The following is a 41,095-nucleotide window of genomic DNA, read 5'->3' as shown; positions in this document are numbered from 1 at the left end:
CGGGAGTAGCTCAGTTGGTAGAGCATTACCTTGCCAAGGTAAATGTCGCGCGTTCGAATCGCGTCTCCCGCTCCAGCACAAATCAAAGTTGTCGCTTGGCCCCCTCCCAGAGAGGGGGGCTTTTCGTTTCGGGTCGGGGGGTTGTGATAAGACCGAGCGTCCAGACTTGAGACGATTCATACAATCAACCGGTTGTAACCTTCGCTATATCGATGACGTTATAATAAGGGTGAGTCATGCGGGATCAGCGCTTTGTAACCGTTCGCCGGGGCGGGTCATTGAGCCTGGATCATCACCGGTTGCTGATGATCTGGGCCTGCACCTGCGCCGAGCATGTGTCGCCACTCCTTAGAGCAGATGTCATAAAAAGACCTTTTTTATGACCGAGCGGAGCGAGTAGTTTTAACTGAGCAGGACGCAGAATGGAGGCGCGGGGAGGCTGTTTTCCCCGTGGCGTAATTTGGAGTACTGCTCTAGTGAAGCTGACTCCGACGCCCGACTGATCGACGTATTTGCAACAGCCAATAGCCCGCGCCTGGACGTCTGGGCAGGCAACCATGACCGAAGCCCGCAAAGCTGCCGTCGCCGCCCATACCGTTGCCAGAGGAGCCGCTGCCAGAGAAACCGCGAATCCCGTCGCGGTGGCCGTTGCCCGTGCGGTGGGGCACGCCGTTGCCACCGCGCACCTGGCCGATCACTCGCTCAGCAGCGTCCGGTACGCGCTGTAAGCGGTCAAGGCGGCGGGTGGGTCGGTGGACGCTGAACGCGAGTGGCAGCTTCAGCAGTTGCCGGAAGAGATCAGAGCGCTGGTGCAGTCGGCGCTGGCCGGTAAAGTGCTGACGCCGTGAGAGAATGACCCAATGTTCGAGTTCGAGATTCAGAGCCGGGATGGCCGCGCCCGCACCGCCCGTTTTCAGACGCCGCACGGCAGCGTGCAGACGCCGATGTTCATGCCGGTGGGCACCCAGGGCAGCGTCAAGGGCCTCAGCGCCGAGGAGCTGACTGGCATCGGCTCGCAGATGATTCTGGGCAACACCTATCACCTGATGCTGCGCCCCGGCGCCGAGATGGTCGCCGCGCACGGCGGCTTGCCCGGCTTCACCGCCTACCCCGGCCCTTTTCTGACCGACTCCGGCGGCTTCCAGGTGATGAGCCTGGGCCATATGCGCAGCATCTCGGAGGAGGGCGTGGTCTTCAAGAGCCACCTCGACGGGTCGCTGGTCAGCCTGACGCCGGAGCGCAGCATCGAGGTGCAAGGGTTGCTCGGCGCCGACGTCATCATGGCCTTCGACGAGTGCCCGCCGTTTCCCGCCGAGCCGCCGTACATCCGCTCAAGTCTGGAGCGCACCGTGCGCTGGCTGGAACGCAGTCTGAAGGCCCAGTCTCAGGGTGAACGGGGCCGTGACGATCAGGCGCTGTTCGCCATCGTGCAGGGCGGTATTCACCCGGAGCTGCGCCAGCAGAGCCTGGGCGCCACGCTGCCCTTCGGCACGCCCGGCTTTGCCATCGGCGGCCTGGCGGTGGGCGAGAGCAAGGACCAGATGTTCCCGGCGGTGGCCTACACGGCGGCCCGGCTGCCGGAATCCAAGCCGCGTTACCTGATGGGCGTGGGCCACCCCGAAGACCTGGTGGCGGGCATCGCGCTGGGCGTGGACATGTTCGACTGCGTGTACCCGACCCGCACGGGCCGCTTCGGCTACGCCCTGACCGACGACGGGCGGCTGAACCTGAATAGCGCCCCGCCCCGGCAGCAACTGATCCCCATCGACCCCGACTGTGACTGCTACGCCTGCGTCCACCACACCCGCGCCTACCTGGCCCACCTGACCAAAGCCGAGGAGATGCTCTCGCCAAGGCTGCTCTCGCTGCACAACCTGCGCTACCTGCACCGCCTGGTCGAGCGCTCACGGGCGGCCATCGAGGGCGGCACCTTCACCGAGTGGGCCAGTGTCTGGGGCGAGCGCTACTTCAAGGGCCGGTTGCCCGACTGGTTCGCCCGTGCGCTGAGCGGCGACGAAACCCCAGCGCTGGTTCATTCAGCACCGATCAAGGCTGAGGCGAACTGACATCCAGTTCCGGCGCCTCGGCCAGTTGATGTGCGGGGGGCTGGACGTGGCCCTTCTGGCTCAGCACCGTCGCCGCGACCACCAGCGCTCCGCCGATCAGGCCGCGCAGCCCGACCTGCTCGCCGATGAGTAGAAAGCTGAACAGCGTGGCGCTCACCGGTTCCAGCGCGTAGATGATGCTGGCCTGCGCGGCACTCACCCAGCGCTGGCCCAGGGTCTGCATCAGGGTGGTCAGGGCGGTGGCGGCCAGGCCCAGGTAGATCAGGCCGCTCCAGGTGGACGCGGGCGGCCTGAGGCTCGCGCCCGACAGCAGCGCCCACAGCCAGGCCAGCGCCGCCACGCTGAGCAGTTGCAGCAGCGTGAACGGCAGGGCGGCGTGCCAGCGGGTCGTGCGGTCCAGCGCCAGGATGAAGCCCGCGTAGCTCACGGCGCAGCCCAGCGCCCAGGCGTCCCCGATCACCAGTGGGCCGCCTTCCCAGGACAGCAGCGCCAGACCCGCCACCGCCAGCGCCACGGCTGCCCACAGAAAGCCGCCCAGGGCGCGGCGGGCCACCAGGGTCTGCCACAGCGGCACCAGCACCACGCTCAGCGCCGTGATGAAGGCGGCCCGGTTGGCGCTGGTCGTCTGGAGGGCGATGGTCTGGGTGCCGTAGCCGACGATCAGCCACCCTCCCATCGTCAGGCTGTCGCGTAGCAGGGAGCGCGGGGGCCTGGAGGAAGCGCTCCGGGTCGGGCGGCGCCAGGCCAGCAGCGGCAGCAGAGCCACGGTCCCGATCAGGAAGCGCCAGGCGATCAGCGACTGTGGCGCCAGGCTTTCGCCCAGGGTCTTGACCACCGCGAAGGTGCTGCCCCAGATGCAGGTCACCAGAATCAGCAGGGCAAGTCCGAGGGTGCGGCGCGGCATCACGGTGCAGTGTAGCGGGAGTTGGGGGAGCGGAGCCGGAGCAGCGACATCGGGCTGGCCGTTTCTTAAGGCCCCGTCCGCTTCTCATCATCTGCGTCATCTGGAACTTTTTAAACTGGTGTGAGTTCCTTTGGAGGTTTTCATGAATCATAAATGGACCCAGATTGCGCTGCTGGCGACCCTGAGCCTCGCGGGTGCCCAGGCTCAGAAAGCTAACACGCCCCCCGCCCCGCCCCAGTCGGCTACCGAGGCGGCGGCCCAGGCGCAGAAGCTGGCCGACCAGGCCCGCAAGACCCTGCCGCGCGGTGACTGGAACATCGACCGGACGCCCTGGAAAGGCGCCGCCGCCGCCGCTGACCGGGCGGTGGCCGCCGAGCCGAACAACCCAGACTACCAACTGATACGCGCCACCATCTACACCGACGTGGGTTTCTGGAAGCAGGCCGAGTTCTCCTGGGACGCCTACCTGAAAGTCCGGCCCGACGACAACGCCGCCCGCAGCCTGGCCGCCACGGTGCAGTACAACATGGGCTACGCCGCCTACACCAGAGCCGATCTGGTCAGCGCCCCAGTCTTTTTTCAGAAATGCAGCCTGCTCCAGCCGGACAACAGCGCCTGCGTGATCTGGAACGCCCGCGTGGCCCTGGAGGGCGGCTCATACGCCGACGCGGCCCGCTTGTACCAGCAGGCCGCCCAGCTCGCGCCCAACGACAAAACGGTGGGCTATTTCCTGCAAGTTTCGCAGAACGCGGGTAAGTACGGCCCCGCCGCCACCACCGCCTACAGCCGAGCCTACGAGGCCATCGACAAGAACGACAAGGCCGGGGCGCTGGGGCTGTATCAGCAGGCCACGGCGGCGGCGCCGAACTTTACCGAAGCCTGGCGTGAGCAGGGCCGCCTGTCGCTGGAACTCGGCAACCTGCCGTCGGCCACGGCTGCCTACACTGCCGTGGCCGCGCTGCCCGGTGCCAACGCCGCCGACAAGTACAACCTCGGCGTGGTGCAGGAAGCCCAGAGCGTGGGGCTGCTGGCCACCCAGGCGTTCCGGAACGCCTACGTCAGCTACTCCAAGGGCGACAAGGCGGGCGCCGACAGCGGGTTCCAGAAAGCCGTGCAGCTCAGCCCCAACTACGCCAAAGCCTGGTCGTGGGTGGGCCGCCTCGCCTACGAGCGCAAGGACTACCCCGCCGCCGCCGAAGCCTACGGCAAAGCGGTGAGCCTCAATCCCGAAGACAAAGCCAGCGCCCACTTTCTGAAGCTGGCACAGGCGGGCAAGTAGGGCGTAGACCGCTGGATGCACCCTGACGTGGACGTCGCCGGGTGCTCGGCTTGAAGCTCAGGCGGGGCGGCGATTTGAAGTGAAGCCGTCCCTGTCTGCGGGAATGAAGCTGAGCCATGTCATCAATCTGATGCAGCAATGTGATAAAAATCACGGTCTGACTGCTTCCATCCGATTCACCTGAATCTCGCCCTGCGCCTGGGCCAGTGCCTTCGCCTGGTCGCGGGCGTTCAGCACGTGGCCGTTGCGGCGCACCTCGCGGGTCACGTCCAGATCGAGGGTCGTGTGCAGCCAGCCGGGCACGTTCACCTCTCCCTGGGCCACCACGCCGGTTTCCGGCAGGCCGTTGCCGCCGCCTTCTCTACCGGGGTCGGCAGGCGCGTAGACGCCAGCGGCGCCCACCGCCGTCTCTATGGCGTAGCTCCAGGGCGCATCGGCCAGGCAGGGCGACTGGGCCACGTAGATCTGGTTTTCCAGCGCGCGGGCCATCGCACCGACCCGGACCCGGTGGTAGCCGTGGAGGTTGCCGGTGAAGCTGGGAACGAGCAGCAGCTCCATTCCGGCCCTGGCCTGGGCACGCGCCAGGTCGGCGAATTCGGCGTCGTAGCAGATATTGACGCCCAGTTTGCCATACGCCGTCTCGAACACACTCAGGCCCTCGCCGGGGCTGATCGACCACTCCTCGTTCTCGAAGCGGGTCATGATCAGCTTGTCCTGAAGGCCCAGCTCACCGTCCGGGCCGTGCAGGTGGGCGCGGTTGAGATAGCGCCCGGCGGAGACCTCCACGATGAAACTGCCGCCCAGCAGATAGACACCGTGCTGACGGGCCAGCCGGGCGTGAACGTCCAGAAAGCCCGGCAGCAGCATCTGAAGGGCGTGGCGCTGGCCCAGCACGTCGTGGTGCAGCGCTTCGGGCAGCAGGCTGAGCAGTTCCAGGCTGGCGTATTCGGGCAGCAGCAGCACCTGGGCGCCGCCTGAAACACCCTCCGCCACGAAGGCGCTGAGAAACGCCTCGAACTCGTCCCAGTGGGCATAGCGCTGACAGGGGTAGGCGGCGGCAGCCAGGTGCAGAACGGTCATGCGCCCAGTCTAGAGCAGTACTCCGAATTACGCCACGGGGAAAACAGCCTCCCCGCGCCTCCATTCTGCGTCCTGCTCAGTCAAAACTACTCGCTCTGCTCGGTCATAAAAAGACCCTTTTTATGACATCTACTCTAATGCACCCGGTCTAAATGTACCCGGTCTGGCTGCCGCCCTGGCCTCAGTCGTGCGAGGGGCTCGCCGCCGCGCCGCGCTTGCCGCTGACTTCCTCGCGGACCTCGGCGACCAGCAGGGTGCAGGCTTCGGCGCAGGGAATGGCGCCCGGTACGCCGCCGAAAAAGGTCTGGTGCAGCGGCTCGTCCGCCCACAGCCGGGTCTTCATGCAGCCGCCGCAGACGTCTTTGGCGACGTGCTCGACCTGCTGGGGCGTGGCCTTCTGGACCTTGGCGTAGATGCCGGTCTGGCGGCGGGCGGTGGCGTTCCAGGGCGTGCAGCGCAGGGCGTGGTGGTGGTGGGCGTAACTTTCCTCGATGACCGCCGGGTACAGCAGATGCACGGCGCGGCGCAACTCGGCGGTGCTGAGCACCGCCCGCCAGCCGCGTGGCAGGTTCCTTAAGGTATGCACCGGGCGAAATTCCCCGGCCTCGTCGAGCCGGACCTGGTCGCGCAGGCCCTCCGGCGTGACCAGCGTGACCAGACTTTCGTTGGCGCGGCCCTCGTCGAGCGCGTGGCGAATCTCGAACATGCCCTCGGTGGGGCGCACGATGACCTCGCCGATCCGCACGGTCTGCTCGGCCAGGCGCACGAAGGCGTCCCAGGCGTCCTGGTGGCTGCGGTCTATGTCGCCGCCCTGGGCCGCTGCGCCACGGGCGTCCTCGGCCAGTTGCAAGATGACTTCCGTCACCGCGCTGTGGGTGCCGACGGGTTTGCTGTAATAGACCGTCTGGGTGCCGTTCGCGCCGCCCTCGAACACCGTCACCTCACCGGTCAGGCCGATGTCTTCGGGGATGGTTTCCAGGGTGTGCCAGCCTTCCGAGGCAAAGAACGGCACCAGCACCACGTTGGGCGCCCCCACGTGCTCCTGCCAGCCGGTCACCTTGGGCACTTCATCCAGAAACAGGGCGTGAACTTCGGCGAAGTGGCCGCCCTCACGCATCCGCTCGGCGTTCTGGTAGACGATCTTGTTGCTGTTCTCGTTGCGGGTGGTGCCGTGGCCCAGCACGATCAGGGCGGTGTCGGCGGGGTTGAGATCCGGGTAGGCCTCGCGGGCACGCTCCAGAATGACCTCGGCCATGCGCGGATGCACGCCGTAGGGCAGGGTGTAGCGCACGGTGCGCCCGCCGATGCTGCGGGCCACGCCCTGCGGCGGCACCGGCCCCTGATGGCCCAAACCCATCTCACGCGGAATCACCGTCTCGGTAAAGTACCCCTCGCTGATGAACATGGGAATAACGGTCACGTCGGTGTAGTGGGCGGTTCTCAGCACCTGGCGCAGCGAGGGCTCCTCTTTCCAGTAGCCCTCCACCACCTCGTCGAACAGGCCCTTGCTGCGCAGCAGATCGGCGTAGGCGTAGACCGAGGAGGCCGACTGTGGGTTGAGGTGGGAGCCGTGACCGATGAGCACCAGAGAACGCATAATCGTTACTGTACTGTCCCCGCGCCCGCGTCCCTGTGGGATTGACTGAGGTTTGGGACAGTTGACTTGCGGGGGGCTGGCGCCCGGCTTGTGGCGTGTGGGAAAAGATGGGAAGTGGGTTATGGGTTGTGGGAACAGATGAAGGGCTGGGGGCGCCGGGTCAGGTCTGGGTGTAGCGTCTGGACCGGCCCTGAGGGCAGCTTGGACGAATTCAAGCCGTCTCTATCCAGCGTGTCGAGTGGCGCAGACTTTGAAATGATGCGCCTGGCTCAGCCCGGCCTCGCCAGACCACCGATTCGTTCCAGCTCGTCGGCCAGCGCATGGAGATAGGCGCCCAGCGCTTCTGGCCCCGGCACCTGGTCGTGGGCGTAGGGCCTGAGCAGCGGCAGGTCGCCCACCTGCACCGCCCGGCCTGCCACCATGAACATGGCCTCGTCGTTGTCGCTGTCGCCGAAGACCGTGACCTGAGCAAGCGGAATACCGAACTGCTCGGCGATGATGCTCAGCGCCGCGCCCTTGTCGGCGCCGCCCGGTGTGACCGTCAGAAAGTCGGGGTAGGGCGCCTGGGCGCCGGTATAGACCAGGTGGCCGTAGTCGCCGGAGCGCAGTTCGTCGCGCCAGCTCGCCACGCCGGGGTGGTAAAAGCCGATTTTGGTCACCGCCTGCCGGGGGGCCTGGGCCAGCGGGAAGTGCTCGCGCCGCGAGAGCCAGTCGGGGACGACCATGCCCGGCGCCGTGTCGATGTAGACCGCCTCTGCCGTGAACGCCATCACGCGGGCACCGCCGAGCTGGTGGGCCAGCACCGCCTCCAGTTCGCTGGAGCTGAAATGAAGCTGGCTGTGCAGCTCACCGCCGATCTCGACGCGCCCGCCGTTGTGGGTGGCCACCGCGTCGGGACGGGTAGCCTCCAGTACGCCGGGTGGCGGCTGATCGCGCCCGGTGACGATGGCGACCTTGACGCCCTGGGCGCGCAGCCGTGTCAGCGCGGCGCGGCTGTCGTCTGGCACGAACAGCCCCTGCTCGATAATGAGGGTGCCGTCGAGGTCGAAGGCCAGCAGGCGGGGCGGCGAGAAGGGTACAGGCAGCGGGGGTGCAGACATGGATTCAGGGTAGCTCAGGCGTAGGCAGCGGCGTGCTTACCTGAATGCAATAAAACGGCACAACAAAAAAAGCAGGAGAACCGAAATTCTCCCGCTCAGTTGCTGGTGTCATTCAGCAGGGCCGCTGTTACCAGCGGTTGCTACCGCCGCCGCCGCCGCCACGGGCGAAGCTGCCGCCGCTTCCGCCACGGTCACTCTCAGGTGCCGCTTTGGTCACAGCGATGTTGGCGGCCTGGGGGCCACGACCATTCTTGCCGGGTTCGATGTCGAACTCGACCTCATCGCCTTCATTGAGCTTGCGAAAGCCCGTCGCCTTGATGGCGCTGTAGTGCGCGAACACGTCAGGCTGACCCTCGCACTCGATGAAACCGAAACCTTTTTCCGCGTTAAACCATTTTACTCGTCCTGCAGCCATACTTCTCCTTGAGTCATTCCAAGTAAAACCACACACCCGTTCGTTGACCAGGTGCGTGACCTCGACCTATTGCGAACTCGGAACACTCACAGTGTCCCTGCTGCGGGCCTCAGAGATTGTATGGGCCATCACAAGGCCAGAGTTCAAGCCGTACTGCACACCTTCAGGCTCTGGGAGGAGGCCACCTGGGCCACGTGCGGGCAGCCGGAAGTTTCAGATTTGGCACCAGGGTAGACATGAGCGGGCCGACACAAAAAACCGCCCGATTGGGCGCCCAACTCTGAATTATTATCCTTAACATAGAGCGGTATTCATGGAAAGTCAAGTACCGCACACCGAGTTTTATGCGTCCAGTGCGGCTGTGGCAATCTGGGAGCCGGGCGGCCCAGATCGCTGGGCACCGAGATCGTTTAAACTTAAAGCATGTCTCTTGTCGTGATGGTCACGGTGCCCACTTCGGGCGCAGTCGAGCTGGCGCGTGGGTTGGTCGAGCACCGTCTGGCGGGCTGCGTAAATATGATCGCCAGTGTGCAGTCGGTCTACCGCTACGGCGGCGAGGTCGCCGAGGAAACCGAAACCCTGCTGCTGATCAAAACCAGCGGCGAGCGCTATCCGGAGCTGGAGCGGTTCATCAAGGAGCGCCACCCTTACGAGATTCCCGAAATTCTGGCCCTTCAGGTAGACCGCGCCTCGCCGGAGTTCTCGCAGTGGCTGGCCAGCAACCTGAGTTCGCCGTAACTGGATTTGTAGGAGCTGGATTTGTGGTGGCTGGGCTTGTGCTGGGTTCGTCGCAGTCGGACAGCTTCAGCTCAGACGGACGCCGGACTCAGATCACGACCTGGGTTGACGCCGTTTCGTCCAGCTCGGCAAGTTTGACCGGACCATGTTCGTCTGGACCGGACGTATCTGGACTGGGTTCAGTATGGTTGATAAAGTCGCTCAGCACGCGGTTGAGCCCCCACCAGCCCGCCTCGGTGGCGCGCAGCACGTCGCCGTCCTGGGTCAGCAGTCCGGCTGCCAGGTTGCGGCTCAGCGGCGCGGCGTAGCGCTGGGCCACGTCCAGCCCGCTGGAGCGCGAGAGCCCGGCCAGGTCCACCCCGGCGCGGGTCCGCAGGCCCATGAACAGGGCGTCGGTGACGTGTTCCTCGGCGTCGATGAGTTCAGCTTCCCCGGCAAAACCGGTGCTGAGGTCGTGGGCCAGCCAGTCGTGCAGGTGCGGGTTGGTGCGGCGCACGGCCAGCATTCCAGGCTCGCTGCTCGGCTGGGGATAGTGCCCCGCCGCGCCCGGTCCCAGCCCCAGGTAAAATTTATTGGCCCAGTAGGCGCTGTTGTGCCGCGACTCCTCACCGGGCCGGGCGTAGTTGCTGATCTCGTAGCGCGTGAACCCTGCCGCCGAAAGCAGCTCGGCGGTGCGCGTAAAGCCCGCCCGTTCGTCGTTCTCGGCCACCCGCACGCCCCGGCGGGCAAAGGGGGTGCCCGGCTCGATGGTCAGGGTGTAGGCGCTGACGTGCCCCACGCCCAGCGCCACCAGACCGGCGATGTCGGCCTCCAGGGGTTGCCCGGCCACCGCCGTAATCAGGTCGCCGCTGACCCGCATACCGGTTTCCAGCAGCAACCGCACGGCTTCCCTGGCCTGCTCGGCGTCGTGCTGGCGGCCCAGGAACTTCAGCGTAGGGTCGTGCAGGCTCTGGACGCCCACCGAGGCCCGGTCAAAGCCCAGCGAGCGCCAGTGCGCCGCCCGCGCCGCCGAGACGGTGCCGGGATTGACCTCCAGCGTATTTTCCTGGCTGCCCCAGCCCAGATGGGTCCGGATACTCTGGCTCAGGCGCTCCAGCTCCTCGCCGCGCAGAAAACTGGGCGTGCCGCCGCCGAGGTAGACGGTCTCCAGATCAATGTCATACGCGCTTCCCAGCCGCGCCGCCTCGCGTTCCAGTTGCTCCAGATACGCCTCGACCTGAGCGCCCCGCCGTGTCAGCACATGAAAATCGCAGTACGGACAGATGCTGGGGCAAAACGGAACGTGGACATACAGGTGGCGAACGGGGGGCGGGGCACTCACGCGGGCAGTCTAGGCGCAGCGGGGGAGAGGGAGTGTGGGACAGATTGAGGGCATGAGTGTTACTCACGGGCGACCCCTCACCCCTACGGAGAGGGAGCTAAGACCCTGATCCAGGCGCTGTTTTCTGCTGAAGTAGACCACTCCCTTCCAGCAAGGTCAGTGATGGGCAGATGCGGAGCACGGGCGCCCTACGTCAGCGGCCACGATATGGAGAACACGGGGAAACAAAGTGCGTGTGAGCCGACGCGGAAGTACCCATGCTTAGCGCAGCGCTAACCCCCTCGCCCCATCGGGGTGGGGGAGCCGACGCATTTGCGAAGCGCCAAAACCTAAAAGCGCAACCCAACCGCCCATCCAGCCGAAGGTTTAGAGACTCAGCCCATGCACCACCGACCCCGCCCAGCGCAGCAGCACCTCGCCCAGCAGCTCCGCCGGACAGACGACCACCGGCACGTCCAGCGAGGCGCACAGGCTCGCCGCCGCATTCTCGCCTTCCTCCCCGTCAACCGTCAGCGCCGAAGCCCAGGCGGGCAGCGCCCCACCCTCGCGGTAGCTCAGGCCGCCAACTGTCGTTACCGTCTGCGCCGCCTCACGGGTCGCCGGGCCACCGCTCAGGGGCGGGCTGCTCACCAGGCCGGTCACCAGACCGATCACCAGTACGCCGCTGAAGCGGCCTTCCCGCAGGGTGCCCTCCAGCGGCGCCAGCCCGGCATGCACCAGCAGTTCGAGCTGGCCCTTGAGGCGCGTACTTTGCATGAACGCCTCGCAGCGCTCGGCGACGGTCAGGCCCTGCTCAGCTTCGCAGGCGACCAGCCAGGCCCGCCCACCCGGACGGCCCTGATACCGGACGTGCGCGGCGCCGTACAGGTCGCTCCAGACTTCGGGCAGGTCACTCCAGACTTCGGTGGCGGGCGTCATCTGTAGCAGGATGACACAGGCGCACCCCCCGCGAAACGTGGACGGGAAACGTGGCCGGGAAAACACTGTGGACAGCGGCTGATACCGGCGGAGCACGATACCGCTATTATGCCGGGGTGCGGCTGCTGCTGCTTTCTGATATCCACGCCAATTATCCCGCCCTCGAAGCCGTGCTAAGCGACGCCCAGGCGCGGAAGTACAGCCATGTCGTGCATTTAGGCGACGCGCTGGGCTACGGCCCGCATCCCCGTGAGGTGCTGGCCTCGCTGCGCGACCTGGAGGCCGTCTGCATCATGGGCAACCACGACCGCATGCTGCTCGACCGTGCCGACGGGCTGAACATGCGGGTCAGTATCGTGTCGCAGGCGCTGGCCTGGCAACTCGAACGGCTCTCGGAGCGTGACCTGGATTGGATTCGGACCTGGCGCGACGGCATCGACGACCCCGAAGTGGGTGCGCGCTACCGCCACGGCACGCCGGTCAGCCTGGACGACTACACCGACTCGGTGACGGCGGCCCGCGAGGCCTTTGCGGGCTGGCACGGGCGGCTGGGCTTCGTGGGCCACACCCACCACCCGGCGGTCTACGCCACGCTGAACGCCCCGGTGGGCGAGTGGGTCAAACACCAGGCGTTTTTTGACGGGGGCACGTACATGGTGCCGCCGGGCGCCCGCGTGATTCTCAATCCCGGCTCGGTGGGCCAGCCCCGCGACGGCAATCCCAAAGCCAGCTACGCCGTCTACGACACCGCCCGCGCCCAGTTTCAGGTGTTCCGGGTGGACTACGACATAGGGCGCGTCCAATTCGACGTGCAGCAGGCCGGGCTGCCGGAAGTGCTGGGCGCCCGGCTGCTGCTGGGCAAATAGGTGGTGTGGAGATGACCGCCATTCGGCCCGGTTTGCCCCGGCTGCCCGCCGTCCACGCCGCGCTGCTGGAGGTGCTGGCCGTGCGGTCTGGCAACGCCTGGCTGCTGACCGGCCCGGCGAGGGTGGGCAAACGTGCCCTGGCCGACGTGGTGGCCGCGCTGCACAACTGCGCCCGGCCCGGCAGTGGGCCGTGTGGGGTCTGTGCCTCGTGCCAGGCGGCGGCGCTGGGCGCTCATCCGGATGTGCTGGTCCTCTCGCCCAGGACCGTCACCAGCACCGGCAAGGCCGCCCGGCGCAAGATCATCCCCATCGGCGCGGTGCTGCGTGCCCGTGACCGAGACAAGGACTACGAGGTCCACGTCTACGAATTTCTGGAAGTCCGGCCCACCTACAGGCGCCGGGTGGTCATCATCGACGGCGCCGAGTACCTGAATGCCGAGACCGCCAACGCCCTGCTCAAGCTGATCGAGGAGCCCCCGCACGGCGCGTTGTTCTTGCTGCTGGCCGAGGACGTGCGCTCGGTGCTGCCCACCCTGGTCAGCCGTTCGGGCCGCCTGGGCGTGCCGCCCGCGCCGGAGAGCGAGCTGGAGAGGCTGCTGATCGCCTCCGGTCAGAGCGCCGACCCTGAGCTGCTGGCCTTCGCCGCTGGCCGCGCCGGGCTGATTGCTGACCCTGAAGCCGCCCGCGCTGCCCTGGAGGGTGCCCGCCACCTGAGCGCCGCCCTGCATGAAGGGCTGTGGCAGAGCCTGGAAGCCGCCGCCGCGCTCGAAAAGACCTTCTCTCCCGCGTTGCATTCGGAGGCCCTGCGTTTCGTGTGGCGCCGCGAGCCCCCGGCGGTGAGGGCCGCCGCCGACCTGGCCCTGGAAGCCTTGCAGGAGGCGCTGGAGAGCTACGCCAATCCGGGCCTGAGCTTCCAGGTGTTCGCCCTGAAATTGCGGGCGGCGTTTGGGGTTGGTGGGTGAGTGGCGTGATTGGTATTGGCGGTTGGCGGTGGGGTGGCGTTGGTGGGGCTTCAGCTCGTTGCGAATGCGTCGGCTCCCCCGCCCCGGTGGGGCGCCACTGGCCCCAGGTTCGGGAAGAGAGCAGGCGTGCCCAGCGCCCAAGCGTCGTCATCGGCGCTGCGCTGACCAAGACGGCGCGTGCGTTCTGCTCGATGAAGGCCCCAGGCATGGTACTTCCAGTTGTCCCACACGCACTCTCCTTCACCACGTTCTCCACATCGTGGAGCTGACGTAGGGCGCCCGTGCTCCGCAACTGCCCATAACTGGTCTCGCAGCGGAAGGACTCGCAAAGCTGCGAAGCAGAGGGGTGGTATCTGGCCGCTCAAACCAGGCGCGAAACAATCATCTTTCCCCGCGCCCCACAACCCTCCCCCGTGCTAGCCTCTTGCCCATGCCGTTTTCCCGCACCCGCGTCAAAATTTGCGGCACCACCTCCGTTCGCGACGCCGTGATGGCTGCCGAAGCCGGTGCGGACGCGATCGGGCTGATTTTTGCGGCGGTCAGCAAACGGCTGGTCAGGGTGGACGTGGCGCGTCTGGCGTCGCTGGCGGTGGGGCCGGGCGTGGGCCGGGTTGGGGTCTTTATGGACCAGTCGCAAGGTGAGGTGTTGCGCCTGGCCGACGCCGCCCGGCTTTCGGCGGTGCAGCTCCACGGCCCGCTGCCGGAGGGAATGCTGGCGCAACTCACGGCGTTTTATCCGGTGCTGCGCGTGCTGAGCCCCGCTGAGCTGCAAGCAGAATGCGCCGAGTGGCCCGCGCACGTCACGCCCATGCTCGACGCGCCGCAGCCGGGCAGCGGGCAGGTGCTCGACTGGGCCAGCCTGGCCGCGCAGTTTCCGCCAGGCGGCTGGCTGGCCGGGGGTCTGGGGCCACACAACGTGGCGCAGGCGATGGCCGCGCTGCGCCCGGCAGCCGTGGACGCCGTGAGTGCTCTGGAGACCTCGGCGGGCGTCAAGGACGCACAGAAAGTTCGCGCCTTCGTGGCCGCCGTGCGCCGGGCCGACGCCGAATACATTCTGGCCATTCCATGAACAAAATCCGCCCCTGAAACAAAAGTTATCCACAGTTTGCCGTTTCACTGTGGATAACTTTGGCCCTGTCCGGAATGCCCGAAAAAGCCCTGAATTGATCGTCTGTGTCGGTGAAAGTGGGGCACCGGCCAGAGGGGCTTCAAAAAGTTATCCACAGGTTATCCACAGGGTCTGTGGATAAGGTTGTGGATAACTTGGAGCTTCGCCGGGGTTGTTCCCAGCTTGGAGACAGGGCTGATTTCCGTGCTGATCGGCAAAAAATCATGGTCTTTGTCACAAAGGGCCGGACCAAGGGGCGACCCCGAATTTCACAACGCTGACCCGGCCAGCGGGGGATCAGGTCAGAGGGTTATTCTGGGGTGGGCGACGGGACTGAACGGTGGGGCACTCTGGTCCATCCGGTGAAAGTCAGTGCGGCAAAAGCTCATCGGCGGCGCAGCAAGGCCCAGGCGCCCGGCAGCAGCGCGGCGGCCAGCGCCAGTTTGAGGGCGTCGCCGATCAGAAAAGGCGTCAGGCCCGCCGTCAGCAGGGCCTGGCCGCTGAGTCCGAACAGCGCGGCCAGCACCGGCAGACCGGCGGCGTAGATGACGATATTGCCCGCCAGCATCGCCAGCGCCGTGCCCCAGGGCGTGCGGTCGGCCCCGAAGCGCTGGCACAGCCAGCCGACCAGACCGGCGGCCAGGATAAAACCGATCAGGTAGCCGAAGGTCGGGGTCAGGCCGCCGGTTTTGGCGCTGACCAGAAAGTGGCCCCCGCCCGCGAAGACCGGCAGACCCACAGCGCCCGCCGCCAGGTAGGTGGTCAGCGCGGCGGCGCCCTTGCGTGCGCCCAGTGCGGCGCCGACCAGCAGCACGGCCAGGCTTTGCAGGGTGATCGGCACCGGTTGCAGCGGAATACTGATCTGGGCACACAGCGCCACGAAGGCCGCCCCGCCGAGCACCAGCAGGACCCTGGCGGTGGTGCTGCTGCCCGCAGGCCGCAGGGTGGCGCTGGCCAGCGTGGGAAAGGGGTTGGCTGAACGGGTGGGAAGCTGGGTCATAAGTCTCCTCGTGGCTGCTGGGTGAGTGGCTGCTGGGTGAGCGGATGTTGGTGGATGTTGAATGAGGGGGCGCAGTCATCAGGGTGAGCGGGACTGAGGTGGACCGGGTGACTTCAGGCTGCCGATCAGTTCCACGTCGCCCGCGCCGATGCTCAGTATCTGGCCGGAGTCGCTGCGCACCAGCAGCTCGCCGCCTGGCCCCAGGTCGCGGGCCACGCCGACCACCGGGCCGCCCGGCGTCTGGACCCGCACGGCCCGGCCCAGCGTCAGGTTGCCGGAGCGCCAGGCGTCCAGTATTGCCCCTGGAGCCGCGCCTTGCCACTTGCCCAGCTCACGCAGGATGCGGGCGAGCAACTCGGCGCGGGAGACGCTCCAGCCGGGCGCCAGGTCGACCAGCGCAGCGGCCCCCGGCGGCGCGGCGCTGACGTTGAGCCCGATGCCCAGCACGGCCCGGCGCACCTCCTCACCGCGCAGGTCGGCCTCCAGCAGCACGCCTGCCAGTTTGAGACCCCCGGCGCTCAGCAGGTCGTTGGGCCACTTGAGCCCCGGCTGGGGTGAATCCGGCGGCAGCACAGCCCGGCAGGCGTCTCGCAGCGCCACGCCTGCGGCCAGCGGCAGTAGCGGCAAGCTGGATAAGCTGGTGGGCCGCAGCAGCACGCTGAAGGTGAGCCCCGTGCCGCTCAGGTGCTGGCCCGCGCCATTTGAATCCTGCCCATCAGCACTGGACCCATCCGCACTGGACCTATCAGCACTGAGCCAGGTGCGTCCACGCCGTCCGCGTCCGGCCCGCTGGGACTCGGCCAGCAGCGCGGCGCCGGACGGAGCCGGGTCTGTGGGGTGCTCGGCCCAGCCGCGCAGCTCGTCTTGGGTGCTGCCGACCTGGGCCTGGTAGCGGTAGGGGCCGCTAAAGCCTGCTCGCCGCAACGCTGCGGGCGTCGGCGTGCCGGGCGCCACCGCGTACCCGCGCCGGGAAATCAGCAGCGGCACCCCGGCGGCCAGCAGGTCGTGGGCCAGGCTATGCACCGTCACCCGCCCCACGCCGAGCTGCGCGGCCAGCACCGCTCCAGACTGGGGGGTTTCAGCGAGCAGGGGCAGCAGTCGGGCAGGCACGTTCAGCAGTGTGGGCGCCACAGCCGAACGAAGCAAGCCGGGCCGCGACGGCTTGAACCGGGTTCAGAGTGGCGTCTTCATGAACGAACGCTTCACGGCGCCGTGTCACAGGGGCTGAACTGTGGTGATTTGATGGGAAACCACCAGCCGTTCAAAGCCAGCCGTTCAGAGCCAGCCGTTCAGAGCCAGCCGTTCAAAACCAGCCGTTCAAAACCAGCCGCCGCACCACTTCAGGAGCGTTGTCATGACCCACAAGGCCAGCTTGCCCCCGCCCGTATTGCCGCAGAGGATTCAGCCTGGCGCGGCGCACTACCTCGATTTCCGAGTTGCCCGCCTGCCTGTCGGTGCGGGTCTCGGTGAGCATCCGGGTGGATGACCTGGCCACGCCGGAAGGAGTCCCCAGCGCGGAGCTGACACTTGTTCGTCAGTCCGCCGAACCGGACGGCTGACCAGGCTGCTCAGTGGCGCGGCCCAGGGAGCGGCAAATCGGGTAAGCTGCTCTCATGCAGGAAGGCGCCGGGTCATCAAAGTCAGCTCCCCTGGCGCCAGACCGGTTGAAGCTCGGCCTGTTCACGCTCGGCCTGTTCAAGTTAGACCATGTTGCCATCGCCACCCCGGATCTGGACAGCGGCAGCGCGCCGTACCTGGCCCTCGGACTGCTGCCGGAAGGGCCGGACGAGGACGTAGAGAGCCAGGGCGTGCGGGTGCGGGCCTTCGAGGTCGGCGGCAGCCTGATCGAGCTGCTCTCGCCCACCCGCCCGGATAGTCCGCTCAGCACCTTTCTGGCGCGGCGCGGCGCCGGGCTGCACCACCTGGCGTTGCGGGTCGCCGACCTGGGCGCCGAGATGAAGCGGCTGCGCGGCCTGGGCGCCCAGTTTCTCTCGGATGAGCCGCAGGCCGGGCGACGTGACACGCGGGTGGCTTTTTTGCATCCGCGCTGGGGCCAGGGCACGCTGATTGAACTGGTCGAGCACCCACTGGTCGGGCACGCACTGGTCGGGCATCCAGACGGGCGTGGGACTTGAGCCGAGCTGCCGGGTCCGCCAAGGTCAGGCCGCTCGACGACGCCCCGCTCGACACCGACGCCCCGCTCGACACTGACGCCCTGGATGCCGATGCCCTGGATGCCGACGCTCTGGGCGTGGCCCCACTGGACGCCGCCAGCTTCAGCGCCGCCGATCTGGGCCGCTCGCCCGACCGGTCCCAGCTTGGCCTGGCCCGGCCTGTTCTGGCCCGCCGCTGGTGGTGGCCCACCATGATCGTCATGGGTTCGTTGTGGCTGCTCGACGCGCAGGGTCTGGGCTCGACGCCGCTTCACCTGCTCGGTTATCTGCTGCTCGGTCTGTGTGCCGGGCGGGCTCGCGGCTCGTTCGCGGGCGGCTGGGTGCTGACCGCCTGGTTCGGGGCGCTGTGTCAGATTCACCTGGCCTTCGTGCCGGGGCAGGTCGCGGGCTTTGGCGCCTGGCTGCCGACGTTGCTCGCGGGCGGTCTGGGCAGTGACCTGAGTCAACGTCTGGGGCGGGGGCGGCGAGTGGGGAAGCGTCAAGCCGGGAAGGGTGGAGTCAGACAAAGCAAACGGGTGTAGCGGGGCGGTCGTGGGACGAAGCAGGAATGGTCAGAACACCGATTCATTCTAGATAAACAGATGAGCGATGATTTACTGGCGACTGTTGGCTAAACCTCATCGAAAAACCTGATAAGCGTCCAACTGGTTTGTCATCCTGAGCGAAGGGTCTCGCCGTTTAATGACGAGAAGAGCATCATCCTGGTAAACAATGCGCTGAATGACTTCAACGTGACTTCAACGTAGCCGGATGACTCTCCAGCCCCTATCCTGTTCACTTCGGCGTTGCCATAGGAGGCACCAGCCAGGTCACGGCTCTGGGATCAGTGAAGCTGCTCAGGTCCTTGCCGCGCCAGCCGCTGTCGGCCAGGCCAAAAGCGCTGTCGTACTGGCTCAGCACGTTGCCGCTGAGGGTGTACAGCGTGCCGTCAGGGGCAAAGACCAAGTCGCGCAGGTCGCTGAAGCTGGTCGGGCTGCTGGTTTTGGCACCGTTCCAGATGTTCAGCGCCGAGTAACTGCCGCCCGCCCAGGCGCCCAGCAGGCGGTCGTCGGCGTACAGGCGCGTCAGGGCGCCGCCCGGCGGCTTGCTGGTGTCGGGCACGGCGGTGAGCACTCCGGCCTCGCTGAGCGTGCGCAGGCCGCTGTCGGTGGCGGCGTAACCGGTGCCCCTGTAGAACGTCAGGTCGTTGATGGTCGGCGTGAGGGTGGGCGTGCTGACACCGGCGCTGCCGTCGCTGCTCCGGATCACCCGGATCAGTTCCGAGCCGCCGCCCACCGCCGGATGCACCGCCCAGAGCGTGTCGCCGAGGACCGCGATGTGGGTTTGCTCCGGCGAGGTGGGGGTCGGCCCCGGCAGGGTGGCGCTGAAGGCCAGCGAACCGTCCGAGCGCCAGACGGCCACCTGTTGCAGCGCCCCGCCGCCGCAGTCTGAGAGCGCGGCCAGGCGGTCGCGGAGGGCACTGGCTTCCAGATTCACGTAACACGGCTTGAAGCCGGGGTCTGCCGGGTTGGCGCGGGTTTCCGGCTTGCCGAAAGTGGCGTCGCGCGTTTCCAGTTTGTCTGGATACAGGACCGCCAGTGCCGTGCCGCCGCTGAGCGACTCCAGGTCGAGGGCCTTTGGCACAGGCGTGACCAGGCTGGCCGGGCTGCCCACATCCACCGCGCTGAGCACGGCGCCGTCGCCCACGCCGCTCAGGACCGCCAATCTCAGCACCACGGCGTCCTCGGTGGTGCCGGTGCAGGCGCTCAGCAGCGCGGTGAGCAGGCAGGCGGCCAGCAGGGGCCTGTGCTGTTGAGAATTGGCCCACCGAGTAGTGGCGCGTTTGGAAGGGACGGTCAGGCGCATCGGATCTCCTTGCCGTTCAGGGCGGCCCAGTTCACAGCGGTTATCTTCACGGCGGCGTCGGCCTCACGGCGGGGTCGGGCTGAAGATCGGGAATTTGTTGACTCCGGCGGTGTTTTCAAAGGCCGACACGTTGCCCGCGCCCGGCACCACCAGCCCGATCCGGAAGCGTTTGGCGACCGGGTTGATCTCGGCCTGAAAGGTCCAGCAGCAGCGGTCCACGGTGAGCAGCAAGATGGGTTGCAGCGGCGCCGAGTCGGTGCGCACACCGGCCACCCAGGTCAGGGTCTGCTGGAAGGTGGCGGTCAGCGAGGCGTCGGGCCGCTCGCCGCGCCCGAAGGTGAAGTTCAGCGCCAGCGGTTGCAGGCTCAGCGTCTGGGTGATCGGCTGGTTGGGGCCGTAAGCCACGCTGCGGGTATAACTCGCCAGCCCGCTGAGCCCGATACGCCGCCCGAACTGGTACTCCCCGCTGAGGCTGGCGCTTTGCAAGTACGGGCCGTCGAGTTGCTGGCTTCCGGGCATCGCCACCGTCGCCTGGGCATTCAGGCGCGTGCTCATGCGGCTGGCGGTCAGTGCTCCGGTCAGGCTGGGTCTGGTCCACTGGGTGCGGGCCAGATCATACGGGCCGCCGTATTTCAGACTCCAGGTCAGGGTGCCGGAGCTGGCGGGTCTGGAAGAGTTGCTGCCGTACCCCGAACCGCCGTACCCTGAACCGCCGTAACCCGAACCACCGTACCCGCCGCCCGGCAGGTTGCCCACGCTGAACAACAACGTATCGCCGCCGGGGCTGGCCGGAGCCGTGGCGGTGGCCGGAATCACGCTGCCGTAGGGCAGGGTCAGGCTGTGGGTAGTGCCGAAGGTGTAGTTGCGCCAGTTGATGGTGGCGCTGCCGTCCAGGCGCGGCGATTGCCCGTTGCCCGACTGGAGGTTGACCGTTTCGCTGAGGGTCAGGCTGACCGGATTGAGCACGGCGTCGCGGCTGGCCACGCCGCTGGCGCTGACGGTCACGCTCTGCAATTCATGTTTCTTGAGATCCTGCACCGCTGACACGCCGAAGGTATTGGTCCGCACCCCACCGATGGCCTTGACGGTGGTGGTCAGCGGGCCGGGGCCGCTGTCGCGGGCGTAGCTGCCCGACACCGCCAGATTGACGCCCCGCGCCGCCTGGGCGCCGAGTGAGCCGCTGGCCGTGACGCTCTCCAGGCGGCCCATGAAAAAGTCGTGCCGGACATCGACGTTGAGCTGCACCGGGGCCTGCGAGGCGCTGATGCTCAGGGCGGCAGGCTGCTGTTTGTCGGCGGGCAGCACGAAATCGTAGCTCTGCGACAGCCCGATGCTGACGCCCGACGCCGGGGTCAGGTTGACGGAAGCGGTCAGCGGCGTCTGGAACAAGGTGGTGACGGTATCGAAGGCGAACGGACTGACGCCCTCACGGCGGATATAGCTGTATTTGACCGAGAAGCTGCCCAGGCTGCTCGGCAGATTGACCGGGGTGCCGTAGGCGTTGTAGCGCGGCCCCCCGCTTGCGCCAGCGCTGCCCGCCTCGGCCATGCGGATGCCGAAGGTCTGGGTCAGCGCGGCGCTGGAATTCTGATCGACCACCCGCTGCCCGCTGAGGTAATAGCGCCCGGTGAAGGTGTTATTCAGCGTGAAATCGGCGTCCCGCCAGGGCCGGGCCGCATAGCTGATGACCTGCTCGAACTGAAGCCGGGCGGTGGCGTAGTTCGGTCCCTGGGCGCTGGCGCTGCGGCTGAGTGGGTTGCTGGCGGCCAGGTAGTTGCCCACCGTGAATTTGAAGTCGGCGCTGAGGGTACTGCCACTCTTGTACGTCAGGCGGTAGGCGTCGGGGTCGATGACCACTTCGGGTCGCTTGAGGGGCGTGCCCAGGGCGCTGGTCGGCTCCGGGCCGCGCCGGTCGGCCACCGTGGCGCTGAGCTTGACGGTGCCCACGGCGGGCACGTTGATCAGCGTCACGCCCGCGTCGGCGTTGACGGTGGTAATCCCTTTGGCCGGATCGTCGGCCCGCAGCCCGATGTCCTTGTGGACCGCCGTGACGCTGTAGGTAAGGCCGCCCTGGGCGGTGTTGTCACGCTCCAGGTGGCCCTTGGCGCTGAAGCTGTAATCGAGCGCGTAACCGCTGGAAAAGGTCTGCACGCCATTCACGCTGGCCGAGGGGTTGGGTTCGGCCAGGCCGGAAGCCGTCACCCGGTCCAGCCAGGAAAACGGCGCGTAGACGGTGAACTCGCCGCCGCCGCCGAAGCTGGGCTCGCGGTTCTGGTAGTAGCGCAAAAAAGTGGTGCCCAGCACGTTGTCGCTGTAGGCGAACGGCAGATCGGCCTTGATGGTGCGCCCGTCGATGGGGTCGTCGCTGTAGCTCACTCTGGGCTGGCGCGAGGGCTCGTTCAGCGGCAGCGCGATGACCGGCAGGTACAGCACCGGCGCCCCGGCCAGCAGCAGCGTCGCCTGGTAGCCGATCAGGCGGTCGCCCGGATACAGCAGCAGCCGCTTGGCCCGGAAGGCGTAGTCGTCGGGGGTCCGTCCGCACTTGGCGCAGGGTGTGGCGTAACTGTTGGTGGCCGTGAGCCTGCCCGGCACCCGCTCGATGGCCTGGCCGCGAATCTCGATGTCGGCGTCGCTGATAATCACGTCCTCGCCGGTCACCGCCTGGTTGCCCAGGTTGACCACCAGGTCCGAGCCCGCCAGGCGCTGCACCGCGCCCTTATCGTCTACGGCGTCGTAGCGGCCCGGCCCGATCAGGGTCAGGGTCCGGCGGCTGCGGTTGAACTCGACCCGCGAGGCCACCACCACGTCGTTGTCGATGCGCAGCTCGACCCGCTCGCCGCTGATGACCACGATTTCCTGATCGTCCACCCGGTTGAGTTCGAGCCGGTCGGCCTGAATGATCCGCACCGTGCGCGCTCCCGCGCTGCCCAGCCCCAGGACCAGCAGCGCCGAGAGCAGTCCCGCCAGGCGCCCAGCGCTTTGGGATTGCTTCAAAGCGCCGCGTCCAGAGGCGGCACGGTGAGTCTCGGTGGCCCACCGAAGTTGCCTCCCAGCGCCGCCTGACCGGGCCAGATTGCGCTGTCCAGCCCGGAGGCACCGGACAGCCCAGATACAGCGTCATTCCCCGCCACCGAGCAGACCTTCTCAGCTCCCAGCTCGTCCAGCCCGCGCCCGTTCAGCCCGCGCCCGGCGGCGACGGCCAGCGGCAGGGTACCGTCCAATACAAACGCTCTAGGCACGGCCTTCCCTGCGGGCCGCTCTCCCAGCAGGCTGACGCTGGCGCCGGGATAGTAAAAACTCAGCAGCGCCAGCTCGCTCAGTCCGGTCTCGGCCAGGCGGCGTGCGCCCCACTGCGACAGGCCCACGCCGTGCCCGGAGCCGGTGCCGGTCAGCGTCAGGCCGTCCGTGCCAGGGGTAACGCTGAGGGTGACCCGTGAGGAGCGTGCCCCCAGCGAACGCACGAAGCCGCCCGCGTTGGCGCCCGCCAGCACCTTGCGGCCCGCCGACCCGCTCAGCGTCAGCGAGGCGACCCGCCCGGAAGGGCTGGCGGCGCTGACCGTGACGCCCTCCAGGCGGCCCACATTCACGTTGTAGCGGCCCGCGACGTCCTGCACCCTGCTCAGCGGCACCGTGATGACCCAGGGTTTTGAGGCGCCGGGCGAGGCCGGGTCCGGCTGGGCGCGCAGGTACGGCACGTCGCGGCCCCAGGCTTCCAGGCTGCTGGCGGTGTAGCCGCCCGAATCCGAGGAAAAATAGGTGTCGGCCAATTTGCCCGCGCTGACCACCACCTGGGCGCGGGTGGCCTGAATGGCGGCGTCGGCCAGTGGGTGCTCGCGGGCGGTGCCCTCGTAGACCTGGCACTGGGTGGTGGCGCACAGGTCGTAGGCCGCCGAGGGGTCGATGCGGGCGGCGGCGTAGGTCCGGGCGATGATCGCCTGAGCCCGCACGGCAGCCTGGGGCCACAGCGGCGGCATCTCGGCAGGCAAAACGCCGCGCAGATACTCCTCGATGTCCACCACGTTGATGGCCTGGACTTCGCCCCTCACGGCCCGCAAGGTCAGCCCACCCCGGTAGCGGCGCCCGGCGATGTCCACCGCGCTGCCCAGCGAGGGCGGCAGGCTCAGCACCGGGCTGCCGGTGTCCAGGCCGCCCAGGGTCAGCTTGCCGCCCGAAGCGCCGACCAGCCAGTCGGTGTTCAGGGCGTTGCCCGGTAAGCTGGACACTTCCGCACCGGCCTCCTGCGCCCCCAGCCGCACCGTCAGCGAAGCGCCGCTGGCGACCAGCACCCGCACGTTCAGGGCCAGTGATCCGGAACCCATTGACGCGGCGCACAGCGCGGCGAGGGCGAGGAGAGGACCGAAACTTGAACGCATGACGGCCAGCTTAACCAATTTCCCCTCTGGGCCGCGTGAGAGCAGCGCCCCAGCAGGTGAGAGGAGCGGGCGGCGGCTCCGGAGGCAGGCACGACCACCTCGCCACCGGGAACACTCCGACTGAAGCAGGCTGTTCGGCGCCGTGGACCGGGAACGGCGAGCCTGACCTGCTCGGTCCCAGCGCCCGCCCAGCGCTTCCAGACAGCTTTCCGGACTGGCATTTGCGGCGGCTCAGGGAGGGTGCGCACCTGTTCGCCGCGCCATACTGCCCGTTATGGACGCAGCGGGGCAGGTCTACGCGCATGTCGGGCAGGCGTTCGGGCCGCGCGAGTACGATGTAGTCGTCATCGGCGCCGGGCGGATGGGCAGCCTGGCGGCGCACTTCATCCTTTGCCAACGTCCGGGGCTGCGGCTGCTGCTGCTCGATCAGGGCGGCCTGCCCAGCGAGGACGGCGCCACCCTGCTCGCGCCCGGTCTCTGGACGGAGTTCGGTGTGCCCCCGGAGCACCGCGCCGCCGCCGACTACACCCGCCGCCTGATCCTGGGTGAAGTGTCGGCGCCGCAGGGCGGCCTGGAGGGGGTGGGCCTGGTGCAGCGGCGCGGGTTGATCGAACTGCTGCCGGAAGCGCAGAGCGGTAGCCAGCCCAGCGCCCGGATGCTGCCTCGACTTCGGCCTCTGCCCGCTGGCCTGCTCGAAGTGGACCGCTTCCCGCACGCCCGCTTCGACCCGGACGCCCTGACCTACAACGCGGGCGACCTGACCACCTGCGCCGCCCGCCGCGCCGTGGCCGCCGGAGCCGACCTGATGCTCAACGCCCAGGCCGAGCCCACCGGGTCCGGCGTGACCCTGCGGCGGCTGAACGTCACCAACACGCACCAGATCGTCGTTCACGAGACGCACGCTGTCAGGGCCGAGCTGGTCGTCATCGCGGCGGGGGCGGGCGGGCCGCGTCTGGCCGAGCACTCGCTGGGCACGGTGACGCACCACGGCCAGGTGTACCGGCAGACGCCGCGCCTGAACGTGCCCACGGACGACAGCACGCCGGTCATCCGGGCGGCGGGCCTGACGCTGCGCCCACAGGCCGCTGGTTTCAAGGTGCTCACGCCCAGCCCTCAGCGCGACCCGCACGGCTACCGGCCCACCGGGGGTCGCCTGAGCGGGGTGCCGGTGGGGGTGCGCCGCGAGGTGCTACAAGACCTGCTGGAAGCGATGGAGACCGTCAGCGCCCTGGCCACTGGCGCCCTGGAACTGGGCCGCAGCCTGGGCGAAGTGCCGGGCGCCTGGCTGTCTGCGCCGCTGGGCGGCTGGCCCTGCTCCGAGGCGCTGACCGGGCGTCACTGGTTGCTGCTGGGCGGCGAGGGGGCCGATCTGGTCGGACCGGGCGTGGCACACACGCTGGCGCTTGAGCTGGCCCGGCAACTGGTCTGATAACGCAACTGGCCCGATAACGCAACTGGCCTGATAACTGGGCAGGGCGGCTCAGTGAGTTCCCGGTCAGAAACGGCCCCGTATAGTGAGTTATCTGCCATTGACCACGCCGCCGCCCAGCTCATCAGTGCTCACCCGAACCCAGTGCTCACCCGAACCCAGTGCTCACCCGAACCCAGTGCTCACCCGAACCCAGTGCTCACCCGAACCCAGTGCTCACCCGAACTCAGTGCTCACCCGCAGGTACGCCCAGGAGACTGCCCCGATGCCCGACTACAACCACGATCAGCGCTACGAACTCAGGATGCTGGAACTGCGCCGTCTGGGGCAGCTTCAGCCGCAGAGCATGGTGATGGAGCGCCTCGAATGCTCGCGGGTGAGCGACGTCGACAAAGCGCACCTGCGGCTGTTTCTGGAGCATTTTCCGGACCTGGAATACATCGTGTCGTCGGCGAGCGAGCTGCGGCGCTACATGACCGAGCGCGAGGTCGATCTGCCCCGCTGGTTGATCGACATCAAAGCGGTGTTCAACGGCTTCGGGGCGTTTCGGGTCTCGAAGTTCAATGTTAGCGGCTTCACGGTCAAGCGGCGTGCCAGCGCCCGCACGGACCGCGCCGCGCAGACGCCCTACGAGGGGCTGGGCCACGCCTTTTACGACGGCGAGGAGGAACTGTTTCTCAAGACCAGGCTCTATGAGTACTGCGCCATCGCCCGCGCCCACCGCAGCGCCGAGCTGCTGACCTTTAACGCCCGCGACGTTGAAGACCGCGCCATCTATAAAATCGACATGCACGACGTCTGGCACGAGTGGCGCATGGGCGGCCCGGAGCGCATCGAGGCCTTGCCGGTCAAGGTCTTCGAGTCGTATGCCGAGCTGCTGGCCAACATCTCGCGCATCACCTTCAAGGATGAGGTGATCGAGGCCAGAGGGCTGCCACCGGTGAGGCCAGCAGCCCTGCAACCAGACCGGCAACCGGGTAGCCAACAACACGGCCAAGCAGACAGACAAGCAGGGCCGGATGCACCGCAGCGGCGATTGCCGTAAACTGAACGCAGCTCACTCACCGGCGCTCACCCTGGAGGTTGTACCGATGCCCGACCAGCCACTACCGGATAACCTCGCCCTCGGATTGCCCGAAGGTCGCCCCTCGGATTACCGGCTGCTGGAACTGCGCCTGGCCGGACAGATTCAGCCGCAGCAGCTCATCGCCGAGCGGGTCGAGCGCTCCCGGCTGAGCGACGAGGACAAAACCGATCTGCACCGCTTCCTGATTCATTTCCCCGATCTGGACTACATCGTGACCTCGGCCCATGATCTGCGCCGCGCCATGACCGGGCGCGAGGTAGAGTTGCCCCGGTGGCTGATCGATCTGAAAGCCATCTTCAACGGCTTTGGGGCCTTCCGGCGCTCGCGGTTCATGCTGCACGGCTACAGCACGGCGCGGGGCCGCAGCATGCACCGCTACCAGCGCACGCCCCAGGTCGTCTATGAGGGGCTGGGCCAAGCGTTTTACATCGCCGACGAGGAAGAGTTGCTGAGCACGCCGCGCTACCGCTACTGCGCCATTGCCCGCGAGCATCACGGCCCCAGCCTGCTGGTGATTAACCTGCGCAACCCTGACGACCACAGCATCTACGAACTCAACATGCGCAACCTCCTTCACGACTGGCGGCTGGGCGGCGCCGGATTCGTCGAAACCCTGCCGGTGCGGGTCTTCGATTCGTATGCCGAGCTGCTGGCCAACATCTCGCGCATCATTTTCGAGGACGAAGTGATCGAGGCGCGGCAATAGCAGGTGCTTTACACAGACGCTGGAGGACGCAGACGGCGATCCGGAGGTGCTGGCTGAGGCGCAGTCAGCGGGTGGTCTGCATCAAGGCGACATGACCCTGGCCTTTCGCGCCGCCTGCCTGGAGCGCTACGGGATCAGCGCCCCGGACGACTTCGGCCAGGCCATCAAAACCCGTGCGGCCCAGGAGTGCCCGGACCTCGCCGCCTGGCTGAGCGAGCGGGGCGTGTAGGTGAAGCACTGGCCCTCGCCGCGCCTGATCCGGGGAGCTGATAAGTGGCTCAGTATGCCCCTGCTCACGTTTCGGGCTTCCGCAGTCATCACCCGCCAGCTAAGTATCTTCTTGTAAAGCTTTGGGTTTACCGAGCGGGAGGAGTGGCGTGCCCAGGCGCGTTCTTGGGCAGAACGGACGCCCAGCAGACGCCTGCCCGCTGGCGGGAGTGGACTCGCAGAGCTCCGAAGGAGAGGGATGGAGCGCTGTTTGCGGGCAGGCGGCGAGGCCCGGTAGGTGCCGCTGTGCCCAAGAAGCGGAAGCCCGAAACGTTAGCAAGGACATACTTATTTACCGGGGAGCGCTGAGCGGTGATAGCGTGCGTGGCGTGACCCTGCCGATCCCTTACGAGCGCAATCCTGAGCGCGACGCCCTGCGCCACAGCGCCAATCGGGCCCGCGCCCACGTCGGCGCCGCCGGGTTTCAGCAGTCCGACGCCCTGGAGCGGCTGATTCAGCGCGGCGCCGTGCAGAGCGATGTCAGCGACGCCCTGGAAGACCTGCTGGACGCCGCCCTCGCCGCCGCCCCGCACCACGCGGGCGACAAACGTGCCCTGGCCGAGCTGATCCGCTTCGGCTACGCCCAGCTCGAAGCGGCGGACCGTCAGCGCAACCTGGTCAATATGGCGCTGGCCGACCTCTACGCCGTGCCGGTTCGCGAGCTGAGCCTGGGGCGCATCGAGGAACTGAGCGAAAGCGCCCTGGCGATCAGCCCGGCGGACCTGGCGGCTCAGCGGCAGCGCTGGGAGGAAGTCGCGCTGCGCACGCAGACCCTGGAGCTGCCGGAGTTGCAAGCCTGCCTGGGCGCCTACCGGGCCGCCCTGCACGCCCAGGCCAGTCTCAGTGCCGGATAGTGAGGCGCCGGATAGTGAGCTGCCGGACAGTGAGACGGCTTTCAAACCCGCCCGTGCGCTACACTGCTGGCATGACGGCGCGAATTATTCCAGCTTCCGGGTGAGGGCGGGGCTGACTGCTGGACTTCGCCCTGAGACCCCCCGCCACCGTGCCGGGGGGCTTTTTCGTTGCCTCCAAGGACTCCAAGGAGACGCCCCATGACCGAACCCGCCCTGACCGAATCCCAGACCGCCACCGTCCAGACCCCTTCCGGCATGGACCTGGTGCGCCGGGTGCTGACCAGCCGCGTGTACGACGTGGCCATCAAAACCGCCCTTCAGGACGCGCCGCAGCTTTCAAAACGCCTGGGCAACCGCGTGCTGCTCAAGCGCGAGGACCAGCAGCCGGTGTTCTCCTTCAAGCTGCGCGGCGCCTACAACAAGATGGCGGGCCTGAGCGAGTCGCAGCGCTCACGCGGCGTCATCACCGCCTCGGCGGGCAACCACGCGCAGGGCGTGGCCTTCAGCGCCCAGAAGCTGGGCCTGCACGCCTTGATCGTGATGCCCGCGACCACCCCCGAAATCAAGGTCCGGGCCTGCCGGGAACGCGGCGCCGAGGTCGTGCTGTTCGGCGATTCGTTCAGCGACGCCGAGGCCCACGCCTACTCGCTTCAACTGGAGCGCGGCATGACCTTCGTGCATCCCTACGACGACCCCGACGTGATCGCCGGGCAGGGCACGGTGGGCGCGGAACTGCTCTCGCAACTCTCCAGCGACGACTACACCGTCTTCGTGCCGGTGGGCGGCGGCGGCCTCATCGCGGGCGTGGCGGCCTTCCTCAAGGCCCTGCGCCCGAATGTCCGGATTATTGGCGTGGAGCCCGACGACTCCGACGCCATGACCCGCAGCGTGCGGGCCGGGCAGCGCGTCCGCCTCGACACGGTGGGCCTGTTCGTGGACGGGGTGGCGGTCAAGCAGGTGGGCGAGCACACCTTCAAGCTGGCGAGCGAGTTCGTCGACGACTGGGTGACGGTCAGCACCGATGAGGTCTGCGCGGCCATCAAGGACATCTTCGACGACGCCCGCGCCATCATGGAGCCCGCCGGGGCGCTGGCCGTGGCCGGACTCAAGAAATATGCCAGAGCGCACAACCTGCAAGGGCAGACGCTGGTGGCCCTGACCTGCGGCGCCAACATGAATTTCGACCGCCTGCGCCACGTCGCCGAGCGGGCCGAGATTGGTGAACAGCGCGAGGCCGTGCTGGCTGTCACCATTCCCGAACGCCCCGGCGCCTTCAAGGCGTTTTGCACCGCGCTGGGCGGCCTCCAGATCACCGAATTCAATTACCGCTACGCGCCGCGCACCCAGGCCCGCATCTTCGTGGGCGTGCAGCTCGGCAGCCCGGCCCAGCGCCCGGCCCTGATCGCCCAGCTTGAGGCGGGCGGCTACCCCGTCACCGATTTGACAGAGGACGAGCTGGCCAAGGTCCACATCCGCCACATGGTCGGTGGCCGCGCCCCCGAAGCCGAGCACGAGCGGGTCTACTCCTTCGATTTCCCCGAACGCCCCGGCGCCCTGCTGGCCTTCCTGACGCAGCTCCAGCCTGATTGGAACATCAGCCTGTTTCACTACCGCAACCACGGCAGCGCCCATGGCCGCGTGCTGGCCGGACTCCAGGTGCCCGACGCCGAGATGCCGGAGTTCCTGGCCTCGGTGCAGCGCCTGGGGTATCCGGCGTATGACATGAGCGAGAATGCCGCGTACCGGCTGTTTTTGACTTGAGGGCGGCTTGTGGCGCGTGGCGTGTGGTTTGTAGCGCGTGGCTTGTAAGAAAAGATCAGAGCCCAGTTCGCACTCACTGCTTCCCCCTAGAGCAGATGTCATAAAAAGACCCTATTTTATGACCGAGCGGAGCGAGTAGTTTTAACTGAGCAAGGCGCAGAATGGAGGCGCGGGGAGGCTGTTTTCCCCGTGGCGTAATTCGGAGTACTGCTCTAAGATGGCGCCCGTGAAGCTCAGTACAGCGTTGTGGACGTTCTATTACCCCCGCCCCCTGCGGGAGAGGGTCGGTGCAAAGCAGCGGGGAGAGGGGGCAACGGGGCCAGCTTACCTGCACAACTTTCAGAACGCCGTACTCAAGAAAATAGTGAGCTGGATGCTTCTCTCACCGCTGGCGCTGGCGGCTGGGACGACTCCAACCCGCTACGGGGAGGTCGTCTTCTGGCGGGGTGAGGTCGGCACTCAGGCGTTTGTGACCGGGCGGGCCGCCTTCGGGCGCGTGGCGCCAGGCGCAGCTAAACCAGCGCTGGGACAGTGTGAACTCTCGTCGGGGCCGCTCGTCAGCCCCGAAATCGACGCCGAGGCGTTCGGCCAGGAGGCCGGGATGCAGGGCCAGGAGGCGCCGATCAGCGCCGGAGCGAGCCTGAGCGTGCTGGACGGCGCCCGGACGGTGCTGACTCTGGACCCCAGCGGGCCGGGCTACCAACTGGAAGGCGGTCCCAGCGAGCTGCTGCGGCGCGTCGGCGGCGTGGCCGGGCCACTGCCAGGCGGCGCCGTGCTGAAGGTGCCAGGCCAGAGCGGTGATTTCGGATTTCCCGCGCTGAGTGTCCCCGTGCCCCAGGCGCCGCTGTTCGTCTGGCAGACGACTGGGCCGGTGACGCCAAGTCAGGTGCTGCGCTGGTCCGGGGCGAGCCGCGTTACGGCGGCACAGGTCAAGGTGTTGCTGCGCCAGGGCGAGGGCGAGCGTGCCCGTAACGTTATCTGCACGGCGCCCGACACCGGCAGTTTTGCCCTCCCTGAAGCCGTGCGCCGCGAACTGTCCGGCCCGCTGAAGGTCATAGGCGCCTTTCGCACCGTCCAGACCGTGATTCGCAAAGGTGACGCCGAGTTGCGCGTCGTGCTGGAGGAAGGCGGGCTGCTGGAGTAGTCGGTATCAGCGCCGCCCGCTGATCGCCCCCGCGACCAGGCCCACGACCAGCGGCGCCAGGATCATTAACAGCACCGTCTGGACGCTGCTGTCCCCGATAAGCTGACTCAGGGACCGTCCCAGGGCGCTGCTGAGCGGGCTCAGGAACCAGGCCACAGCAGTCCACAGCCAGCCCGCCAGGCCACTGCGCTCGACCACTCCGGCCAGTGAACGCAGCGCCGCCCAGCCGACGCCGATGACGATCAGGCCGGGCAGCATCACCAGCAGGGCACGCGGCCCCCGCTCCGAACGCGCCGCGAAGAAGCCCAGAACCAGCGGTCCCAGCACCGGCACCCAGCCGACGAGAACCGCGAGCAGCAGCAGAAAAAAGGCGTTGAGCCAGGGCATCTGCCGTGCAGCTTAGGCCATCGCCGGGGCTGCCGGGGTCGGGTGGTGTTCAGCGTGCGTTGTGAGTGGGCGGGGAGGCGGCGTTGCTGGCTGCTGGACGTATTGTCGGCGGTTGGGTCACGTCTCTGGGCTGGATGGGTCGGTGGCTGGATTGTTGCGTTGGTGGGGCTTTAGCACTGCGCCAATGCGTCGGCTCCCCCACCCCCCACCCCCCAGCCCCCGCCCCAATGGGGCGAGGGGGTCTGTCGCTCCGCTATGGATGGTATTTCCCATCCGTCCCAGACGCACTATTTCTCCCCGCGTTCTCCACATCGTGTAGGTCACGTAGGGCGCCCGTGCGCCGCATCTGCCCATAACTGACCTCACTGGAAGGTAGTGGTCTACTCCAGTCAAAAACGCTTACTGGGCGCGTGTCGTTGACCCCTCTACCCCTGTGGGAGAGGGGCGCTGCACAGCAGCGGGGTGAGGGGAGTGAGCGCAGCTCATGCTCTCATTCAACAAGCCCTACTCCTGCATATACCCGCGCACGAAGCGCTGCAATACGCCCAGCCCGACGTTCAGGCTACTGGGCTGGACCCACTCGTCCTCGCGGTGGGCGTTGCCGCCCCGGTAAACGCCCAGGGCCAGTGACGGCACACCGTGCGGCGCGGCGGCGTTGGCGTCGGTGCTGCTGGCGGCAGTCTTGATGTCGATGCCCACCGGCCCAGCCGCCTGACGGGCCAGCCGCAGCAGATTATCCGAGCGCAAATCGCCGCCGGGGCGGTCCCCGACCTTTTCGAGCCTGACATGCACTCCGGCCTGGCGGGCGGCGCCCTGCACGGCGTACTGGGCCTTGGCGTCCAGATCGGTCAGCAGGCCGGGGTCGAGCGAGCGCAGATCGAGCAGCAACTCGGCGTGCCCGGCGATGCTGTTGACGCTGGTGCCGCCCGAAGCCACGCCCACGTTCAGCGTCGTGCGCGGGCTGTGCGGCAGCGGCAGGGCGTACAGCGCCGTGATGGCCAGCCCCAGCGCGTGCAGGGCGCTGGGTGCTTGGTCGCCCCAGGAGTGGCCGCCCTGGGTCGTGAAGACCACCCGGTAGCGCCGCACGCCCACCGCCTTGGTCACCGCCACGCCCAGGTAGCCGTCCACCGCCACGAAGGCCGAGAGCCCCTTGGCATGCGCCGAGAGCAGGGCCTTGGCGCCGCGCAAATCGCCCAGGCCCTCCTCGCCGACGTTGGCGGCCAGCCACAGTGGGCGGCGCAGGGTCTGGGTGTCCAGATCGCGCAAAAAAGCGCTGAGCACCGCCAGGCTCGACGAATTGTCACCGATGCCGGGGCCGACCAGCCGCCCGGATTCCTCGCGCACGCGCACGTCGGTGCCCTCGCTAAACACCGTGTCGAGGTGGGCGGTCAGCAGCAGCGCCTTGCCCTGCGGCGGCCCCAGGCGCAGCAGCACGTTGCCTGCCGCGTCGCGCTCAGGTTGGTGGCCCAGGCCGTGCCATAGCCGCTCGACAAGCTGCGCCCGCTCCTCTTCCTGGAAGGTGGGAGCGGGCGTCTGGGCGATACGGGTCAGGAACGCGAGCGGCACGTCGGCAGTCTAGAGGAAGCGGCTCAGGAAAATGTGGAAAAGCCCAGGTGTGATGAAGCCGTATGGGGCAGCCGTGTGAGCTGAGATTTAGCGGCGCAGCAGCGAGCTGCCGATGATTCCGGCCAGGCCCACCAGTCCGGCCTTGACCAGCGGGCTGCCGAGTGCCCCGCCCTGCGAGAAGATGCTTTCCAGCGGGCTCTTGCCGTTCTGGACCGGCGCCTGGGCCGCCTGGCTGTAGGCGTTGCTCAGCCCCTGGGGATCGTTGTAGTCGATGCTCTGCACCGGGTTGCTCTGGTCTTGCACGATGGCGTTGCCGATCTGCTGGCGCTGGTCCGGGTTCATGTTCTGAAAGTAGCCGCCCAGCACCTTGCTGCGCTCCTGGGGGCTGGCCTGCTGGAGATACGCCTGGACGTAGGCGGCGGCCTCCTGCGGGCTGACCACGCCGTCGCCGTCGGTGTCGCGGGGGTCGCCAGCCTGCGCCATGCGCTGGTGCATGTCCTGGCCCTGCTGGGCGCCGCCGCCGAAGATGCTGCTCAGGTTGTTCAAATCAAATGCCATGTCGTTCCTCCTCAGGAAAGTGAACTGTGTGTACATTGCCATTCTAGGCTAGAACTCAGCCGGTCGTCCTGAGTGAGCCAGCGGTAAACCGGCCTGAACTATTTGCCTGTCAGCCGGAAGTTGTCCAGCACCTGCCGGGCCAGCCTGGGATTGGTGGCGAAGGCGCTCTGGGTGGCCCCATACGTCAGGATATACGCCAGGTTGTTTTGAATGATGATGCGCTGGACCCACTGCATCGGCACGCTCTGTAGAGGTGCGGTCTGGGCAGCCTTACCCTGCCCGGTACTGACTTGCCCGGTACTGACCTGCTCGGTGCCGGTAAAGCTCAGCTCCACGCCCGGCAGGCCGCCGACCCTCACTCCGGTGACGCTGACCTGTTTGAAGTCTTTGATGGCCTCGGCGCCCTGTTTGAGCATCAGCGCCAGCAGGTCGTCGGGCGTGACCTTCAGCGCGGGTGGCAGGGGTTTGACCGCCACATTGAAGCTGATCGGCACCTGGCCGGAGGCAGCGGGCGCCGCGAAGGCCACGTCCACGTTGGGCACCGAGCGGCTTTGCCAGTCGTCGGGCACGTTGAGGGTGTACGGATAGGCCTTACTTTTGAAGCCCAGCGCCTGTGCGCCGCCCAGCAGGGCCAAGCTGGTCAGGGTCAGGCTGGTCGCCACGAGGCCCAGCATCAGCGAATTGCGGTTCATGCGTCCACGCTAGCAGCGCCCGGCTGACGGAGGGTGAGGGGCGGCTTGTGGCTCGTGGCCTGTGGCTTGTGGGAAGGGCGAAGCATAGGCGCGTTCGTTGCCGTCTCAGACGTATTTTTAGCCCTGGGTCGCTGGCTTGGTGACACGCTCCTGAGTCGAGGGGCCTGCGGTTGGGTAGACTGAGCCCCACTGTGCCCAAAGTCCTGCGCCCCCATCCTGCCGTCTATCCGCTGCGCCTGTACGGCGATCCCGTGCTGCGGCGCAAAGCCAATCCCGTCAGCGACATCGGCGCCCTGGTCAGCGTGCCGGGCTTCGAGCCGGTGGGGCTGCGCCAGGTCGCCAACGCGCTGCTCGAAACCATGTTCGAGGCGCGTGGCGTCGGCATCGCGGCGCCCCAGGTGGGCCTGAGCACCCGCCTGTTCGTGGCCGTCGAATATGAGGACGACGAGGAAGAAAGCGAGCACCAGGACACGCCCCTGAGAAGCAAAGTGCTGCGCGACTTCGTGATGGTCAACCCGGTGCTGACCATCACGAACAAGAAAAAAGACGATACCCAGACCGAAGGCTGCCTGTCGATTCCCAACATCTACGAGGAGGGCGTGAAGCGCAACCGGGCCGTGCGCGTCGATTACCTCGACCTGGACGGCGTGCCCCGCACGGTGGAGGCCGAGGACTACCTGGCCCGCGTCTTCCAGCACGAGATCGACCACCTCAACGGCGTGCTGTTCCTCGATCACCTGCCCGCCAGCGTCACCGACGAGTACCGCAAGGATCTGAGCGCGTTGCAGCGCCAGGCCAAGGCCAACCTCAAAGAGCTGGAAGGTTGAGCCTGCCCCCGCAAGTACAGCGCCGTAAGGTGGCCTTCTTCGGCTCGCCCGCTTTCGCGCTCCCCGTGCTCGAAGCCGTGTTGGCCGCCCACGACGTCGTGCTGGTGGTCGCCCAGCCGGACAAACCGGTCGGGCGCGGCCTCAAGCTGACGCCGCCGCCGCTGGCTGCCCGCGCCTCCGAGCTGGGATTGCCCCTCGCTCAGCCCGAAAAACTGCGCCGCAACAGTGACTTTGAAGCCGTGCTGCAAGGCTCCGGCGCCGAGGTGGCCGTCACCTGCGCCTACGGCAAGATTCTGCCCGCCGCGCTGCTGGGCGTGCCCAGACACGGCTTTCTGAATACCCACACCAGTCTGCTGCCCCAGTTGCGCGGCGCGGCGCCGATCCAGTGGGCCTTGATCGGTGGCCTGCGCGTCACCGGCACCACCATCATGCAGACCGATCCCGGTATGGACACGGGGGCGATCTTGCTGCAAGAAGCGCTGGAGATTCACCCCGACTGGACCAGCGTTGAGCTTTCAGCGGCGCTGCAACCCCAGGCCGCCCGGCTGATCGTGCAGGTGCTGAACACGCTGGACGACCTGCACCCCGTTCCCCAGGCCGACGCCGGGGCGACCCACGCGCCGATGCTCGGCAAATCGGACGGCGACGTGAGATGGACCGACTCCGCCGCGCAGATCTATGAGCGCTACCGGGGCGTCTACGCCTGGCCCCAGACCAGCGCCTTCGTGAACGGCAGGCGGCTGAAAGTGCCGGAGCTGCGCCCTGCCGAGGGTCATGGAGCGCCCGGCGAGGTGCTGAACATTGGTCAGGATGGCCTGCTGGTGGCCTGCGGTGAGGGCGCGGTGCTGCTCGGCACGGTGCAGCCGGAAGGCAAAAAGCCGATGCCTGCCGCCGACTGGCAGCGCGGCGGCGGCCTGAAGGTGGGCGAGCGCTTCGATGTGAGCTAAGTATGTCCTTGCTAACATTTCGGGCTTACGCTTCTTGGGCAAAGCGGACTGTCCTCGTGAACGGACGCCCATGAGGACGCCACTCGTCCCCATGAGGATGCCACTCCTCTCCTGCGGAGCTTTGCAAGTCCGCCTGGGCACGCCTGCCCGCGTCTTGGGCAGAACGGACTGTCGTCGTGAACGGACACCCATGAGGGTGCCACTCCTCCGCCTGGGCACGCCTGCCCGCTTCTTGGCCTGAACAGCGCCGCTGGCGACGCTAGGCCGCTCCGCCCGGTAAAGCTTGACAAGGAGATACCTAGCTCGTTCACCCAGCAGGCCATTCTCTGTTCCCACAGGCCACAAGCCACAAGCGGGCCGCAGGCCCTCAAAACGCCCCCTCCAAAGCCTCCAACGCCGCCTGTGCATCCTGCACGCCCGCCTGGGCCATGTCGGGGCGGCCTCCGCCCTTGCCGCCGCCTGCCGAGGCCAGGACGCCGATCAGTTGCCCGGCGTGTGCGCCGCGTGCCACGGCGTCCTTGCTGGCCTTGACGACTAGACCTTTGTCGCCCACGATCACGGCGATGTCGGCCCCGCTTGCGTCGAGCAGGTTGTCGGCGGCGCCGCGCAGCTCGCCGGACTCGATACCGCTCAGGCGGGCGGTGGCGACCTTGAAGCCGCCCAGCTCGCGGGTCTGCGTGCCGCTGCTGGCGCCGCCGCTCATCTGTGTCTGATTGAGCTGGGCCTGGGTCAACTGGCGGCGCAGGTTCACGGCTTCCTGCTGGGCCGCCTTGAGCTGCGCCTGGGTCTGGGCCACCCGTTCGGGCAACTGGTCCACCGTGGCGTTGAGGCTGCTGGCGGCCTGCCCAGCCGCACTCAGCCGCCCCCGTACCCAGCTCATCGCCAGCTCGCCGGTCAGCGCCTCGACGCGCCGCACGCCCCCGGCCACGTTCTCGTCGCTCAGCAGCACGAAGGCGCCGATGTCGCCGGTTCGCTCGACGTGGGCACCGCCGCAGAGTTCGGTACTGGTCACAGTCTGGTTGTGGTACGGCACGCCGCCGTTCACGCTCACCATCCGCACCACGTCGCCGTATTTTTCGCCAAATAAGGCCATCGCGCCCGCCGCCCGCGCCTGAGCGATGGGCAACTCCTGCCAGCCCACGGCGAAGTTGGCGCTGATCCAGCGGTTGACCAGGCTCTCGACCTGGGCCAGCTCCTCGCCGCTCAGGGCTGCGCCGTGCGAGAAGTCGAAGCGCAGGCGTTCGGGGCCGACCAGCGAGCCCTTCTGCTGCACGCCGTCGCCGAGGACCGCCCGCAGCGCGGCGTGCAGCAGGTGGGTGGCGGTGTGGTGGCGCTCGGTGGCCTGGCGCTCCGGGTTCACGAAGGCCCGCACCGTCTGCCCGGCCTTCAGCTCGCCGCTGGTGACTTCGACGCGGTGCAGGAACACGCCGCCCTTGGTCTTGGTGGTGTCGAGCACGCGGGCCTCACCACTCTGTCCATCAGCACCCGTCCACTCGAATCTGCCGGTGTCGCCGACCTCGCCGCCGCCCTCGGCGTACAGCGGGGTCCGGTCCAGCACGACCTGCGCCTCGCTGCCAGGTGGCAGGTGCGCCAGGCTCTCGCCGCCCAGCACGATGGCCTGCACGGTGCCCTCGGCCTCCAGTTCAGCGTAGCCGACGAAGCGGGTGGGCTCCAGCTCGGCCAGCACGTCGCCCTCGCCGCCGAACAGCTCGGACTTGCCGTACTTGCTGCCGGACCGCGCTAGCTCCTGAGCGCGTTCTAAGCTCTCGGCGTAGCCTGCCTCGTCTACAGAGATGCCGTACTCCTGCGCGATTTCTTTGGTCAGATCGAGAGGAAAGCCGTAGGTATCGTAAAGGGTAAACGCCTCCTCACCTGAGAGATTCAATGAAAGGTCATCGGGCAGTTTAGTTATAGAGCTACCCTCTGGACTCGGCAGAAATGCGGAATAAGAGGCATCCAGAAACACTCCGTTAGCCCTATCTTTCCCCTTTCCAACTTGCCAACCAGCGGTTTCCCCAATTTTGTGACCAAAAATTGTGGCGATGAAATCAGAAGCGTCGGGGTGCTCTGACCATAGAATAATAGAAGCTAATGTTGTATTAAGACGCTCAATCCCGCTCTCCAGCGTCTTCAGGAACCGCTCCTCCTCACTCTTCACCGCCGCCTCGATCCGGCTCTGATTCTCGACCAGTTCCGGGTAGGCGCCGCCCATGCTCTCCACCACCAGCGGCACGAGTTTGTACAGCGTGGCTTCGCGCAGGCCCAGCAGGTAGGCGTGGCGGCTGGCGCGGCGCAGAATTTTGCGAACCACGTAGCCGCGCCCGGTGTTGCTCAGGCTCACGCCGTCGGCGATGACCATGCTCACCGAGCGGACATGCTCGGCCACGACCCGGTGCGAGACGCTCTGCGGCCCCTCGTAGGGCTTGCCCGACAGCTCGGCGATTCTGGCGATCAGCGGCGCGAACACGTCGTTGCTGTAGAAGTCGTAGACCCCCTGCACCACGGTGGCGATTCGCTCCAGGCCCATGCCGGTGTCGATGTTTTTGAACGGCAGATCTATCAGCGTCGGCGTGCCGTCAGGCTGCGGTTCCTGGCGGTCATACTGCGGAAAGACGTTGTTCCAGATTTCCAGAAAGCGGGCACTTTCGCGGGTGGTGGCGTAATCGGCCCAGGTATCGTCGCCGTACTCCGGTCCACGGTCATAAAAGATCTCGCTGCACGGCCCGCACGGTCCGTTCGGTCCCTTGAGCGGCGCGTCGGCAGGCCAGAAATTCTCGTCGGCGCCGAAGCGGTGGATGTGGTCTACGCTCAGCCCGACTTCCTGGGTCCAGATCTCGAAAGCTTCCTCGTCGTCCTGGTAGATGGTGGCGTACAGTTTGCTGCTGTCCAGAGCCAGCCAGTCCGGCGAGGTCAGCAGCTCCCAGGCCCAGGTGATCGCCTCGCGCTTGAAGTAGTCGCCAAACGAAAAATTCCCCAGCATCTCAAAGAAGGTATGGTGTCGCCGCGTGAACCCGACGTTCTCCAGATCGTTATGCTTGCCACCCGCGCGCACGCACTTCTGCGAAGTCGCAGCCCGCGAGTAGTCCCGCCGCTCCGCACCCAGGAACACATCCTTGAACTGATTCATCCCCGCGTTGGTAAACAGCAGCGTAGGGTCATTCTGTGGCACAAGCGAAGACGAATGCACCCGCCGATGACCCTGCCCATCAGCCGACTTCTTACCCTCAAAAAACCGCAGAAAATCTTCCCGAATCGCGCTTCCCGACCTGTATTCCATAGCCGATAATTTTATCAGCCAGCCGCAACAATTCCGGGTGTCCCATCCTCGGCGTGGTCTCATCGCGACAGGGTGGGGTATCGAGCACAGCTCGACCGTCTTCCTCCAACCCGCCAACTAACTCCGGGTGCCCCATCCTTCGCAGCCTTACCGCGAAGGGTGGGATGTAAACTCTCCACACCGCCGCCTCCAAACCATCCCAACGCTATACTTCAGTGGTTAGGGTTCCACCACCCTTCGCCTGAAACCATGGAACAAGCCCTCAAAGCCAGAATCCAAGCCTGGTCCACCTCACCCAACCCACTCCTCAGAGCGCTATCCCGCGCATTCCGCTCTCTCGGATATGTGCGCCGATTCATCCTCAACTCCCGCATCCGTTCTGAGCAGTTAACCCGCCTCTTCCACTGCGCCTCCCACTACCAGGGCGCCACCTACTCCGAGCCCGACCGCTACCCAGAACTCTTCACCGCCTGCGCGAGCCATCTCAAGAACACTCCCGATCCCATCATCCTCTCCTTTGGCTGCGCCACTGGCGAAGAAGCCTTCTCCCTCGCCGAATACCTCCCCAACGCCACTATCATCGGAGTCGACATCAATAGTTGGTGCCTCCGCCAATGCATCCAGAAGAATTGCAGCCCCTGCATCCAGTTCCTCCACAACAGCAGTCCAAACTACGCAACCCTCGCCAACCTCGACGCCATCTTCTGCATGGCCGTCTTCCAGCGCAGCGAGAACCGCAACCACACCGCCGCCATCGCACACGGCAACTTTACCTTCGCCAGATTCGAGCAGCAGATCGCCAGCCTCGACGCCAAACTAAAGCCCGGAGGACTCTTCTTCATCGACCACTCCGACTTCAGCTTCGAAGACACCACCGTCGCCGCCCACTACACCCCGCTCGAATTCGAAGACAATCAGTTCCTCCACAAGCGCCCCCTCTTCGGCCGCGACAACGCACTCATCACCACCCAATACACGATGCACCGCGCCTTCCAAAAGCATTCCGCCTAGAACCACGTCCCAGCCTTATACCGGACATATTCTTCACCAAACGCCGCCGCCAAGACCGCCTCTTCCTTCCGCGCCCGGTAAGCCTGTAGAGGCATCAACACCACCACCAGCCCCAGCAGCACCCAGTTCCCCAGCACGACGGACATCCCCACCAGCAACATCGCACCAAACACATAAATCGGATTGCGAATCCGCGAATACAGCCCGGTAGTCACCAATTTCTTCGCCTTCGCCTTGACCGCAAACGACCCGCCCAACTGCAGCCGTGCCACCACCAGCAGCACCAGCGCTACGCCCGCCACAACCGCCCCCGCCACCTTCACCGCATCCCAGTCCACCAGGTAGGCATGCATCACCAGCCACACCACCCCCCCTAGAATCACGGCCAGCGTAATCACATTTGCTCTCATCTTGAAATCCGTCCCTTCATTCCGCCCCCTGAACTCCCGGGCGCCACGTGATTCCTTCCAATCGCAGCACCGAATCGCTCGTCGCGCGAAGCCTAACAAACTCGTTCCGCCACTTCACCATCTCCACGCAGCACACCAGCGCGTCAAAAGCATCTTCACTCGCCCACGCCTTCGCAATCACTCTTCGCCCCAGCCCAGCATACGCCGCATCTGTATTCTTCTTCTCCAACAAATAACCCCGCCGAGCCACCCCATTGCTCTTCGCCACCGGCCCCGTCAGCAGCCGCGTATACATCTCCACCAGCAGCGGTGTCGGCTCGTCCGCTCCCAGCCGCGCCGCATCAAAAGGCCACGCCGCAAAACCCGCCTCGCGCAGTTGCATCAGCACCGGCATTGCCCGCAAACTCCCCGTCCCCACGCTTCCAC

39 protein-coding genes are annotated in these 41,095 nt (G+C 66.9%); 20 read left to right on the top strand and 19 right to left on the bottom strand.

The window, feature by feature from the left end:
* Positions 1-512: 512 nt before the first annotated feature.
* Positions 513-728: a putative immunity protein gene (locus Q0R23_RS00955; protein ID WP_366520370.1), complete on the top strand. Its 216-nt coding sequence runs from the start codon at positions 513-515 to the stop codon at positions 726-728.
* Positions 729-860: 132 nt separating this feature from the next.
* Complete coding sequence (gene tgt, locus Q0R23_RS00950) at positions 861-2,066, top strand: tRNA guanosine(34) transglycosylase Tgt (protein WP_293909355.1); 1,206 nt, start codon at positions 861-863, stop codon at positions 2,064-2,066.
* Here the strand turns inward: tgt and Q0R23_RS00945 are convergent.
* Positions 2,047-2,970 carry a DMT family transporter gene (locus tag Q0R23_RS00945; RefSeq protein WP_293909352.1) on the bottom strand — a complete coding sequence of 308 codons (924 nt, stop codon included), beginning with the start codon at positions 2,968-2,970 and terminating at the stop codon, positions 2,047-2,049. The genes tgt and Q0R23_RS00945 overlap by 20 nt on opposite strands.
* Positions 2,971-3,112: 142 nt before the next feature.
* Here Q0R23_RS00945 and Q0R23_RS00940 point away from each other — a divergent pair, with 142 nt between their 5' ends.
* Entirely contained in the window at positions 3,113-4,249 is a 1,137-nt protein-coding gene (locus tag Q0R23_RS00940) for a tetratricopeptide repeat protein (protein ID WP_293909349.1), read from the top strand.
* Between the two features lie 150 nt (positions 4,250-4,399).
* On the opposite strand, the gene Q0R23_RS00935 is transcribed toward Q0R23_RS00940, so the two are convergent.
* The 4 genes from Q0R23_RS00935 to Q0R23_RS00920 all read right to left on the bottom strand — a co-directional run bounded on the left by Q0R23_RS00935 (position 4,400) and on the right by Q0R23_RS00920 (position 8,441).
* A complete protein-coding gene (locus Q0R23_RS00935) occupies positions 4,400-5,329 on the bottom strand; it encodes a carbon-nitrogen hydrolase family protein (RefSeq protein WP_293909346.1) in 930 nt (309 codons plus the stop codon).
* A 181-nt stretch (positions 5,330-5,510) separates the two neighbouring features.
* A complete protein-coding gene (locus tag Q0R23_RS00930; protein ID WP_293909344.1) occupies positions 5,511-6,926 on the bottom strand; it encodes a DR2241 family protein in 1,416 nt (471 codons plus the stop codon).
* Positions 6,927-7,195: 269 nt separating this feature from the next.
* Positions 7,196-8,026, bottom strand: coding sequence for an HAD family hydrolase (locus Q0R23_RS00925; RefSeq protein ID WP_293909341.1), 831 nt, complete (start codon positions 8,024-8,026; stop codon positions 7,196-7,198).
* 127 nt (positions 8,027-8,153) lie between these two features.
* Positions 8,154-8,441 (bottom strand): cold shock domain-containing protein, encoded by a 288-nt coding sequence (locus Q0R23_RS00920; RefSeq protein WP_293909338.1) that lies wholly within the window; start codon positions 8,439-8,441, stop codon positions 8,154-8,156.
* 423 nt (positions 8,442-8,864) lie between these two features.
* Here Q0R23_RS00920 and cutA point away from each other — a divergent pair, with 423 nt between their 5' ends.
* Positions 8,865-9,179: a divalent-cation tolerance protein CutA gene (gene cutA / locus Q0R23_RS00915; protein WP_293909335.1), complete on the top strand. Its 315-nt coding sequence runs from the start codon at positions 8,865-8,867 to the stop codon at positions 9,177-9,179.
* A gap of 88 nt (positions 9,180-9,267) precedes the next feature.
* On the opposite strand, the gene hemW is transcribed toward cutA, so the two are convergent.
* Entirely contained in the window at positions 9,268-10,500 is a 1,233-nt protein-coding gene (gene hemW / locus Q0R23_RS00910; RefSeq protein ID WP_293909333.1) for a radical SAM family heme chaperone HemW, read from the bottom strand.
* 366 nt (positions 10,501-10,866) lie between these two features.
* Positions 10,867-11,418, bottom strand: a complete 552-nt coding sequence (locus Q0R23_RS00905; RefSeq protein WP_293909331.1) for a hypothetical protein — start codon at positions 11,416-11,418, stop codon at positions 10,867-10,869.
* Positions 11,419-11,534: 116 nt separating this feature from the next.
* Here Q0R23_RS00905 and Q0R23_RS00900 point away from each other — a divergent pair, with 116 nt between their 5' ends.
* The 3 genes from Q0R23_RS00900 to Q0R23_RS00890 all read left to right on the top strand — a co-directional run bounded on the left by Q0R23_RS00900 (position 11,535) and on the right by Q0R23_RS00890 (position 14,315).
* Entirely contained in the window at positions 11,535-12,284 is a 750-nt protein-coding gene (locus tag Q0R23_RS00900; RefSeq protein ID WP_293909329.1) for a metallophosphoesterase family protein, read from the top strand.
* Positions 12,285-12,295: 11 nt separating this feature from the next.
* A complete protein-coding gene (locus tag Q0R23_RS00895) occupies positions 12,296-13,246 on the top strand; it encodes a DNA polymerase III (protein ID WP_293909327.1) in 951 nt (316 codons plus the stop codon).
* 430 nt (positions 13,247-13,676) lie between these two features.
* Entirely contained in the window at positions 13,677-14,315 is a 639-nt protein-coding gene (locus Q0R23_RS00890) for a phosphoribosylanthranilate isomerase (protein ID WP_293909325.1), read from the top strand.
* Positions 14,316-14,739: 424 nt separating this feature from the next.
* On the opposite strand, the gene Q0R23_RS00885 is transcribed toward Q0R23_RS00890, so the two are convergent.
* A complete protein-coding gene (locus tag Q0R23_RS00885; protein ID WP_293909323.1) occupies positions 14,740-15,354 on the bottom strand; it encodes a biotin transporter BioY in 615 nt (204 codons plus the stop codon).
* 78 nt (positions 15,355-15,432) lie between these two features.
* Positions 15,433-16,464: a bifunctional biotin--[acetyl-CoA-carboxylase] synthetase/biotin operon repressor gene (locus Q0R23_RS00880; protein WP_293909321.1), complete on the bottom strand. Its 1,032-nt coding sequence runs from the start codon at positions 16,462-16,464 to the stop codon at positions 15,433-15,435.
* 244 nt (positions 16,465-16,708) lie between these two features.
* Here Q0R23_RS00880 and Q0R23_RS00875 point away from each other — a divergent pair, with 244 nt between their 5' ends.
* From Q0R23_RS00875 to Q0R23_RS00865, 3 genes are all read left to right on the top strand, one after another.
* On the top strand, positions 16,709-16,840 hold the full coding sequence (locus tag Q0R23_RS00875) for a hypothetical protein (RefSeq protein WP_293909319.1): 132 nt from the start codon (positions 16,709-16,711) through the stop codon (positions 16,838-16,840).
* 178 nt (positions 16,841-17,018) lie between these two features.
* Positions 17,019-17,489, top strand: a complete 471-nt coding sequence (locus tag Q0R23_RS00870) for a VOC family protein (protein ID WP_293909317.1) — start codon at positions 17,019-17,021, stop codon at positions 17,487-17,489.
* Positions 17,486-18,049: a hypothetical protein gene (locus tag Q0R23_RS00865; protein ID WP_293909314.1), complete on the top strand. Its 564-nt coding sequence runs from the start codon at positions 17,486-17,488 to the stop codon at positions 18,047-18,049. Before Q0R23_RS00870 ends, Q0R23_RS00865 begins: the two co-directional genes overlap by 4 nt.
* Before the next feature lie 253 nt (positions 18,050-18,302).
* Here the strand turns inward: Q0R23_RS00865 and Q0R23_RS00860 are convergent, their stop codons facing one another.
* From Q0R23_RS00860 to Q0R23_RS00850, 3 genes are all read right to left on the bottom strand, one after another.
* Positions 18,303-19,373: a hypothetical protein gene (locus Q0R23_RS00860; protein WP_293909311.1), complete on the bottom strand. Its 1,071-nt coding sequence runs from the start codon at positions 19,371-19,373 to the stop codon at positions 18,303-18,305.
* Positions 19,374-19,436: 63 nt separating this feature from the next.
* The gene (locus tag Q0R23_RS00855; RefSeq protein WP_293909308.1) at positions 19,437-22,367 is read right to left on the bottom strand and encodes a hypothetical protein; all 2,931 of its coding nucleotides are present in this window, start codon (positions 22,365-22,367) and stop codon (positions 19,437-19,439) included.
* Positions 22,364-23,746, bottom strand: a complete 1,383-nt coding sequence (locus Q0R23_RS00850; protein WP_293909305.1) for a SpoIID/LytB domain-containing protein — start codon at positions 23,744-23,746, stop codon at positions 22,364-22,366. The genes Q0R23_RS00855 and Q0R23_RS00850 overlap by 4 nt, the downstream gene beginning before the upstream one ends.
* A 274-nt stretch (positions 23,747-24,020) precedes the next feature.
* On the opposite strand from Q0R23_RS00850, the gene Q0R23_RS00845 reads away from it, so the two are divergent.
* From Q0R23_RS00845 to Q0R23_RS00815, 7 genes are all read left to right on the top strand, one after another.
* Complete coding sequence (locus Q0R23_RS00845; protein ID WP_293909302.1) at positions 24,021-25,175, top strand: FAD-dependent oxidoreductase; 1,155 nt, start codon at positions 24,021-24,023, stop codon at positions 25,173-25,175.
* Between the two features lie 265 nt (positions 25,176-25,440).
* Positions 25,441-26,220, top strand: coding sequence for a hypothetical protein (locus Q0R23_RS00840; protein ID WP_293909299.1), 780 nt, complete (start codon positions 25,441-25,443; stop codon positions 26,218-26,220).
* A gap of 46 nt (positions 26,221-26,266) precedes the next feature.
* Positions 26,267-26,968 (top strand): hypothetical protein, encoded by a 702-nt coding sequence (locus tag Q0R23_RS00835; RefSeq protein ID WP_293909296.1) that lies wholly within the window; start codon positions 26,267-26,269, stop codon positions 26,966-26,968.
* A 91-nt stretch (positions 26,969-27,059) separates the two neighbouring features.
* Entirely contained in the window at positions 27,060-27,197 is a 138-nt protein-coding gene (locus Q0R23_RS00830; protein WP_293909293.1) for a hypothetical protein, read from the top strand.
* A gap of 367 nt (positions 27,198-27,564) precedes the next feature.
* Positions 27,565-28,089, top strand: coding sequence for a hypothetical protein (locus tag Q0R23_RS00825; protein WP_293909290.1), 525 nt, complete (start codon positions 27,565-27,567; stop codon positions 28,087-28,089).
* Between the two features lie 198 nt (positions 28,090-28,287).
* On the top strand, positions 28,288-29,850 hold the full coding sequence (ilvA, locus tag Q0R23_RS00820; RefSeq protein WP_293909288.1) for a threonine ammonia-lyase, biosynthetic: 1,563 nt from the start codon (positions 28,288-28,290) through the stop codon (positions 29,848-29,850).
* Positions 29,851-30,223: 373 nt separating this feature from the next.
* Entirely contained in the window at positions 30,224-30,994 is a 771-nt protein-coding gene (locus tag Q0R23_RS00815; RefSeq protein WP_293909287.1) for a hypothetical protein, read from the top strand.
* 6 nt (positions 30,995-31,000) lie between these two features.
* Here Q0R23_RS00815 and Q0R23_RS00810 read toward each other — a convergent pair whose 3' ends face one another.
* The 4 genes from Q0R23_RS00810 to Q0R23_RS00795 all read right to left on the bottom strand — a co-directional run bounded on the left by Q0R23_RS00810 (position 31,001) and on the right by Q0R23_RS00795 (position 34,197).
* On the bottom strand, positions 31,001-31,381 hold the full coding sequence (locus Q0R23_RS00810; RefSeq protein ID WP_293909285.1) for a hypothetical protein: 381 nt from the start codon (positions 31,379-31,381) through the stop codon (positions 31,001-31,003).
* Positions 31,382-31,885: 504 nt separating this feature from the next.
* A complete protein-coding gene (locus Q0R23_RS00805; RefSeq protein ID WP_293909283.1) occupies positions 31,886-32,947 on the bottom strand; it encodes a M20/M25/M40 family metallo-hydrolase in 1,062 nt (353 codons plus the stop codon).
* 87 nt (positions 32,948-33,034) lie between these two features.
* Positions 33,035-33,505: a hypothetical protein gene (locus Q0R23_RS00800; RefSeq protein WP_293909280.1), complete on the bottom strand. Its 471-nt coding sequence runs from the start codon at positions 33,503-33,505 to the stop codon at positions 33,035-33,037.
* Positions 33,506-33,603: 98 nt separating this feature from the next.
* Positions 33,604-34,197: a hypothetical protein gene (locus Q0R23_RS00795; RefSeq protein ID WP_293909278.1), complete on the bottom strand. Its 594-nt coding sequence runs from the start codon at positions 34,195-34,197 to the stop codon at positions 33,604-33,606.
* Between the two features lie 191 nt (positions 34,198-34,388).
* Between Q0R23_RS00795 and def the strand changes: the two genes are divergently transcribed.
* Together def and fmt are read left to right on the top strand one after the other, a co-directional pair.
* Entirely contained in the window at positions 34,389-35,024 is a 636-nt protein-coding gene (gene def / locus Q0R23_RS00790) for a peptide deformylase (RefSeq protein ID WP_293909276.1), read from the top strand.
* On the top strand, positions 35,021-35,971 hold the full coding sequence (gene fmt / locus Q0R23_RS00785; RefSeq protein ID WP_293909274.1) for a methionyl-tRNA formyltransferase: 951 nt from the start codon (positions 35,021-35,023) through the stop codon (positions 35,969-35,971). The genes def and fmt overlap by 4 nt, the downstream gene beginning before the upstream one ends.
* Before the next feature lie 367 nt (positions 35,972-36,338).
* Here fmt and Q0R23_RS00780 read toward each other — a convergent pair whose 3' ends face one another.
* Positions 36,339-39,248, bottom strand: coding sequence for an alanine--tRNA ligase (locus Q0R23_RS00780; RefSeq protein WP_293909271.1), 2,910 nt, complete (start codon positions 39,246-39,248; stop codon positions 36,339-36,341).
* A 249-nt stretch (positions 39,249-39,497) separates the two neighbouring features.
* Here Q0R23_RS00780 and Q0R23_RS00775 point away from each other — a divergent pair, with 249 nt between their 5' ends.
* Positions 39,498-40,259, top strand: coding sequence for a class I SAM-dependent methyltransferase (locus Q0R23_RS00775; protein WP_293909269.1), 762 nt, complete (start codon positions 39,498-39,500; stop codon positions 40,257-40,259).
* On the opposite strand, the gene Q0R23_RS00770 is transcribed toward Q0R23_RS00775, so the two are convergent.
* Both Q0R23_RS00770 and Q0R23_RS00765 read right to left on the bottom strand, forming a co-directional pair.
* Positions 40,256-40,657, bottom strand: coding sequence for a methyltransferase (locus Q0R23_RS00770; protein WP_293909267.1), 402 nt, complete (start codon positions 40,655-40,657; stop codon positions 40,256-40,258). The two genes, Q0R23_RS00775 and Q0R23_RS00770, sit on opposite strands and share 4 nt — an antisense overlap.
* A 28-nt stretch (positions 40,658-40,685) precedes the next feature.
* Positions 40,686-41,095 (bottom strand): hypothetical protein (locus tag Q0R23_RS00765; RefSeq protein WP_293909265.1); only part of this gene is annotated, 410 nt, incomplete at its 5' end.

Source organism: Deinococcus sp., assembly GCF_025362455.1.
Taxonomy (GTDB): Bacteria; Deinococcota; Deinococci; order Deinococcales; family Deinococcaceae; genus Deinococcus.
The sequence above is the reverse complement of the archived record's forward strand: the minus strand, read 5'-3'. Positions and strand labels throughout refer to the sequence as shown.

What these genes read in the sequence shown, in the direction of transcription:
- tgt (WP_293909355.1), top strand. Translation starts at nt 861, where the DNA reads ATGTTCGAGTTCGAGATTCAGAGCCGGGATGGCCGCGCCCGCACCGCC.
- Q0R23_RS00945 (WP_293909352.1), bottom strand. Translation starts at nt 2,970, where the DNA reads ATGCCGCGCCGCACCCTCGGACTTGCCCTGCTGATTCTGGTGACCTGC.
- Q0R23_RS00940 (WP_293909349.1), top strand. Translation starts at nt 3,113, where the DNA reads ATGAATCATAAATGGACCCAGATTGCGCTGCTGGCGACCCTGAGCCTC.
- Q0R23_RS00935 (WP_293909346.1), bottom strand. Translation starts at nt 5,329, where the DNA reads ATGACCGTTCTGCACCTGGCTGCCGCCGCCTACCCCTGTCAGCGCTAT.
- Q0R23_RS00930 (WP_293909344.1), bottom strand. Translation starts at nt 6,926, where the DNA reads ATGCGTTCTCTGGTGCTCATCGGTCACGGCTCCCACCTCAACCCACAG.
- Q0R23_RS00925 (WP_293909341.1), bottom strand. Translation starts at nt 8,026, where the DNA reads ATGTCTGCACCCCCGCTGCCTGTACCCTTCTCGCCGCCCCGCCTGCTG.
- Q0R23_RS00920 (WP_293909338.1), bottom strand. Translation starts at nt 8,441, where the DNA reads ATGGCTGCAGGACGAGTAAAATGGTTTAACGCGGAAAAAGGTTTCGGT.
- cutA (WP_293909335.1), top strand. Translation starts at nt 8,865, where the DNA reads ATGTCTCTTGTCGTGATGGTCACGGTGCCCACTTCGGGCGCAGTCGAG.
- Q0R23_RS00905 (WP_293909331.1), bottom strand. Translation starts at nt 11,418, where the DNA reads ATGACGCCCGCCACCGAAGTCTGGAGTGACCTGCCCGAAGTCTGGAGC.
- Q0R23_RS00895 (WP_293909327.1), top strand. Translation starts at nt 12,296, where the DNA reads ATGACCGCCATTCGGCCCGGTTTGCCCCGGCTGCCCGCCGTCCACGCC.
- Q0R23_RS00890 (WP_293909325.1), top strand. Translation starts at nt 13,677, where the DNA reads ATGCCGTTTTCCCGCACCCGCGTCAAAATTTGCGGCACCACCTCCGTT.
- Q0R23_RS00885 (WP_293909323.1), bottom strand. Translation starts at nt 15,354, where the DNA reads ATGACCCAGCTTCCCACCCGTTCAGCCAACCCCTTTCCCACGCTGGCC.
- Q0R23_RS00875 (WP_293909319.1), top strand. Translation starts at nt 16,709, where the DNA reads ATGACCCACAAGGCCAGCTTGCCCCCGCCCGTATTGCCGCAGAGGATT.
- Q0R23_RS00860 (WP_293909311.1), bottom strand. Translation starts at nt 19,373, where the DNA reads ATGCGCCTGACCGTCCCTTCCAAACGCGCCACTACTCGGTGGGCCAAT.
- Q0R23_RS00850 (WP_293909305.1), bottom strand. Translation starts at nt 23,746, where the DNA reads ATGCGTTCAAGTTTCGGTCCTCTCCTCGCCCTCGCCGCGCTGTGCGCC.
- Q0R23_RS00845 (WP_293909302.1), top strand. Translation starts at nt 24,021, where the DNA reads ATGGACGCAGCGGGGCAGGTCTACGCGCATGTCGGGCAGGCGTTCGGG.
- Q0R23_RS00840 (WP_293909299.1), top strand. Translation starts at nt 25,441, where the DNA reads ATGCCCGACTACAACCACGATCAGCGCTACGAACTCAGGATGCTGGAA.
- Q0R23_RS00835 (WP_293909296.1), top strand. Translation starts at nt 26,267, where the DNA reads ATGCCCGACCAGCCACTACCGGATAACCTCGCCCTCGGATTGCCCGAA.
- Q0R23_RS00830 (WP_293909293.1), top strand. Translation starts at nt 27,060, where the DNA reads ATGACCCTGGCCTTTCGCGCCGCCTGCCTGGAGCGCTACGGGATCAGC.
- ilvA (WP_293909288.1), top strand. Translation starts at nt 28,288, where the DNA reads ATGACCGAACCCGCCCTGACCGAATCCCAGACCGCCACCGTCCAGACC.
- Q0R23_RS00815 (WP_293909287.1), top strand. Translation starts at nt 30,224, where the DNA reads ATGCTTCTCTCACCGCTGGCGCTGGCGGCTGGGACGACTCCAACCCGC.
- Q0R23_RS00810 (WP_293909285.1), bottom strand. Translation starts at nt 31,381, where the DNA reads ATGCCCTGGCTCAACGCCTTTTTTCTGCTGCTGCTCGCGGTTCTCGTC.
- Q0R23_RS00800 (WP_293909280.1), bottom strand. Translation starts at nt 33,505, where the DNA reads ATGGCATTTGATTTGAACAACCTGAGCAGCATCTTCGGCGGCGGCGCC.
- Q0R23_RS00795 (WP_293909278.1), bottom strand. Translation starts at nt 34,197, where the DNA reads ATGAACCGCAATTCGCTGATGCTGGGCCTCGTGGCGACCAGCCTGACC.
- Q0R23_RS00780 (WP_293909271.1), bottom strand. Translation starts at nt 39,248, where the DNA reads ATGGAATACAGGTCGGGAAGCGCGATTCGGGAAGATTTTCTGCGGTTT.
- Q0R23_RS00775 (WP_293909269.1), top strand. Translation starts at nt 39,498, where the DNA reads ATGGAACAAGCCCTCAAAGCCAGAATCCAAGCCTGGTCCACCTCACCC.